This window comes from Sphingomonas phyllosphaerae, from assembly GCF_029623345.1.
Lineage (GTDB): Bacteria > Pseudomonadota > Alphaproteobacteria > Sphingomonadales > Sphingomonadaceae > Sphingomonas > Sphingomonas phyllosphaerae_C.
In genome coordinates, this window is record NZ_JAPYKH010000018.1 from 1 (window position 1) to 57,671 (window position 57,671).

The following is a 57,671-nucleotide window of genomic DNA, read 5'->3' on the forward strand; positions in this document are numbered from 1 at the left end:
ACGTCGTTGCCGAGGCCGCCGAACAGCAGGTCGTTGCCGTCGCCGCCGTCGAGCGTGTCATTGCCCAGCCCGCCGCTCAGCCAGTCGTGCCCGCCCAGACCCGCGAGCGTGTCGCCGCCGAGCCCGCCCGACAGCCGGTCCTCGCCCGCGGTGCCGGTGAGCCGGTCGGCGAAGATCGTACCGGCGCGCGTGATCCCGTCGGCGATGCCAGTGACGGTCACCTCCACCGTCGCGCTGCTGGTCTGCCCGGCGGCGTCGGTGACGGTGTAGCTGAAACGGTCGGTCGCGGTTGCGCCCGGCGCGAGCGCATCGAACGAATCGTCGTCGGCGACGTAGCGCAGCGTCTGCCCCGCCGCGTCGAAAGCGACATGGCCGAGCGTGCCCCGCGTGTCGACCGCCGCGATCGTCAGCGTGTCGCCGGCGTCGGGGTCACGGTCGTTGCCGAGCAGCGTCGCCCACAGGTTGGCGCTGGTGGCGTCCTCGTCGACGCGCAACGCGTCCGCGGCGGCGACCGGCGCCTCGTTGACGTCGCTCACCGCGATGGCGAAGCCGTGCTCGGTGGTGGCGCCCGCGCTGTCGGTCGCGCGCGCGACGATCGCGTGGCTCGCCTCCGCCTCGTGGTCGAGCGCGGTCGTGGTGGTGATCACGCCGGTCCGGTGGTCCACCGCGAACAGGCCGCCGGCGTCGTCGATCAGCGCGTAGTGCAACGTATCGTTGGGCGTGTCGGTCGCCGACAGCGTGCCGACGATCGTGCCCGCGGGCAGGTTCTCGGCGACGCTGGCGTGGCTGAGCGTCAGGTCGCTCGGCGCGGCGCCGACGAACAGCAGCGCCACCTGCGGGTCATGGTCGGTCGGGCGCTCGCCCGCCGCCTGCGAGTTGAGATGGACCGAATCGTAGCTCGCGCCGCCGACCAGCCCCTGGGTGACGAGCACATTGTCGATCTGCTGCGCGTTGCCCTCGAACAGATAGGAGTAGCGCTCCTGGTTGGGCAGCAGCGTGTTGAGGTTGGTCAGCACGCCGCCCTTGGCCGGATCGGTCAGCTGGGTCTGCGCGTCCTCGAAGTAGAAGCCGTTCCAGTCACCCAACACCGCGATGTTGAGCGCCGGGTCGTCGGCGAGATGCTCGGTGATGTACGCCTTCACCCCGGCCGCCTGCGCGGTGCGCGCGGCGTCGCCGGCGTTGACCGCCGGCTGGTCGGCGCCCTGCAGCGGCTCGCTGCCGAGCCGCGAGGTGAGGTGGACGTTGATCGCGGTCACCGTCTCGCCGGCGAAGGTGAACTGCGCCACGAGCGGGTTGCGCGTGCCCTGATAGGCCGCGCCGGTGATCAGCTCGGCGCTGCCGTCGACGTAGCCGACGCGGTCGGTGTTGTAGAGATAGCCGTTGCGGATGTTGCCGCCGGGCTCGCCCCCTGTCGAGCCGGCTACGGTGGGCGCCACCTCGACATAGGCGTAGTGCAGCCCCGACTGCGCGTGGATCGCGTTGATCAGGCCCTGCGCGGTGACGGTGCCGGACAGGTCGGCGCCGCTGCCCGCGCCGTCGGCGTCCTGGATCTCCTGCACCGCGATCACGTCGGGCGCCTTGAGATTGTAGACGATGTCGCCCGCCAGCACGTCGAACTTCTGGTCCGACGTGTCGAGATTCTCGAGATTGTAGGTGGCGATCGAGAGGTGGTTGCTGTCGCCCGCCAGCGACGTGACCTCGCGCGCCAGCGTGACGTCCCGGGTGACGCTCACCGCCTCGGTGGCGATCACCTCATATTGGTCGAACGAGTAATTGACCACACCGGTAACGTTGCTGAGCTGGTCGCCGATCGTGTAGCCCGGGTGGAAGCCGGCGAAGACGCCGCTGTCGTCGTCGATCTGGATCTTCTCGGGATTATAGTCGCCTGGCGCGATGGTGATGCCGCCTCGATCGTTGACGCCGGTGGCGCCTTGGCCGTGCGAGGCGACCACGTCGGTCTCGCCGAAATCGTTGGTGTTCGACACCACCTGGGGCGCGTCGATCGTCACGCGCATGCCCTCAAGCGATTCCCAGAAGTCCAGCCCGTCGTGGCGCGGATCGAATTGGGTGAGCCCGTCGTCGTCGAGCACCTCGCTCGGCGGCAGCACGCCGCCTTGGCCGATCACCATCGCGGCGGGCAGCGCGTTGCCGCTGCTCTCCACCGTCACGGTCGGACGGATCAGCTCGGTCAGCGTCAGCCCCTGCGCGTCGCCGGCATATTCGGTCACCGTCGCGGCGACGGACACGCCGTCGCCCACCGTCACCGCGGGTGCGGTGCTGGTGAAGACGAAGATGCCGTCCGATGTCGCGTCGTTGCCGTCGCCGTGCGCCGACTGGAGATAGAAGCCGTTGGTATCCACCGCGGTGACGATGCCGGTGGTGGTGACGCTCTGGTCGACATAGGCGGAGCGGTGCGCCTCGCCCTGGATCGCGCCGATGCTGAGCGCGATCGGGTCGTCGTTGACGATCGTGCCGGTGGCATGCGCGACGTCGACCACCACGTCGCCGGTGGTCGCGCCGAGCGTCAGCGACAGCGTCTCGTTGGGCTCGCCGAAGGTATCGCCGTGCACCGGCACGACGATCGTCCTGCTCTCCTCGCCCGCGGCGAAGCGGACCGTGCCAGCGAGCGCCGCGCCGGGAGCCAGGTCGTCAACGCCGGCGGTGCCGTCGAGGTGGATGGCATAGTCGACGCTCGCGGCCAGCGCGGTGCCGCCGGCGCGGCGCACGGTGAAGACCAGCTGGGTGACGCCGTCGTCCCCCTCGGCCACCTGCGCGTCGGCGACGCTGATCCGCCCGGTACCGATGGCGGAGAGGAAGCTCTGCCCGGCGTTGACGCTGCCGAAGCTGCTCGCCTGCCCCGCCGCCCAGGTGAAGTCGGCCGCGGTCGCCCCCGCGCCGGTGAGCTGGAGCGAGAGGCCGGTCGCGGGGGCGGGGTCCTCGGACACGCCGATGTCGGTGCTGGTGACGCCCGCCGCCGGCGTGCCCGCGGCGGCGGTGAAGGTCCCCTCGTAGGAGAGCAGCTGGACGACGCTCCCGTCGGGCGCGATCAGCGCGACGCCGTCGGCCCCGCCGTTCTGGATGCCCACGCGCGCGAACGACAGCGCACCATAGCCGGCGCCCTCGTCGTCGATCGTGCCGGTCAGCGCCAGCGTGTCGTACACCGGTGCCGCGGCGGGCGTGTTCGAGCCGTTGTAGAAGACCAGGCGGTAGCCGCCGAGATCGGTGCCCGCGGCGCCCGCGACCTCGATCGCCTCGCCGGCGTCGGTGCCGACATTGTCATAGTGGATCTCGTTGATGAAGACGTCGGGCATCGCCGCACTCGCGCTGAAAGGTTTCTGTAAAGTTTAGACAGAGTTAGCGGCGCAGTGTGACAGCTATGTGGCGCTCGGGCAGCGCCGCACTTGCGCCTTTACGTCCGACGAAAGCGGTATGCGCCGAATTGTGGCAGCGCAGCGCACGATCGGCAGCCGTTCTACCCACCGAACTCATGCCGCGCGGCTTGGGTATGCCAGGATTTGCGAGCTGACCCGCTTGCGACTCCTTAAGCGCGTGAACACCAATGGCGCACGATGGCCAGTCCGAAAAGCGCAACGTCGCACGAGCATAACCAACAACCAGCCGTCAATTGTCGCAATGACGCTGCCTCATCAGGAAAGCTGGTCGATCTCATAGGCGGGCGCACGGAGTTAGATAGATTGCATTGCCGATCAACAATGGCGCGCCGTCTCGCTCGACAAGTGCCGCCAGCCACTTGGTCGCCGCGCCCGTGCCTAGCGTCGTCATAAGCGTTGCGTCCGCATCGCTGATTTTCGTCGCGCTTATCTCGCCACGATCGCCGAGTAGTCTGACCGTGGCACCCATACCCCCGATCACGTGCGTACTGACGTGGACGGAGCCGCACAGCGGCAGGCTCCCTCCCATCGCTGCCTGCACCCCGCCCGCGGTCGCGGTGAGATCGAGAAGGCGCTCCGTTGTCCCGTCGACGTCGACGAACGCGCGGCCGGAGCGGATGCCGTCGAGGATAGCCCGCGTCGACAGTTCGTTCGCCTCGATCACCGTGGTCGGACGCCCGACACGCGACGGACCGGTCACACCGTCAGGATCGTGACTGTCGCTCCCCGCGATCGCTGTGACACGATCCCCGGCGTCGAGCCGCTCACGCCATCGCGTCAGCCCCGTCATGGGGCCGGTGGTGACCGCGCCGTTGATCACCTCGATCGCGTCGACCTGGCGCCAGTCGGTGTCGGGCCATGTCCAGCCGCACCCCATGCAGCGCTCGCCCGACGGCAGTCCGGGGTGGTTGAGCGAGAACAGCGCGCCGGCGGTGTGCGCGTCACGCTGCAACGCCGCCACGCCCTCGCGCCCCGCGAGCCGGAAGTCGACAAAGCGCGTTGGCGCGAAGATGTTGGCGTGGCCGTGGAAGGTGGTAAGCTCGACGCCGGGGATCAGCAGCAGCGGCGCGACCCAGGGCTGAAGCTCGCGCAGCGCGGAGAAATGCGCGACGGTGTTGTGGTCGGTCACCGCGACAAAATCGAGCCCCGCCGCCGCGGCCGCAAGGACGGTGCGGAACAGCGGACACGGCACGCGCGCGGGAACCGCCGCGGCGGCGGTAGCGCGGGTGGCGCAGGAGCCGTCACTGTTGGCGTCGTGGAGGTGGAGGTCGCCGCGGTACCAGGCGCGGCCGCTACGCAGCGGCGCGCCCTCGGCCTGGACCGTGGCGGCGCGCCCAGCGGCACGATCGAACCAGAGCTGGACGCGGTAGCGGCTGTGCGTGCCGGCGCGGATGTTCGGCACGCCGAGCATCACCTGCCATGTGCCAGCGGGAAGCGGGCCGGCGAGATAGCCCGGCGTCGCGTCGGTGGTGGCCACCGTCACGCGGTCGCGCGCGCCGCCGCTCCAGCCGCGGAAACGCGTCGGATCCCACAGCCCGAGGTCGACCACCGTGTGGTCCGCCTTGTCGTAGCTGAGCGCGAGCGTGATCCGCTCGACGCCCGCAGGCACGGTGACGGGAACGGCGCGATAGGTCTCGTGGTCGGCGCGGGTGAGCTCACCCGTGAGAGTGATATCCTGAGCGCGCGCAACCTGCGGGACGAGAAGGAAGACCGCGAGGAAGGTCAGGAGCAAGCGGCGCGCATCGCCCTTCTCCTTCCAGAGCGAGGGCGACGGCTCCCGAAGCGGCGGCCGACGTGAGGGACGAGAAAGCGCCACGCCCCCGCTCAGAACCGCACGTCCACCGCGAAGCGCACGTTGCGCCCGAGGATCGGGCGGCCGATGAACAGCGAGTCGGTCGCCTGGCCGCTGGTCAGCTCGCCCGCGCGCGGGTTGCCCTCGGTCAGCCCGAGCGCGTTGGTGAGATTGTCGCCATAGGCCCAGAGCGATACGCGGTCGGTGAGCGCGAAGCGCGCGCTTGCGTTCAGCACGGTATAGGCCGGCAGCTCCGAGGTGTTGGCTGCGTCGGCGTAGCGCTTGGTGTAATGTTCGACGTCGCCCTGTACGCGCAGCCGATCGCCGAGCAGCGTCACCGCCGGGGTGGCGCGCAGCGCCAGCTTGGGCACGCGCAGCAGCTGGTTGCCCGAGTAATCGCGCGGCGTCAACGTCGTGCCCGACAGCTCGTTGTAGCGCAGGTCGCGGAAGGTCGGATCCTGCGCGGTGGCGTTGAGCGTGAAGTCGAACCAGCGCACCGGCCGCACCGTCGCCTCGAACTCCAGGCCATAGGCACGAGTGTTGGTGTAGATCGTCTGCTGCGTGTAACCGCCGGTCGCGGCGTCGAACTGGAAGTTGCCGATCGAGTAAGCGTCAAAGTCGGTCAGGAAGGCGGTGGCATAGGCGCTCAGCAGCGGGTCCGCATATTTCAGGCCGGCCTCGTACATCCGGATGCCTTGGGTCCGCGGCTGCGCGGTGGCGCTCGTGATGAAGCTGCCGACGCTCGGCAGGCGGAAGGCCGAGGTGTAACGCGCGAAGACACCCGCCACGTCGGCGAACTGCCAGTCGACGCCGATGGTCGCGCCGACCCGATCGAAGGTGCGATCGAAGCCGACGAACTGGCCGTTGCCGGTGAGCACGTTGTTGTCCGCCAGCGTCGCGGGGTCGCCGAGGTTGACGCTGGTCGACCCTTCCTGCGCGCCGTCGGTCTGGACATGCTCGTAGCGCACCCCGCCGTCCACCCGCACGCTCGGCAGCAGCTGCCACTCGTCCGAGGCATAGACCGCCCAGGTCGTCTGCTGCCCGCTGCCGTCCGCGAACTCGGAGCCGTAGCGCGACACGCCGTTCTGCGTCGCCGCGCCGACCACCTGCCCGGCCGCGTTCACCGCGACGAAGTCGAGCAGGCGCGAGTTGTCCGACACGTCCTGCAGCGTAGTCGCCGAGTAGCGCCGGAAGGTCTCCTTCACGCGCGCGAGATAGCCGCCGATCGCGACGTCGTGGCTCTGGCCGAACAGCTCGAAGCGGCGGCTCAGCCGCAGGTCGTCGAGGAACTCGCTCTCGATCACCGTCACCGGGCGCGCGCTGTTCTCGAACACCAGCCCGTTGCCGTTCTGCGCAGCGAGATCGAAAGCCTCGCCCGTGTCGGTGTAGCGCAGCCGCGCGTCGCTCGCGCCCGGATAAGCCGCGAGCAGCGCGGCGCGGCGCGACGCGACATAGCTCGCCGCGGTCGCAATTGAGGCGGGGTAGACGCCGTTGCGGACCGTGTTCGACGAGCGGTAGCGCGCATTGTTGGTCAGCTTGAACCCGTCGCCCATGTCCCAGGCGGCGAGCACCGAGAATTGGTCGAGACGGATGCTGGTGCCGTCGGTGTTGTTGAAGTTCACCGGACCGTTCGCGCTGCGCAGCGTGAGATAGGCCGAGGCGCGACTGGCGGTGGTGCCGTAATGCGGGTCGAAACCCGGTATGCCGGTGACCTTGCCGTTGCGGTCCTTGGTCAGCGGGATGCCGGTGTAGAAGATCGCGTTGTCGTCAAGGTGCTTGTAGCTGAGCGTCAGCTGCGCGTCGCCGAAATCCTTGGCGAGGTCGGCGCGCACCTGGCCGCCCTTGTTGCCGGTAAAGCCGGGATCGCGCACGCCCTGTTCGTTGCGGTAGAAACCGCCGACGCCGAGCGTCCAACCGTCTGCCAGCGGCGTGCCGACCCAGCCGTCGAAGCGGAACAGCTCGGCGGTCGGACCGTAGAGCACGCGCGCGTTGGCGCTCAGCGCGTCGCCGGGCTTGCGCGTGATGTAATTGACCACGCCGCCGGGCGCGTTGGAGTAGAAGATCGAGGATGGACCGCCGCGTACCACCTCGATCCGCTGAACCGACTCGTCGATGCGATAGGCCTGGTCGGCGTTGAGGTAACCGAGCGCGGGATCGTGCTGCACCGGCAGGCCGTCCTCGAGCAGATTGATCGAGCCGAAGCCGTCTACGGGGATGCCGCGGGCACGCACGTTGCCGCTGCCCTCGCCGCCGGACGCCTCGACCCAGAAGCCGGGGACCGACTTGAGCGTCTCGGTTACGCTCGACGGCGCGCGCGAGCGGATCGCGGCGTCATCGAGCGTGGTGACCGAGTAGCTGGTCTCCAGCTTGGTACGCTCGCCGCTGCCGGCGCGCCCCGTGACCACGATCTCGTCGCCCTCGGAAGATGCCGGCTCGCTGCCCACGGGCGCCGGCGCGGTTTGTGCCCGCCCTGAGACCGCCGCGAGACAAGCAGCACCAGCACATAGGGACGCGAAAACTCTGGCTCTCATCATTCCCACCCGTTGCGAATTTCAATCACTTGCGGGTCGGTTAGGGCAAAGGCATGTCACTTCCGAGACAAGCCCGTCGAACAGGCGGGAACGGTTCGACGGCCTCGGGCGATAGTAGACCGCACCCGAAGCGCCCACCTCGCGATGCCTCATGCGTGGCGGTGACCCAGGACCGGACGTTCCCGGCGCTCTGTCCGGCTCCCAGCTCCCGACGCTCATTCATCTCCGCGGCCGCACGCGTGACGCACCGCAAAGCCGTTCACCTAGTCGAGCCTTGGCAGGTTAGCCGCGCCTCGTACGCTTTCGTCTTGAGCGCGCGGCCGTGAAGCTCTCTGTCGATCGATACTCCGGGCCAAGGGTGTTTTTCGTATGCCGATCGAACCTTCGATCACCGCGAGCACCCGCGGCACGGAGCAATCGTGAACATCTCCAAAGCAGGAAGGCTACCCACGACACGCTGGCAGTTGTCGAAACGGCTGCAATCCCCAGCTCCGCTGCATTGTATGGCCATTTCAGAAATATGAGTGGGGCAAGCGGAACAACGACGGCCCAGAGCGAGAGCGTTGCTCGCTTCGCATAGGAAGGATGCTGGGCAAGGTCACGATCAACGAAGCGACGCAGGCGGAGGTACATGCTCATGGAGCCACTCTAATGTTGGCGCCGATGCCTGCAATTAGCGTTGGACATCGTTTGCCATGCGAATATCCGCAGGGTGCGATGCCCACCTGCCTTCCATCCAGGCCGAGCAACATCGCGACTGAGGCGTCTGAGATCTGGCAGGAAAGCGGCTGGTCGGGTCTCGGCAAGGCAACCGGCGATAGCTGCCGCCGCTGTTGACGTTCCATCTTCGAGAACGATCCGTTTGGGACTTTTTAGGTCTGGATGCCTTGGTAAGAACCGCGAATAACGGTACGTCGTTTTGGTGAGGTGTGGCGTGGCTATAATCCGAGCTGCTTTTCTGGTTTGCACAGCCATCCTCGCCGATGCTTCAATCGCCCAATCAGTCACCCCAATTTTGCCACCGCAGGGCGAAGCGTCCGCTCCCCCGACATGGCCCTCGACCCATCCGCTTACTCAGGCCGACCTGCTTGTGCTTCGTCAGGCTCTGGGGCCAAAGGATGAGCGGACACCGAGGCAGCGCTGCTTGGACAAAGAGCGGCGCAGGCTTGGCGGGCACGTTTCCGATCTCGCTGCGGCCGCTATTGACCTGAAGTGCAGTCAGTTGTGACATGCCGCTCAAAGGGCGTCCGTGAACAAGCGACCGCTTTAAGGCGGCTGGATTGCGTAGCCGGTGGCAAGGTTTGGGCGCTAGCGGCCTCTTCCCCTTGTGCCGAGGGCCCATTCCCGGTCACTCTGGCGCCCCTCCCCGCTTACCAACTCCGGCAGCTCGTTAATCTCGCCGCTCGAACCACCCGGGCGCTCCGCGCAGCGGTCCGGCTGGTCTCATTGGCAGCTTTACGGACTATCAAATTTGATTCTGCCTTGGATTGCGCCCCTGAGCGTTTGTGCGTGGCCAAATGCGGCCTCTCCCCCGCAAAGCCTACATCAATGGCAAAGCGGTGACGTCTAATCTTACCGCCATCTCGGCGTACGACGTTAGTCTAAGTAGGACGGAATGATGTAAACAAACGGAGTCAGCGGTCGTTCGGAAAGCTTAGGCAAGATGCCCCATATAGCTGCACCGAGATCAGGAGGTAGGCTGATGACCGTAATCAACTCGAACACCTCGGCCCTGCGCGCTACCACCGCCTCGAACAGCGCGAACAAGGCTCTCTCAGTCTCCATGGAGCGCCTGTCGACCGGCAAGCGCATCAACTCGGCCAAGGACGACGCCGCCGGCCTCGCGATCAGCAAATCAATGGCCTTGCAGATCCGTGGCATGAGCCAAGGCATCCGCAACTCGAACGACGGCATCTCGCTGGCGCAGACCGCGGAAGGCGCCCTCGGCGAGGTCTCGAACATGCTGCAGCGCATGCGCGAGCTCACCGTCCAGGCCGCCAGCGGCACCTACTCGTCGACTGACACCGACTCGATCCGCTCGGAGCAGGCCGCGCTGAAGGACCAGATCAGCTCGATCGTCACCACCACCTCGTTCAACGGCAAGAAGCTGTTCGACTCGACCGCGGCGACGGGCTTCTCGATCCAGACCGGCGCCAACATCGGCGACACCGTCACGCTGAAGTCGGTCGACTTCTCGACGGGCGGCAGCTCGAAGCTTGCGGTCGTCACTGCGCTGGCGTTCGACGCCGCCGGCACCAACGCCACGCTGAGCCAGTATGACGACGCAATCGTCGAGGTTTCGGGCGCGCGCGCCTCGCTGGGTTCGTCGCAGAAACGCCTTGAGTCGGCGGCGAACAACGCCACCGCCAACGTGACGAACCTCACCGACGCGCGCAGCCGCATCGAAGACGCCGACTTCTTGACCGAGACTACCGCGCTCGCCAGATTTCAGATTGTAACGAGGACTGCGACAGCGATGCTGGCTCAGGCCAATCAGACGCAGGAGGGGGTTATGGCGCTGCTTAGATAGGATCGTTCGGCACCCGTTTCGCTCGTCCCGAAGATCGGCTCACCATGCTGTTCCCAATCTATATGCCTTACGCCCGAATGACCCGTGAGCTGTGATTGGCTGTTGGCACGACGCCTGGAGGCTTGAAGGCTTGATCCCCAGGGCGCCGTCATCGGAGCGATAATCGGCTTTGTTTTAGGTAGTGCCTTATGCGGCTGCGCGCTGATTCGGGCGCGTCGCCGTTGAATCCTCAAGGATCCTTCGCCGTCGCCATCATACCAACTGCAGCTCTGGGTTGAGAGGCAGACCCAAGATCGGCCATACAGCGAGGCTTGACTATCCATCGAAAGCTGACGTCCGTTCATGTCCATCGCTGGGAAGGTACGAGCGGTAGCCCTCTCCCGATGTGAAGGTGAGAACGGCACGGCGGCGACCAACGTCCAGCGTCAGCTCAACTTTGTGACCGCCTCCAATTGGCCTTAAAGGTTTGACCCTCCTCGACTTCGCCCCGGGTGCAGGAGCCATCACGCCGCGCAGCGTCGCGACCAAGGCTTCGCCGTTCACCGCGGATGCATCGACATCACCGGACGTCGCAAAGGTCGTCGAAAGTTCCGGCACCAGACGCTCGCATTTTGATGATCAGGGCGCCGCTCGGGGCGTCCGGCAGCGACATTAACAGGTTCTCGCTGGGCCGCTCATCAGCTGGCAGGTTCCCGACCGGACGCGCCTCGGCACCCGCATCGCCGCCGCGCATGCGGAGAGCGACGCCGCCTACGCCCGCTTCGACGGCGCGGTGCTCACCGCCTTTCGCGAGACCGGGTGCTGTCAGTCTAACGCGAAATCGTCTCTACACGATGCACCTCGGCCATGGTGTGCGGGGAATTAGATGGCAAGCGCCTGCCACTCGGCGAGCGCCGCGGAGCGGCGCTGCTTGTAAGTCTGGCGATCGACGAGGTGGCGTTCGTGGTTGAAGTGGTTGTGGACGTTGGCGTGGACCGAGGCGAACTTCTGTAACGTTCGCATCTGCCGGAACCGCAGCATCGCCCGCTCTCGCCGCCTAAACGGCAGGTGCGAGTTCTCCACCCGGTTGTTGGCCCAGCGACCCACCTCCTGCTTATCGCGGCTGCCAAGCTCCGTCAGCGCAGCACCGTAGGAGCGAAGACCATCGGTGGTAATCGCCTCAGGCGAGCCATGGCGTTTGAGCGCTTTCTTCATGAAGGTCAGCGCCGCCTTCTTGTCGCGTGTCTTGGTGACGTAGCTCTCGAGGATCTCGCCCTCGTGATCCACCGCTCGCCACAGGTAGACCATCTCGCCGTTTAGCTTCACGTACATCTCGTCCAGGTGCCAGCGCCAATGACGGAAGCCGCGCATGCGGCTTACCCGCCGGCGCCGCACCTCACCCGCAAACAGCGGACCGAACCTGTTCCACCACAGCCTCACCGTCTCGTGGCAGAGGTCGATCCCGCGCTCGAACAGCAGGTCTTCCACGTTCCGCAGTGAGAGTGGGAAACGAACGTACATCAGCACCACCAGCCGGATCACCTCAGGCGACGAGTTGAAGTAGCGGAACGGGCTGGCTGGCTTGCGTGGGCGGGACATACCCCTCTCCTACCCCGGCGAGCGCCGCAGGTGCATTAGCTTTGACAGAGCCATCCGGTCAGCGTGGCGTTCGGCTAACGTCTTCATGGCAATTGTCCTTGTTCAGCAAAGGCGCGGTAATCGCGCCAGGCGTCGGGTCGTTTGGGATCGAACGCGGGCGCTGACGGCGGCACGGGCTCGCCAGGAGCCGCCACAGGCGCGATGATGGACGCGGCCGCGGGATAGCCCGCGATAAGCACCTGACGCGCTCCTAGCCCCACCCTGGCGCGCCCGCACAGCGCTGGCAGGGCTTCGCCCCACAAGCGCGACGTGGCCGCACCGCTGATCGCGCCCAAGGCAACGATGCGTTCTTCAGGTTCGTCATAGCGGGCATAGACGACAGCTTGCCTTGGACGCCGCGAACGGCTTTGCCGCTCTAGCCGGCGAACCCGCGTGCGAAGGCCAAGGTGCCGGCTCATTTGCCTTCGACTTCATCAAGCCGTTCGGTCAGCTTCTCAACGGTTTCACGTTCAAGGGCGCGACTAAGTTCAGTCAGCGCGTAAATTAGCTTCGACCCTTTGGAAGTGTCGATTGCGCCAACTTTCATGCCGCGATACACCTTCACCATTTCCCGGCGAATTTGCGCGCCATTCTCTAGGCGAAGCCGCTTCCCCTCACCCGCCTTAGCTTTGGCAGGGGGGAGAGGGTCAGCCGCAACGGCCGCCTTTCCGGCGGGTTCACCCCAATCGGCGTTACCGTTCGTTGCGCCATGCGCGGGGTATTGCTGCCATCCCTGTGCCAATGCTTACAATCCAAACGCGCCCGCTCGATAGTCTGCTAGCGCTAGACACCCTTGCTATTCAATAGCTCTTGCGGATTCAACACTACTTTTCACCAGCACGTGTCATCACCCAGGGTTCTTCTGTGAAGCCTCAGCTTGCGCTCCCTCAAACTCCGCGATCTGCTGAGCCATTTCAAACGCCAGCCTATAGGCCGCGACTCGCGAAGCCGCATCGTTGCTCGCGTCCTCGGCTATCCTCATTATGTCGGCTTGAACTTCAAGCACCGACTTGGACACCAGCCGCTTTGGCTTATCGTTACTCGCCTTACCCTGAGCCTCCATCTCACGCCAAATACGTATGGCATCGCCAGGCACATAGCCGCCGCTGTCGCGTTCGATCATGCTCGGCTCCCAGAGCCATTGGCTCATTTCATCTACTCCTATGCCCAAGAAATGAAGTCAGGCGTCGCCCGCCACCTGACCCCGGTTCAGGTCATCGTTGACCCGCGTTGACGCTCATGTTGCGGGCCGCCGCTTGCTGTGCCCGAACCCTCCAGGCGCCAGGCTCAGTGCCAGCAATCAGCTTTGCGAACATGCCGGCGCTATCGTTCCCGGCAGCTTCGGTCTTCATCATGGCGCTCAACAAGCCGTTGCGAAGACGTAGGCCATTGGGGTCAACCTTCATCAGCACGCGAGTGGAGATGGTGTCGCGCACCTCCTTGGGCACGCCGGTAAGAAAGGTGGATTGCTCGATGATTGTCGCCAGGATGGCGTTATCGCCATCATCAATCATCTGCGAAATGGCCTCCATCCGTTGCGCCAACGACATTCCCTGAAGCGTGCCCACAATCGCGTTCGTCAGCGTGGGGTCAGCCTTCAGGCCGGCTTTCTCGGCAAGTTCGCGTTCGACACGCTGATACTCGCCACGCAGGCTTGTCATCGCCGCCCCAAGCCGTTGCTCAAAGGTACGCTGCGAATCTTCAACCCGCTGCCGAACTTTTTTATCGTGAGTGGCGGCGCGATCTTCGCCATCCTGGTTGCCGCGATACTCGTTGTCCGAGTTAAAGGTCTCGCGGCCGAACTTAAGCGCATCGCTGGCCGCCTTAAGAGCCAGATTGCCACCGAAGGCTCCGTAGTCGATTTGCGCTTCGTGCATCGTGTGGGGCGGACCTTCCCGCAGCGACGCCAGGGGCACGTCAGGGTTATGCTCGGGTACATTGAAGATAGACATTCTAGCTTTCCTTCGGTTCGGCGGATCAGTGGTCGCCGGAGGTTTATTTACATTGTTGATTAAACGTGGTTCTTGTGACGGCTCTGCCGCCAGCCTGACCTTTCGTCTTACCTTCGGCCGCCTGGTCGAAGCGGGCGAACAGTTCCCCAATAAGCCGGCGTAGGTTTTCAGCCTTTGTCATGTTCATGGTCCTTGGAAGATTTTGAGGCTTTTAAGCCGATGGTTGAAACGGTACACGGCGGATTCCCTACGTTTTCTCCTGAAATTTGAGGTTTTAATGTTTTAATGCTTGTGGTTGCCTTCAATTTCTTTCATGCATTTTTGATCATACAGAACTAAACCGCTAAACATCAAAAGTGGTGGTTTTCTGCCTTTTACGCGGTAAAGCCGCCTTAAAAGATCGCTCAAGCGCCGGCTCCTGCGGCGTTCAAGATTGCTTGCGGATCAGACGGCGAGAAGGCTAAAGCTTGCTTGCCGAACCGCTCGATCATCTGGGCGCGGGGAATTTCACGAATAATGTCGGCTTCACACAGCGACTTTAGGCCGCGCTCTACAGCCGCCTTCGGCCCCTGCTTGTCATCTTTGAACGAAGCCGTTGCATATAGCCGCTGCTGAATGTGGGCTTTGGTAATGACAAGTGCGTCGTGCATTGGCTTCGTGCCATGATACTTGGCGCAAGCCTCCCAAGGCTTTGTGCAATATTCAGCGATGACACGCATTATTTCACGCTCCTGCCTCGACTGACTGCCGGCCAGTTGGCCAACGTCACCAGCTTCAAAGCGCGTCAACAACGGCATGACCTGACTGACGATTATGTTGGTTGCCCACATTGTTTCGTTAATCGTGACGACGGGATCGTTGGGGTTAATGCCAACCGCGCACAGCGTTGCGAGCTTCAGCGCCTTTAGGTGCGCCCGATTCCACAATTCTCGATATATTTCGGACGTGTTGGCATTAATTTGATCCGTCACCCACTGGCCAAACTCGCGAAATTTCGCCTTGGCGTCAGCATCAGCCTGGACAACGTGAACATTATGCCCGCGATTGAGTGCCAGCGCCGTAGCGCATAGGTCAGCCAATGCCTGTGTCAGCATAGGGTTTGGCGCCATCGCGGGCGCCTCCTGAAGCGGCGCACGACTGCCCTTAGCTTCTATCAGCATGAAGCGTGGCAGTAGGCCGCTGAGCACCACGCTATCGTTCAGCGCCTCATAGACGACGCCAGGAACGCTTTCGCCTAGCAGGGTCAGTGAGGGAGCTTGGATAACGTCGGTTTGCTTGTCGCGGTCACTGTAGGCCATCGGGTCAACGACGCTGCCCGCCCCTGACTTCCCATAGAGGTCAAGTAGCGTGGCCTTCAGCATTTCATCATTTGGGTTGGCTTTTGGCGAGGATATGGCTTTTAACTTATATCCAAATTCACCGATGACGCTGACGATGGAAGGTTTCTTATCGAGCCACTTCAGCAAACCAGCAGATGATACAAGCGCCGGCCCTTTAAAGTCGCCAGCCGCTGGAACAGTCTTGGTGACGGCATTAAACATTTTAGCGATGCCGGACGCCGCGGCTTCTTTTCCCATGCCAGTAGATGCCAGAAGCAATATATATTGGTTCAATCCGGCATTGGTGTAGGTGTTGTATGATTTGCCACAAATGCCAGCGATAAAGGCAATTGCGCCAGCCATGGCAATTGCATGATTGGGGTGTGGCGCAGCTTCATAGATAAAACGCCAAACGTCTCCTACCAAGCCAGGCGGTATAGCTATCTCCTCTTTAATTGTAGGTAGAGGAATAATAGCGTTAAGATGCGGCGGCGTTATGGCTCCGCTGTCGCGTCCTTGGTGGATAGGCCGGCACGCCCGGTTCTCTGTGCCGGCCTGTTCACTAAAAATCATAGCCTACGCCACAACCTGGCGTGCTTCAGCAACCTTACGCTGAATGAAGCGGTCGAGGTCCGCTTCAAGCACCACCGTCTTTTTTGGCGTCAGTTTGATGCGCTGAAGTTCACCTGAAGCGAATAGCTCATATATGGCGGATTTCTGAAGGCAGAGCCGACGACTAAGTTCCGGCAGGTCGACGAAGCGTGGCGGCTTCGGCTCAGTGTCTATAAGCATGGCGATTTCCTGGCATTGCGCCAGCCGCGACATGAAATAAGGGCGGCTGGCATGTGAACGCCGCCGCCCCTAGGGCTACTCGACAAACCCCGACACTTACCCACCCTGTGTCTTCTAACGAAGAACCGGCCTAACCGGTGATAAGCTTCAGATTCCTCGGCTGCTCGCATGTCCTAATACGGGCCGATATGGTCTGTAAAGGATAAAAGGCGATGCCCCTGAATTTTTCTAAGCGTAGATACAGACAACGTTAAGCCAATGCCGTATACATTGAAACTTCGTTGTCACCTTCAGGAAGTATGCCACAGTAGTCACCCCAAACCTTCATAATATCTTTGCGAAGGTCGAACAGGTCATCATATTGGTAAGCACCTTCAACCTTGTTGGGATTTGTGTGGGCTAGCGCTAGTTCCAGCGCTTCACGCGACATGCCGCGTTGTTTTGCTCCCCATTGCCGGAACGACGCCCGCATACCGTGGGCAGTCACGCCAGGTCGCACCCGCTTCAAGACGTTCGACACCGCCACGTCGGACAGGAGGCCGCCCCGCTCACCTGGGAATATGCGAGGGTGATCGCGCACGCGCTTCTCCCGCATGGTCTCCAGTATCTCTAACGCCTCGGCACACAAGGGCACCCGGTGCCGCTCACCGGCCTTCATGCGCTCCCCCGGTATCTCCCACACCTCGCCGTCGATTTCTGCCCACAACGCGCCCCTAGCCTCGCCTGAACGGCACGCCGTCAGGATCGACCACCGCAGGAGTCTGGCGGAGGTGCTGTCGCTCTTGCGCAGTTCGGCCATGATCGCCGGGATTTCCTCCGGCGGCGCGGATGCGTGATGCTTTACGCTACTTGCCTTGCGAGCTTCCAGTTTGAAGGCATGGGCGGGATTGTAGCGGTGGGGCTCGCCTTCTTCCTTCGCGGCTTCCTCAAGAATGACGCCAATTCGTTGCTTCACCCGCTTCTGTGTTTCGGCCAGCGCGGCCAAACCGCGTTGAGTCAACACCGCCTTGACGTCGCCATAGGTGATTTCGCCGGGTCGCTTGTCACCGAAGCCCACGGCTGCGCCAACGGGTTTGAACTCATATACCCATTTGCTGAACGTTGACGGCCACTGATCGACCGCCTTTTCGTTGCGAGGCTTGCCGTGCCGTGGGGTGGCGCGAAGATGCGCGATGTAAGCTACGGCAAAATGCTTGAACGTCAGCGCCGCCGCATCGTGCTTAGGCTTCAGCACGGTCTTAGGATCGGTGCCATTGCGAACAGCCGCGCGCATCCGTTCAGCCAATTCGCGGGCCTCGGCTAAACCGCGCTCTTTCGTGCCAGCCTTTCCAAGCCCGATTTCGACTACCTTGCCGTTCGACTGATAGCGAAAAACCCAGCTTCGGGCACCTGTGGGCTTCACCTTCAGAAGCAAGTTCGGGGCAGCAGATTAAGAACCGGGTTCCGCCGTGTCGACCTGACGTGCCGCCATTACCTTTTTCCCCGCCATTTCCGCCACCTTCGCCGGCTCGGACGCCAGGAAATTGCCGGCGGTCCGTTCTTACTTCTGGTCCTATACCATAGGGCGAACCGATGCGGAATCATGCGGGAGAATGCGGACGAAGAGCACAGGTTGAGCCAACGAAAAAATGGCGGTTTTCTGCCGTTTTTTGGCTGAAAACCTCACATTTTGGGGTGGTATGTGGCGGTGCTGTCAGTCTAATGCAAACTCGTCTCTACAAGATGCACTTTGACCTTCGTGGACGACGAGTCAGCTGGCAAGCGCCTGCCACTCTGCCAGCGCCGCGTAGCGGCGCTGCTTGTAGGTCTGGCGGTCGACGAGGTGGCGTTCGTGATTGAAGTGGTTGTGAAGGTTGGCATGGACCGAGGCGAACTTCTGTAGCGTTCGCATCTGCCGGAACCTCAGCATCGCCCGCTCTCGTCGCCTGAACGGCAGGTGCGAGTTCTCGACCCGGTTGTTAGCCCAGCGACCCACCTCCTGCTTTTCGCGGCTGCCGAGTTCGCTCAGCGCCGCACCGTAGGAGCGCAGCCCGTCGGTGGTGATCGCGTCAGGCGAGCCGTGCCGCTTGAGCGCCTTCTTCATGAACGCGAGCGTTGCCTTCTTGTCGCGCGTCTTCGTGACGTAGCTCTCGAGCACCTCGCCCTCATGATCCACCGCGCGCCATAGGTAGACCATCTCGCCGTTCAGCTTCACGTACATCTCGTCCAGGTGCCAGCGCCAGTGACGGAAGCCGCGCATCCGGCTCACCCGCTGGCGCCGCACCTCGCCCGCGAACAGCGGACCAAACCTGTTCCACCATAGCCTTACCGTCTCGTGGCAGAGGTCGATCCCGCGCTCGAACAGCAGGTCCTCCACGTTCCGCAGCGACAACGGGAACCGCACGTACATCAGCACCACGAGCCGGATCACCTCCGGCGAGGAGTTAAAGTAGCGGAACGGACTGGCTGGCTTGCGCGGGCGGGGCATGCCCCTCGCCTACCCCAATCACCTGCGCAGGTGCATTAGCTTTGACAGAGCCGTTCAGTCGATCCTGGCTGGGTGCGCACCCGCATGGGCGGCAGGTCGGCACCCGTCGATCTCGACACCGGGCAGCGCACGCAGAGCCGGTTGGCGGTCAGCGACGATCCCGCAACGATGACGAGCGGCGGTTATTGGCATGACCGCCAGCGTCAGAAGCTCGCTCCCGAGGCGCTTGACCTGGCGTTTCAAGACGAATTGCTATCGCGACTGCTAGAACTGACTGGCGTTGAGTTGCCTGGCAGCGACTAACTCGACCCATAAACGGTCACGCAGGATCACTTGGCGGTCGCTCGACTTCGGCCGATCGTTCATCTCACGTCCGAGCTTCCCGGACGTCTCACGCAGCTCTCCGGCGGGCATGCTTGGGAGGTAAGCTGCCGTCAGGGCGTAGACAAAATGCGGCCTCGAATGAACAACCGGAGCGACGGTTTGATTGTACCAACGGTGCTGTGAGCCTCGTATGTGCGGATTTTCGGTAGGCCCGTGTTGTCCGCCAGAGGGTCAGGCTTACGCGGCTGAAAGTGCTGCCATCTCGCGAACGCCGGCGTCACTCACCTGCCAGGCTCGAGCTCGGTGGGTAAGCCACACGGCCCCCTTTAAGGAGAAAGCGAAGCGGCGACCGCGAGATGGGACGTAAGCTCGATTGTTTGTCGCCCGGCAACAACGAAGCGTTCAGACAAAGCCGTCATCACGTCGTCGACGCTGGCCAAGCATGGCGGTGATTGACTAAGGGGCCATTGATGCAGCGCATTCCGATCCTCGACGGCTGGCGCGCGCTGAGCATCCTGCTGGTACTCGCGGGGCACCTGCTGCCGCTCGGACCGCACGGCTGGGGGCTCAACGGCGCGGTCGCGGCGAGCGGCATGGCGCTGTTCTTCACCCTGTCGGGCTTCCTGATCACGCAGTTCCTGCTGCACCGGCCCGAGGTGGTGCCGTTCCTGCTTCGCCGGCTGTTTCGCATCGTGCCGCTCGGCTGGGGCGCGATGATCGTGCTGGCGTTGGCGAGCCGCGCCGGCGCCGAGTCGCTCGGCGCCAACCTACTGTTCGTGGCCAACCTGCCGCCGACCGCGCTGCTGCCCGGCGGCGAGCACCTGTGGAGCCTGTGCGTCGAGGTGCAATTCTACGTCGGAATCGCGCTGCTGGTGGCGCTGGGCGGCCGGCGCGCGCTGTGGCTGTTACCCGTTCTGTGCGTCGCCGTGACGCTGACGCGGGTGGTGCAGCAGGCGCCGATCAGCATCTTCACCTGGCAGCGAGTCGACGAGATCCTGGCCGGCGCGACGCTGGCGCTGCTGCACGCGCGCGCGCCGCGCTGGACAGCGTCGCTGCCGCGCGTGCTGCCGCTGCTGCTCTTGCCGCTGCTGCTCGCCTCAGGCCACGAGAGCACCGGCGCGCTGATGTATCTGCGTCCCTATCTCGCCGCGGCGACAGTCGGCAGCTCGATCTACGCCGCGCCGGCGTGGCTGCGCGCTGCGTTCGGCTCGGCGCCGGCGCGCTACGTCGCCGAGGTCTCCTACGCGGTCTACGTCTTCCACGCGATGTTCGCGGCGAGCTGGCTCGGCAGCGGCGACACGCTGGCGCGCTACGTCAAGCGCCCGCTGCTGTTCGCCGCCACCTTCGCCGCAGCGCACGTCTCCACAGGACGTTTTGAGCGGCCGATGATCGAGCTCGGCAAGCTAATCGAGCGCCGCTGGCTTGCTGCGCGTTGCCGTCTTCAGGCGCCACTTTCGCCACGTTCTTAATAAAGCCTCAACCTTGGTCGTTCACTTGCAACTGAGCGCCCTCACGGCGCAACTCCCTATGAGGGCGACTTGAAGCATGCTGCGACCTATGCTCCACCTGCCATTCACAGCACGCTCAGCCGGCCACGGAGACGCCGCGGCTCCCGCCGGGAATTTTGGAGTTTTCATGGCTCGACAGCTACTCACTGCTGGTCTCATCCTCAGCTTCTCAGCATGCGGCGGCTCCGCCGCGGGCCGTGGCGTGAGTAGTTCGACGCTTCCAATCGCTGTCGTCCAGGCTCCTAGCGCCGGGCTGGCCACTCCGAGCGCGGCATCCAGCCCGGTCGCGGCACCGGCCGCCTCTGCTACGCCCGGTAGCGTCGGCTTCGCCCCCGAACCGGAGCCATTAGCAGTGGCGCCCGGCCCTTCCTCCCTGACAGCTTTGAAGGGCGTAGTTGCCGAGGGCGACTCTATCTCTGTTTTTTGGGGCGGCAACTACACGGGCATTTTCGCCGCTGCTCACCCGAAGATCACATTCACCGGCCTAGCGGTCGGTGGTGCCGGCATCTCTGACGTTGGCGGCGGAAACGGCTTGGTCCAGCGCCTGCCCAAGTTGATCGCACTCAAGCCTGCGGTGGTCACGATCTTGATCGGCGCCAACGATCTACCTGGTAAACGTTACGTGAGCACCTGGGCGTGGCTCGACGCCCTCTGGGCTTATGTCGCCGAGGTGAAAGCGACCGGGGCCAAGGTCATTGTCGGCACCGTTCTGCCAATCTGCCTACCACAGTATCCGGATCTTACGTCCAGCCAAAAAGAGCGCCGCGCGGTTGCGAATGATGCCATTCGAGCCGAGGTCGGAAAGCGGATCGACGGTGTATTTGATCTCGCGCGCGACCCGACGGTCGGCAACGACGAGGCGGCGTGTGACACAACCATCTATAGCGATGGGCTTCACCCGACTGCCAAGGGGCAGGAAGCCATCGCGAAAGTTTACAGCACCGCGGTCGAGGCGGCGCTTCGGTAAACCAGCCGACGCCGGCTGCGTCGGTGAAGAGATTGCACAGCTTCATTCATTGTAGGCCGCACACCTACTAGACGTAAGTTCGAGCCATCTCACTAAGATAGCTCGAATTCTTACCGTTCTCAGCCCATTCCATGATCATCGTGCTCCAATCTGCCGCGGCCGTAACCCGCTCCCACGTCATTGGCGCGGCGCTGGAGAGCGCCGCGTAGAGCTCTGTGTCACTGGCGAGTTGCCGAATTCTCGCCAGCAATGCCTGATGATCTTGTGCCTTGAAAAGCAACGCATCCGCTCCATCAGTGAACGCCGCCGCAAAGATGGGGTGATCGCTGCAGATGATCGGAGTTCGCGAGGCCAATGCCTCGAACAGGACGAGTGGGAAGCCTTCCTGGAAGCTGTAGCGGCTCGGCACCACCACCGCGTCGCTCTCACGCATGACCTGAAAAGCTTCCTCATTGTCGAGGAGACCGGTAAAACGCACCTGCTCGCTCACTCCTAGCGATGCCGCCAGCTGTCGCATCGCTGGTATATCACCTCGACCGACAATCTTCGCGTCGACGATGAGACTGTCGCCGCGCGACGCAGCGACCGCCCTGATCAGGTCGGGAACACCTTTGCTTTCGATAACGCTGCCGACGAAACACAGCGAGAAACGATTGCCACCCTCACGCCGCTTCGAACCGTGCTGTCGCGGGGTCCTGGCGAAGGGCACGTTCCAAGGAAACAGCTTTTCCCGCCGCACCCCCGCGTCGGCGAGCAACTTCGTCGCGGGTACGCCGTGGTTCGCGACGAACTCGAAGGCGCTACTGTTAAGCAGGTGACGAAGCAGGAAGAGGTTCACACGCGCGCGGAAGCTACGGCGATCGAATGAGTCAGCCAGTACTGATAGGCCCCGCTTCCCCGTCCGCCAGACAGCATGGTGTAGCGCCAAACTTGGGAAGTGACAGACAATCGCGGCGTTCGGGTCGCGCTTCAACGCAGCCGTCAGACGCGGATCACGATGATGCCGGCCGCCCAAGCCCGTTGCCGTTACGTTAGGCGCGATGACGACAGCGTCGGATTCCGCCTCCATAAGGCTATAGAGATCCACCCGGTGGCCACGCGAACCTAGCTCCACAAAGGTTCGGATAAGTTCGTCGTGTGTCGCATATGACTGCGACTCGCCAGCGTCGTACCGCCGCGCCGCCTCGACGAAGTCTCCGGCGTAGAAGTAAATTGAGATACCATCTTTCGACATGATGTCTGGCGCCCACGATCGCTGTGTAGTTGGTCCGATCTCGCCCCTGCTACAGTCGATGCATTAAGAAGAGCTGGTGCGCCGGCGCACCCAGCCCAGCCTGGAACATCGCCGCTCGAAGGACAAACGCGGTACCGAGCAGGATAAGCGTGGCAAGCACGTCCTGTCGGGCGAAGCCGATCCCGTGCCTCGCCTGCCCTATTGAGAGGCACGCGTACCGAAGGCACTCGGCCGCCACAAGTGCCGCCCCTGCCGCGACGATACCGTACGACTGAAGCGCGAGCGGGAGGAGCACCAACAAGCCCGCTAACTTGGCGACGCTGCCGAACGCGCTGAACTTGGGCGCACCAAGCCCCAACATGACGTTCTCATTCAGCGTGTTCAGGATCATCATCCAGGCCGATAGGCAAACCCATGGAAGCAGCACCGCCGCTCCATGGTAGCGTGAATCGTAAAGGAACGAGACCAGTACGTCCGACACCGCGACGAACGAACCGATCGCTGCCGCCGAAGCGAACACGAATTGTCCACGCCGGTGCGCCAGGCGGCGCTGCAACTCAGCACCGCGCGCGTCACTCGCGGCTACCGACGGAAAGACAAGCTCACTTCCAAGCTTGACGCTGAAAGACGCAAATACGTCCGCAAGCGACCGCGCGATCCCATAAACGCCTAGTGCCGCGAAGCTGACGTACTTTGCGAGTACCAATCTGTCCAAATTGGACGAGAGGAAAAATACGACCGACGAAACAAAGACCCATTTGCCAAACCCAATAATCTCAAAAGCGTAAGTTCGATCAATCATCGGGCTGTACCGCAGGTCCCGAAGAATGAAGTATGAGAGAATGGTCGGCATACATGATGCGAGCACGTTGCCAATGACAAGCCCAAGTATGTCCGGAGACAACCAGGAGGAGAGGATCAGCGCGACCGTCCCGAGTAGCGTCGAGACAACCTCGAACGTTGCTGTGCGATGGGTCGCGAGACGCTTGACCGCTAGTGGCAGCCCGATGGATGTTCCGCCGGTCAGGATGAAGAATGCCGCCATGAAAGGCAGAACGAAGCTTAAACGTGGATCATCGTAGTAGGATCGGAACACCGGGACCAGAACAAACGTCAGCAACGCCAGCAGAATTCCACGTAGTATCTGCAGAGTCCAAGCCGTGTTGTAGAACCGTGGATCCTCTGCGTTCTTCGAGCTAACAACGTTTTGCGCTATACCGATATCAGTGAATAGCTCGATACCGACGCGCAGCGTCGTCAAGAGAATCATGACGCCGAACAAGTCTGGCGCCAAAATCCGCGTGAGGACTAGGTTCGAGCCGAAGCGGATTGCCTGAACGATCCCGTAGCCGGCTGTGGCCCAGCCGAGCCGCTTTAGCATGAGCTCAGGCACATGAAGCTGCTTAAAGAATCCGGAGAAAGAGCGAGTGTTATCTGTCATCTGAGAGAGCTCAAGTCATTCCATCCTCGTTACACCGACACACGATCGGTTTCGTGGCACGGAGCATCAGTTTTAGTTCCATGAACGATGAGCCACAGACGAGCCAGATGCTGATCGGCCAGACCCTCGTGTTGAATGGCTATGTCGACTAATGATGCTCCGCTGTTTGGGCGACTGTTCTGCCACGGCCTGGGATTGCCACTAAACGCCTGCTCGTCTTCCACTCGAACGGACCCTGTTGGACCAATTGCTGGCCATTGCCCAGGTCACCGCCCGAGCAATTTAGCATCTTATCGATGCAATTGTCCGTCCATAGCTTCATGACCTTGTCGTCCCATGCGCCGAACCAGTCGGCGTGAAAGGTCGATCCGGCCGTCATTCGACCCATACCCGGCATATCGTCCGACGACAGGTACCAACTCGCCGCGCCATCGTCATCGACCGTATACCATGCACCCATGGTGAAGGCGGGTATGACATACGGGTGAGTGGAGGGGCAGCGCGGAGAGCCTTGGCTCCCATAGCTCGCGGTCGCCATATGGTCGCGGTGATTAGGGCTGTCCAGTCTTTGCCCGTCCCAGCAATCGGGAGCGTTGATGATGGCGCCCAGCCGCGCTCCGGCGGGACAATTCTGCGCCGCTTCGGCGATGGTGCGATAGTGAGCGCTCTTTGCACCAGGCCCGTCGCAGTTGAAATAGCCCCCCGCCGCGCTCGGTCGATGAGTGATCATGTCGTAGCCGAATATCATTCGAAGACCGCGTGGGATTCCGGTGCATCCCCGTGGCGCCATGCGCAGGCAATCCGGAGAAGAAGCCGGATGACGCTTGTAGTAAATCGTGACATAGTCGGGACGAACGACGTGCCCACGACCGTCAAGCATCGCTGGCATCCAATAAGCCGAGCGATTGGCTGTGTTCATGCAAGTGCTGCTGCCGCGTGAGCGCAGCGTCTCGTAGGTTGAGTAGGCATCCCCTGTCGTGTTGCCAAACCACTGATGAAGGTGGCTCTTCCCCGGCTGACCTGGGAATACGATAGGGTCGTCATAGCTGACCTGACCGGGCTGGCAGATAAAGCGGAAAGCGCCGACCGTGTCAGGCCTGGAAGATGGCGGCACTATCCCCGTTCCACCGGTCGGCTGTACCATCGTCCGAAGCAGCTCCCGCGAAGGAATTTCGGATGGCTCTTCCGCCACGTCGCCGCCGACCTGCGGCACGCTCACGTCGCCGTGCGGGTTCGCTGCGCCGGGCACACGCGGCTCCACCGCGTGCATCGCAGGGGCTTTGCCCTGCCCGCCGGTCACGACCAGCTCTGCCGGGTGCTCATCAACCCTTAGACCCGAGCTTGTCTGCGCGTCAGCGGGTGCTGAGACCGCTGCCGCGAGCAGAAAGATGACGGCCCAACGATGCAAGACAATCCTCCAAGTAGGCGTGACGCCCTCGCGCCTGCGCTCCATCCCGAACGCCCTATGATCATCGGCGGCACGGGGCAATTAGGTGAGCGATATCGGGAGCACCGATTCGGGATTGATCGACGAGCAGACGCGGCGCAGCCACCTTCCCGTGAGTCAAATGCGCACGAGGCAGCTTATTTCAGGCCGGGGCCTACCCTCGAGCGGGATCAGAGTGGGTAAGATTTCTGGTCACCTCGAGGCTTCAGCCTAACAATCAAACCGAAATGGTTGGATATGTTTTACCGATGCACGGCGCGGCAGAGATCACGAAAAAAGGCTCGAAAAATTGTCTCTGTTTGAACCGATCTGCATCTAAGTGCCCTTGTCGGCGGCTCGCAGGATGTGACAGGTCGATTACTTACCCGGGGGGGGAGCTTAGGGCATGGCCGGATCGGTCGCTTACTTGATTAACCAGTATCCGAAAGTTAGTCATAGCTTTATCAGAACGGAGGTGCTGGCCCTCGAGGCGCAAGGCGTCGCGGTGGAGCGCTTCGCCGTCCGCGGCTGGGACTCGGAGATCGTGGACCCGCTTGATCAAGAGGAACTCGCACGGACGCGGTACCTTCTGCGCGGAGGCGCGCCACCACTCGTCTTGGCGGTCGTTCGCGCCGTGGTCCGACGACCGCGGCGATTCGTCACCGCCCTCAAGATGGCTTGGCAGCTCTCACGCGGTGGTGAGCGGGGCTTCCCCCTGCACATGATATACTTGGCAGAGGCCTGCCTGCTACTGCAGTGGATTGGCGCGCTGCGTCATGTCACTCACGTCCACGCGCACTTCGGCAGCAATGCCGCCGTTGTCGCTATGTTAACACGAACGCTGGGAGGTCCGTCCTACAGCTTTACCGTTCACGGACCGGAGGAGTTCGACAAACCACTGCAATGGAAGCTTCGCGAGAAAATCGCAAACGCTGCATTCGTCGTCGCGATCACTAGCTACTGCCGCAGCCAATTGTACCGCTGGTCAGCCGCTTCTGATTGGGCGAAGATCGAGGTGGTTCATTGCGCGGTGGATCCACGCTTCACCGATGTCGAGATTACCAGCCCGCCAGCGACCGACACGATCGTGTCGATTGGCCGATTGTGCGAACAAAAGGGTCAGCTTCTCCTCATTGAATCATTGGCTGTGCTGCGAGAACGCGGGGTGCGCCCGCGACTGGTGCTGGTGGGCGACGGCGAGATGCGCTCCACGATTGAGCGCGCGATCGCCGCAGCGCGGCTCGAAGAGCAAGTGGTGCTAGCGGGCTGGGTCGACGCGAGCGGAATCAGCTCCCTCCTTGATGGCGCGCGCGCGTTGGTCTTGCCGAGCTTCGGCGAGGGACTTCCGGTGGCGATCATGGAGGCGATGACGCGCGGCCGTCCTGTGCTCTCCACCTACATCGCGGGCATACCGGAGTTGGTGCGTGACGGCGTCGATGGTTGGCTGGCGCCGGCCGGAGACGTCGGTACGCTCGCAGACTGTATCGAGCGAATCATGCTGGCATCGCCCGAGACGCTGGCGGAGCTAGGCTCGTCTGCGAGGGCTCGTGTCATGGCCCGGCACGTTCCGCTTCCGGAGGCAGCGAAGCTGGCGCGCCTCTTCCGAACCGCCGCCGAGCAGACGCTGGCATCACCGACTCCGACGCCGCTCCACAACCTCGTGGAAGAAGTCGCGGTAGCGCGCGGCCACGCTTGACCAACTGTATCGCGCCGCGTGAGCGCGGCGCGATGCGGCGGCGTCATTGTCACCCGCGGCGGCGAGCGCTCTGGCGATCGAGCCCGAAAGAGCGGCTCGATCTCGACTATCGCAAAGGAACTGATCGTCACCGACAACCCACCGGGTTCGAGGGCTGTCGTGGGCAACGACAGGCAGCCCGCTCGCCATCGCCTCAATAAAGACGTTCCCGAACGGCTCGTCGAGCGACAGGTGCAAGAAGGCGTCGCAGGAGCGATACAGTGTCGGCATCTCAACGGCAGGTGCGATGAGTCGCGTGAAACGCCCTGGCATCAGCGTACCAGCGAGATTATCCACTTCGGCGCGCTCCGGCCCGTCGCCGGCGCAAACGAGATGCACGTCGGGCAAGTTGGCTACCGCGCGAACTCCCTCGTCGACTCGCTTGCTACCAATCAGCGCACTGACCATCAGCACCACCGGCCCCTTCGCCGGAAGACCGAAGCGCGCACGGTGTGGCTCACCAGGAGAGAAGCGGTCGAGCGCGACACCGTTCGGGATCAGAGCCGCGGGCCATAGCGCCCTGCCCGCGTCGTAGTAGTCGGGATTGATGCAAACCAGACCGTCGCATGCGAAGAAGCGATACTCGCTGTTGCGCGCCCGCACCGGCCAATCGCCGTTCTGAGTAACGAAAACATGCGCGGGGCGAGGGCCCAGCGACGGTCGGCGCAGCGCCCAATGAACGAACGGGAAGGAGCAGGCGACCGTCACATCATAGTCTTTCGGCCGGTACTGCCGCAGCAGACCGGGGACGAAGCTAGCTTCCTCGTAGGAGGTGTCGTCTCGAAGCGCGGGCAATCGCGGTAGAGCTTCGAAGCGCGCGCGCGACACCGCGCCCGCGTGCAAAAAACGATACGGCGTGCCCGGTCGTGACGCGCCCGATCCAATTAAAGTCACCTCGTCCCCGCCGCGGACGAGCTCGTTCGCAATAGAAATGACCGCGACTTCTGCCCCGCGCTCGATTCGATGCAATCCGGGGAGAGCGAACAAGATCCTGAGCGTCATGCCGCCACCCACCCGAGGGCATAGCGCCGACACAAGCGACAGCCACAATCCGGCACAACTATCAAGACAGGAGACATAAACAGGACCTTGGGTGTCGGGCGCCCCCAATGGACGAGAGACGTTGGGTCGCTTATGCGTGAACCGATGAACGAAGCAAGCATTGGCGTTGTCGTGATTGGCAGGAACGAGGGGGAGCGTTTGCGCGCGTGCCTAGCATCGGTCGCGTCCGTGGCGGGGCGTATCTACGTCGACTCGGGTTCAACCGACGGCAGCACGGCGTTAGCCAGAACGTTAGGCTTCAACGTCGTCGACCTCGATACAAAGCAGCCGTTCACTGCGGCCCGCGCGCGCAATGCTGGCATGGCAGCACTGCTGCACGATCACCCGCAGCTTGACTTCATCCAAACAGTTGACGGCGACTGTGTCATAGATTCGGAATGGCTGGCTGTCGCGAGTGCCGACATGGCCGTCGACGCGCGCCGAGCGGTCGTATTCGGCCGCCGGCGGGAGCGGCGACCGGAGGCGAATGCCTACCACGCCGCCTGTGATGACGAGTGGAATGTCCCACTAGGCGAGGTAAAATCGTGTGGAGGTGACGCCCTGCTCCGGGTTACGGCAATTCGTGAGGTGGGCGGCTATGACGATTCCCTGATCGCGGGCGAGGAGCCGGAAATGTGCCTGCGCTTGCGGGAGCGCGGCTGGCGCATTTGGTCGAACGGCGAGGAGATGACGCTGCATGATGTTGCGATCACGTTGATGAAGCAGTGGTGGCACCGCTCGCGGCGGACAGGCTACGCCTTTGCGGAGCTAGTCGACCTGCACAAAAGCAATGCAGATCCAAGCTGGCGTCGCTTACTGCGTAGTAGTCTTGGATGGACAGCGATCAACACCTTGGCATTGACGGGCATCCTCGTTGCCATCTTTGAGGATGGGACAGCAATCAAGGCGGCAGCACTCGTGCCGGCCATAATCTCAGCGATTCAGCTGCTGCGTATGGCCAATAGCAAACGGCACAGTATGGGGTGGATCCGCTCGGGTCAGTGGTCGGCACTGATGATGATTGCCAAACTTGCCCAAACAGCCGGCTGGCTTAGGTACAAGCAGCAGAGCAACACTGGCGCTCGCTCAGCGCTTATAGAATATAAAACCTAGCAGCTTGCCCTTTTGACAATTTGCCGTAATCACTGCCCAAATCTTCTGGTGCTTCGCTCTAGGGTCAGGACTCGTTGATCACAGCCAGAAGATGACAGTGGCAGCGAGCGCGACCGCGGAGAAGAATGCGGTTGGGCAGCGGTCGTAGCGGGTCGCGACGCGGCGCCAGTCTTTGAGGCGTCCGAACATGATCTCGATGCGGCTACGTCGCCGATAGCGCCGCTTGTCGTATCTGACCGGCTCGTTGCGGGATCGCCGGCCCGGGATGCAGGGCTGGATGCCTTTGGCCTGCAGAGCGTCCCTGAACCAATCGGCGTCGTAGCCGCGATCACCCAGTAGCCACTGCGCTTTTGGCATATCATCGAGCAGCGCTGCCGCGCCGGTATAATCGCTGACCTGGCCCGCCGTCATGAAGAAGCTCAAGGGTCGGCCGTTCGCGTCGGCAACGGCATGGAGCTTGGTGTTCATGCCGCCCTTGGTGCGGCCGATCAAACGGCCGAGATCCCCCTTTTTACCCGCAGGCTCGAGGCCGTGCGGTGCGCCTTCAAGTAGGTGGCGTCGATCATCACCGTCTTCGGCTCGGCTCCCGCCGCCGCAAGCCCTTCCATCATCCGCGTGAACACGCCCGCCGCGCCCCAGCGCTTCCACCGGTTGTAAAGCGTCTTGTGCGGCCCGTAGGCGCTGGGCGCATCGCGCCACCGCAGCCCATTGCGGTTCACGAACACAATGCCGCTCAACACTCGTCGATCATCAACGCGCGGCTTGCCGTGGCTCCTGGGAAAGAACGGCCGCAGCCGCTCCATCTGATCGTCCGTCAGCCAAAACAGGTCGCTCATCCGGGTCTCCTTGCAGAGCCTGAATCAGATCGCGACGCTCACATCAATGGGTCCTGACCCTAGCAAGCTCCTTCAAACGAGAATACCTCTGACGCAAACCGCCTAGCGTCACGATCGGAGCAGAAGGTAATTCTAATCCAGCCTTTTTTCTCGCAGCTGAAAAGACGCCAGCTACTGTCAAGGTGGACTCCACGAGCGCTTTTGCTATTAAATATATCCGCTGCCGTAAGCACACCAAGCTCCTCACGCTACATAACCGTTGCCTTAAGCCGACTAGTTAGTGATTCACGTAAATTAGCTTGGTTAGTGCGGAGTTGACCTTTTTAAGAGCAGCCATCCCGGCTCAACGGCCCGATTTCCGATTCCGGTCCCTCATTCATCTAAGTCCCCGCGCCCTCTTGGAACCGCGTTTAGCTTAGATAAGTCGATCTAGCCGTCTGACCGCGCAGGGAGTTCGCCGCGCCCGCGCTGCTATAGCAACAGCGGCCACCTCGCCCGGCAGCTTCCAGGGATCCTTCACTTGATACCGAGACGCTAGCGCGGTATCACGCTCCTTAAAGATCGCCCAGTGCCCCGCGGGGCCTTCACTCATTAGGGCCGCGGGTGCGTCTGTGCTTCAAGCGGAGCGTCGCACCCCAGCCGTAGCAGCCACGTTACGCAGGCCAGCGCGACGCAAATGGCCACGAACAGAAGGACGAGAAGGCCGAGGACGGCCTCCTTGAAAATAACCATGGATAGCCCCCACTAGCCCCCGCTAGTCGGCCACTCACTCCCATGATTTAGCCTTCGATCATAGAGCGCTGCGTCTGCTTTGTCTCCAGATGGGACTGGTCAGCAGGAGCGATCACAATGTGAGGGGGGCCGGGGCTGCGACGGCTGGATGGTTGGAAACGACGGTGCAGCCTGTCGGCCGGTTCAGATTGGACGACTGGCATCTACAAAGCAGGGATCAAAGGCCCGTTGAGAGGCGAAGCATCTATGTTGAGAAGCTGATCTCAATCGAGCCGGCACTTCCGCAGGAGAGGCACATGTCCCTGTTCTCAGATCTACGGTTCTCGCCGATAACGACGACCTCGGCCGGATCATTCGGCCGCTGCTCGAGGCTTGGCACGCCGTTCGCCATCGAGCCGAGGAGCTGGGACGCAAACTGCTGGCGGACGCCCGGCGCAGCGATGCCTACCAGCTGCTTATGTCCATTCCCGGCGTCGGCGTCCGGCCCGCCACTTCGATCATCAGCGCGATCGAGGACCCGACCAACTTCAAGCGGTCGCGATCTGTCGGCGCCTGGGTCGGACTGACCACACGGCGCTATTGATCGGGCGAGATCGACTATGACGAACATAACTCCCGACGTGGCGACAGCCACGTGCGCGGCCTGCTCTACGACGCCGCGACCGTACTGCTGGTGCGGAGCCGATCCGAGTGCGACCTGCCCAAACAGGAGCTGCAGCTCCGCGAGCGGCTCGGCTTCGAGCGCGCTGCGGTCGCCGTAGCGCGCAAGCTGCGTCACCATGCACACCATTCTGGTAGCCGGCGAACTGTTCCAAAAGACACGCGCCTCAGCCTTACACCCGAGCTCGTCCGCGTCGCAAAGCGCTGCGAGACGTCCTGCCAGGACGTAGGCCGACCCACTCCGCGACGCTCGTTGCACCCACCGCCCTAAGGGCACCGGAGTGGTGTTGTCAAAGCAACCGGACCCAGCGCGAGGAAGCCGGATTTTAACCCCGTTCGCTTGCTCGATGGCAGGCGAACGAAGACAGTCCCGAAACCAGCTCGAGAGAGTTCGCAGCACTGACAGCCTTAGGATAGTATTGAAGCACCCTACGATGCACAAGCCTCCGGCCACCCGCGGAGCCGGTGCGTTTGGTTTGACAGAGCCTGTGATAGGCCAGCTCACTGTCGCGCCCGGGCTGCCGCCCGAACTCGCACAGGGCCTGTTCGCGGAGCCGGGCACGTTCGATGTCGCCGTCCGCTTCGCGCAAGGACCCGGTGAAAAGCTTGGCGACCGTGTCTCGACCGATCGCGGCATGTCGATCAAGGTGTTCGGCGTCGAGGGCGCCAAGCTGCCTGGCCATGACGCACCGACGCAGGACTTCGTTCTCGCCAGCGGGACAACCTTTCCGGCGGGGACCGCCTGGGGCTTCCTCTCGCAAGCCAAGAAGATAGGCTTGACGGTTCCCATGCCTGAGGGAGTGAAGAGCGCGGCCGCCTCTGTCGCTCACAACATCAACAAGGTGCTGAACGCCGTTGGTGCGGGTCCAAGCCCGACGCTGGACTTCTATGGCCCCCCCTTCAGCCACCCGCTGGTCGAGGAATATTTCAGCCAGTGCCCGGTGCGCTACGGCGACCATGTCGCGAAGATCGGGGCCTTTCCCGTTTCAGCCGAGCAACATGCGCTCGCCGATTGGCAGCTCGACCCGCATCAGGATGAGGATGGCTTCCGCCATGCCGCGGTCGATTACTTCGAAGGCAACGACGCAGTGTTCGAGCTTCGGGCGCAGCTGTGGACCGATGCCGGGACGCAGCCGATCGAGGACACCTCCGTCGATTGGCCGACAAGCGAAAGCCCATATTGTACCGTCGCCACGATCCGACTGCCGCGGCAGTCGGCCTATGGTCCCGACCGCGTCCGCTACTTCGACGAGGTGATGACGTTCCGCCCGGCCCATAGCCTTGAGGTCCATCGCCCGCTGGGCGGCGTGATGCGCGCGCGCATGCAGGTCTACCAGGCGCTCAGCGACTTCCGTCACCGTGAGAACGGCGTCGCCGCCGCCAACACCGCTACCATCCAGGACATTCCAGCCTGAGCTGAACACCAGTCCTGACGACAGTGAGAGGACAATCATGAAGCTGCAAGGCAACCACGACGCTCAGGCGGGGAATGCATAATGGCGCGCTTTTCCAACAAGGTCATCGTCATCACGGGTGCCGCCTCGGGGATCGGTGAAGGGGTCGCGCGTCGCTTCGCTGAGGAAGGCGCAACGCTGGTATTGGGCGACATCGACAAGGCCGCGCTCGACAAGCTGGCGGGCGAACTGCACGGCACAGTCGAAACCCGCGAGACCGACGTGTCCGATCACGCTGCATGCGAGACGCTCGTCCAGGCGTCGATCGATCGCTTCGGTCGGATAGACGTGCTGGTTAACGACGCGGGCGTCGATCATCTCGGCAAAGTCGATGAAGGCGACTTCGCCGAATTCACCAAGGTGATTGAGACCGACCTCTACGGCGTCGTTCACATGAGCCGCGCGGCGATCCCCCATCTGCGCCAATCGAAAGGCTGCATCGTCAATGTGTCGTCGGTGTCCGGGCTGGGCGGCGACTGGAACCATAGCTTCTACTGCGCGGCAAAGGGCGCAGTGAGCAACTTTACCCGTGCGCTGGCGATGGACGAGGCGAAGCACGGCGTCCGCGTCAACGCGGTCAACCCGTCGCTCACCTACACCGCGCTGACCGCGGGCATGAAGGAGCAGCCCGAGTTGATCACCAAGTTCGAAGAACGCATCCCATTGGGCCGCGGTGCCGAGCCCGCCGACATTGCGGGGGTAATCGCGTTCCTCGCGAGTGAGGATGCGCATTTCGTGACGGGCGTGAACCTGCCAGTCGATGGCGGCCTTACTGCCTCAAACGGGCAACCGCCGCTGTCTTGATGGATGTGAGGCGGGCCCTCGCGCCCGCCCAATATTCGGGATGTGAGCATGCCCCTGATGCCAGATTCATTTAAGGGCAAATTGCTCAAGCCGATTGATTCACGTCGCAGCAATTTGACCCAGATACGGTCACTCAGACCCTCCTCCCCGCTTCTCCAAACCGGACGCTCGTTCAGGTCAATTTCCGATAAGCAGCCAATCGCCCTGGCCGTTGGGGCTTCGTCCGCAGACTCGGGAGCCTGTTGCAACGGCTACTTTGAACCACCGTTGCCGAGAAGCTAGAGGCTCATCCCGGCACGGATGAACACGGTTCGTCCGTTGAAGCCGAAGGGCGAGATCGCATTGTAGGGCTGCGTTCCGGCATTGTCTGCGCCGTTTGTGCCGGCCGCGACGCTGGCCACGGTGGAGGCGATGTTCTCGTCAGGGTAGATGCTAAACAGGTTCTGCGCGCCCGCGCTGAAACGAAGCGCAGGCGTCGCCTGCCACGACAGTTCGATGTCCGTCAGCACCTTAGCGCCGAACTTCTGGACGATGTCGACATTGGCCAGGTTCGCCGCCGCTGCGACACGCTGCGTATCGTAGCCCGGCGTCAGCACGTCGGCGCGCGCGACGGTCACGTTCGTTAGCGCCACCGTCGACACCTCGCCGTAGCGCGTACTCGTCACCGACAGCATCACCCGCCCACGCGTGTAGTTGAGGTCCAGCGTCGCCTTCGTCCGCGGCAAACTGTCGGAGAAACGCAACTGCTGCGTCAGGTCGAACAGCGGCGTGGTGATGCCCAGCGTGGCGAGCGGCGCAGGCGTTCCGGCGATGCGGTCGAACGCAGTCTTGGTGTAATTGCCGGCCAGCGTGCCGGTGAACAGGCTGCCGTCGTCGAACCGATGGCGAGCGTTGACGACGAGGTCGACGCCCTTTGTGTCGGTGTCGACTGCATTGGTGATGTAGGAGATCGCGCTGAAATTGCCTGCGCCGCGGCTGGCGAGAAAGGCGGTGAGCCGTGCATCCTGGAACGTGGACGAGATGGCGATGCGGTCGCGCAGCCTGATCCGATAGGCATCGAGCGTCGCCGTCACGCCGCCTCCTTCGAACACCAGCCCGGCCGAATGATTGTTCGACCGCTCGGGCCGGAGGTCGGTCGCCCCCACCAGCCGCGCCGCCGCACTGTCAACCGCCGCGACCCGGACGATCGCCTGCGTGCCGTTGAGGATGAGGGTATTGGAGGCGTTGTATCCCTGCTGTGCCAGCGCCGGCGCGCGAAACGCGGTGTTGTAGGAGCCGCGAAGCGCGAGGCCGCCGACGAGGCCGAGGCGACCGGCGACCTTGTAGTTGGTCGTCGCGCCGAAATCCGAATAATGCTCGTGTCGCACCGCGGCCTGAAGCAGCAGGCGATCGAGGAAGGTCCGTTCGACCTCGCCGTACACGGCCCAGCTGCGCCGCGAGACGCTGGCCCGGTCGTCCGGTCCGGCGCTGGGCCCCGGCTGGGCGCCGATCGGTCCGACACTGCCCGCTGCCGGCCCGTCGACGATGCGCACGCCGCCGTCGCGGAAGCCGTCGATGTCGCCGGAGAACAGGCGATAGGTTTCCTCCCGATATTCGGCGCCGATTGCGATGTTGACCGGCGCGCCATCGCCGATCGGAATGGCGCGGGTGAGGTCGAGATTGTTGGCCCACTGGTAGAAGTCGGAGCCCAGCCGGTAGAAGCGCCTTGGCGAGGCCGCGCCCAGGGTCACGTTGACGCTGTTGTCGTAATGGAGGTCCTGCGTGCTGACGCCGTAGACGCTCGATACGTCCCAGCCGAACCCTGCGAGGTCGGTGCCGCGAAGCCCCGTCGCAATCGAGAAGTTTTCCAGCTGCGAATCGAGCACCGGACGGTAGCCGTCGGGATAGAAGGCGCGCAGCGTCTCGTTCTGCCCGGCCCGGCGGAAGAAATATTCGATGTCGCCGTCCAGTCGGCTGTAGCCGCCGAACGCGTACACCTCGACGCTTTCGGAGGCGGGCGCGACGAAGTTGGCGAACAACTGCCTGTTGAGGCTGGGCTGGTCGCCGAAGCGAAAAACATTGCGGTCGATCGTCGCCTCGCGCGGATCGAGCGCGCCGTTCGCGGGCGTCAGTCCCGTGCCCGAGCCGTAATTGCCCGAGATCGCGACGGGACGCCCGGCGGCGTTGGTGCCGAAGTACTGCTGCCGCGTGTCGAGCCGCGAGCGGTTGGTGCCCTCCCCTTTCTGCAGCGATGCTGTCAGGCGGAAGGCGCCGTCTGCGCCGACGCGCACGCCCGACGAGATGCTGGCCTCTCCATAGGCGCCGTCCCCTGCCGTGGTGATGCCGCCGGTCATCTGCGCGCGTGTGCCGACCGAGCGGTCGAGCATGAGATTGATAACGCCCGAAATGGCATCCGACCCATATTGCGCCGAGGCGCCGTCGCGCAGCACCTCCGCCCGTTCGAGCGCGAAGGAGGGAATGGCGTTGAAGTCCACCGACACGTCGCCGCGTCCGACGCCGTTGGAGGCGTTGAGGTCGGACGACGTGTGGCGCCGCTTGCCGTTCACCAGCACCAGCACCTCGCCCGGTCCCAGCCCGCGCAGCGACGGTGGCTGGAGATAATCGCCGACGCCTGATCCGAGCGGGCGCGGCGTGTTGAAGCTGGGCACCTCGACCTTCAGCTGCTGGATCAGGTCGACCCGGCCGCTCTGCTGCAACTGGTCGCGCGTGATTGCGTCAACCGGCGTCGGAGAGTCGGTCGCGGTACGCCCGCCGAAGCGGTTTCCGGTGACGATGATCTCATCCTGCTCGGTCTCGATCGACTCGACCGTGTCCATCTCGATCGGCGCCGCCCGCGCGTCAATCGGCGACGCGGCGAGCGCCGCGAGCATCGCGGTCGCGGCGAGCCGCTGATCCGTCCCTGTCACTTAAATCCCCTGTCGATGCGGCAGATCGATCGCGAACCAACACGATCGCATGTGCGATGTGATGTTGCATCGTATCATTATCGTTGGCAAGAGGAGCCGCATGACTGGACAGCACGCAACCATCCACCTTCGTGATGTGACGCTCGCCTATGGCGACCACCTCGTCCTTAACGGTCTTACCCTCTTAATCGCGCCCGGCAGCGTCACCGCGCTGCTCGGCGGCAACGGCGCGGGCAAGTCGACGACGCTGTCGGTGCTGCTCGGCTTCGCCAAGGCGGAGGGCGGCGAGGTCGCGGTGTGCGGGATCGATCCTGCCATCGACCCCGATGGCGCACGTCGTAGGATCGCGTACCTGCCGGAGAATGTCGCGCTCTACGAGCATCTCACGGCGCGAGAGAATGCCGAGTACCTCCTCGCCCTGTCCGGAGAGCGTCAGGACCGCGCCGCTATCACCGGCGCCCTCGCGGCGGCGGGGCTTCAGGAGCGGGCGTGGGATCAGCGGCTCGGCAGCTTCTCCAAGGGGATGCGGCAGAAGGTGGCGATCGCCGTGGCGCTGCTGCGCGAAGTGCCGGTGCTGCTTCTCGACGAGCCGACCTCGGGCCTCGATCCGCGTGCCACCGCCGACTTCAACGTACTGCTGGCCCAGGTCCGCGATCGCGGTACCGCGGTGCTGATGGTCACCCACGATCTCCTGTCGGCGACCGATGTCGCCGATCGGATCGGCTTTCTCGAAGCCGGCCGCCTCGCCGACGAGGTCGCCGCGAGCGGTCCCGATCGTTTCGACCTGCGTGCCCTTCACGCCCGCTTTCAGGTCGCCACTGACAGGCTGGCCGCGTGAGCGCGGCGACGCTGATCGCGCGCGACGAGCTCCGCCTCCTGCGCCGCAACCGCGTCGCGGTCATCGCCACGATGCTGTTGGTGCTGCTCACCCTGGTGGCGGTGGCGACCAGCTGGGCGCACCAGCGCGGCATCGCCGACCTGCGCGACCGTCAACAGCACGGTGCGGAAACCGCGTTCAAGGCGCAACCCGATCGCCATCCGCACCGCGTCGTCCACTACGGCACCTTCATCTTCCGGCCGCTCGGCCCGCTCGCCGCTTTTGATCCCGGCGTGGACGCATTTACCGGCAATTCGATGTTCCTTGAGGGCCATCGCCAGAACAGCGCCAATTTCGGCGACGTGCGGCAGAGCTCGCTGCTCGTGCGCTTTGGCCAGCTCACGCCCGCCTTCGTGCTGCAGATCGTCGCGCCGTTGCTGCTGATCTTCCTGGGCTATGGCGCACTGGCCCGCGAGCGGGAGCGCGGCACGCTGCGGCTGCTGATGCTGCAAGGAGTCTCGCGCCGTTCGCTCGTCGGCGGCAAGCTCCTCGCGCTCGGCACCGTGGCGCTGGTCGCGGGGCTGCCGGCGATGATCGGCTTCGTGGCGATAGCGAGGCAACCCGGCGCGCTGGCACTGCCAATGCTCATCACCGCGGTCGGCTATCTTGCTTATCTCGCCTGGTGGACGGTCGTCATACTGCTTGTCTCCGCCACGGTCCGCCGCAGCCGCGACGCGCTGCTCGCGCTGGTGGCGCTGTGGGCGGTCACCTCGGTGCTGCTTCCCCGCGTCGTGCCGGACGTGGCGAGTGCGGCAGTGCCCTTGCGCAACCGGCTTCAGACCGACGTCGCCATCGCGCGGGACCTGCGGCAAATGGGCGACAGCCACAATCCCGCCGATCCGCACTTCGCCACCTTCAAGCAGTCCGTGCTCGACCGCTACGGCGTGGACCGCGTCGAGGACCTGCCCGTCAATTACAAGGGCGTGGTGGGGATGGAAGGCGAGCGGCTGACGTCCTCGCTGTTCGCGCGCTATACGGGCGAGAGCTACGCAGCGCAGGATCGGCAGATCGCGCTGGTCGATGCGGCGGGCATCCTCAGCCCCACGATCGCGGTCCGCGCGCTGTCAATGGCCGCCTCGGGGACCGATTTCGCCGGCCACCGCCGCTTCCTGGACCAGGCGGAGGCGTACCGCTACGCGCTGGTGCAGCGATTGAACCGGATGGAGGCGGAGGACGTCAGCTACGCCGACGACATCGCCGAAGATGCAGGGGCCGATCGCCGCAAGCGCGTGGCGGCGACGAACTGGTCCGCCATGCCCGACTTCTCGTTCGCGCGCGCGAGCGGCAGCGATCTCGCGCGTGGCGCGTTGCCGGGCCTCGCCATCGTCCTCGGCTGGCTAACCGCCGCAACCATGATGCTGGCGCTCGCCACCCGCCGCTTGGGAGCACGCCGATGAGCCTGCTCCGCTATGAGCTTCGCCTTCTCGTCCGCCAGCGGCTGACGATGTTCGTGCTAGCGGTGCTGACCTGCCTCACCGTCGCTGCGCTCGCCGCCGGCATGGCGGAAGTCGCACGCCAGCGTGCCGCCATCGCCGCCGTCCCCGCTGCACAGGCGGAGGACATCGGTGCCGTCGCCGCCTGGATCGACGCGAAGAAGGACGCAGGCAGCGCCGCCTATTACAGCTTCCATCCGACGTGGAACGCGCCGGCGCCGCTCGCCTTCGCGGCAATGGGGATGCGCGACGTTTCCCCCTACATCCTGCGGATCCGCGCGCTGGGGCTCGAGGCGCAGATCTGGGACGGCGATACCTTCAATCCCGAGCTCGCATTGCCGGGCCGCTTTGACTTCGCTTTCGTGCTGGTCTTTCTGGCGCCGCTGTTCGTCATCGCGCTGTTCCACGACCTGCGCTCGGGCGAGCGGGAGGCGGGGCGCGAGCGGATGCTCGATGCCCTGCCCGGCGGGCGCGGGCTGTGGCGCCGACGGGCCGGGCTCAGGCTCGCGCTGCTCTGCGCCGCTTTGGCGGTGCCGTTCACCGTGGCGGCGGCGATAGAAGGCGTGGCGCTCGGCACGATCCTCGCCGTGCTGGACGTCATTGTCGCCTATCTCCTTTTCTGGTCCGCAGTCGCCGCACTGGTCGGGCGGCTACGCTGGAGCTCGGTTGCCAATGCCGCGACGCTGGCGGCGACCTGGCTGGTGCTGGTGCTGATTGTGCCAACGCTCGCGAACGTCGCCGTCAACGCCGCGCTGCCGGTGCATCAGGGCGCGGAGATCGCGATGGCGCAGCGCGAGGCGGTGAACCAGGCCTGGGACATCCCACGCGAGCAGACGATGCGCCGCTTCTACGCGCGTCATCCCGAATGGGCGGACTCAGCGCCGCTCGGCCCCGCCTTCCACTACAAATGGTATCTTGCCTTCCACCAGAACGGCGACGAGAGCGTCGCGCCCCGCGTACGCGCCTATCGCGCGGGGCTGGAGGATCGCGATGCCGCCAGCCGCGCGCTCGGCTGGGTCCTGCCCTCAGTCGGCGTGCAGGCGCTGCTCACCCGCCTCGCTCGGACCGACCTTGCCGCACAGCTGGCGTATCAGGACCGCATCCGCGCGTTTCACCGGCGGCTTCGCACGTTCTACTACGGCTATCTCTTCCGCGACCGCTCCTTCGCCAAGGCCGATTTCGCGCGAGCCCCCCGATATGAGGAAGTCCCCAGTGGCTGACGCAAACCAGACCTTCCTCGACATGTTTGCCGATCCGGAGCGCGTCGCCGCTTATGCCAAGGGTCCGCCGCGCTACATGCCCGGCTACGAAGCAGTCCAGCGCATGGCCGGCGTGCTTCTGGCCGAGCAGGCGCCCGCGAACGCGCACGTGCTGGTACTCGGAGCGGGTGGCGGGCTCGAGCTGAAGGTCCTGGCGGAGATGCAGCCGGCTTGGCGCTTCACCGGCGTCGATCCCGCCGGAGCGATGCTCGATCTCGCGCGGGCGACCCTTGAAAACCATGCCGAGCGGGTCGAGCTAGTGGAAGGGACGATCGACGCCGCCCCCGCCGGACCATTCGATGCCGCCACCTGCCTGCTGACTCTCCACTTCCTGCCGAGGATGGAGCGCGTGCGCACGCTGGCCGAGATGCGGCGCCGGCTCCGCCCAGGCGCCCCCTTGGTCGTGGCGCACGCTAGCTTCCCGCAGGACGAGCCGGCGCGCAGCAGGTGGCTCGCCCGTTACGCCGCCTATGCGCTGGCATCCGGCGCCGATCCGACGGAAGTCGAACAGGCGCATACGGCGGTGGCGAACAGCCTGACGCTGCTGACGCCGGAAGACGACGAAGCGTGCCTGCACGAAGCGGGCTTTGGCACGATCGAACGCTTCTATGCCGCGTTCACATGGCGAGGTTGGGTCGCAAGAACCTGAGCAGCCCGGGTAATCGAGTGCGAGCATCGACTCCTAAGAACGGCCTTCGATCTAAGGCCGCTGATCGCGCCAGACCGCAACATCTTTGCCCGGCTACTTTACTCCCCGGCTACATCTACGATGTCTCGGTTGGACAAGCCGGTGTCCTCATCGTGAAGATAGCGGATTAGCTCGTCCACTTCGGCTGGGCCGTAGCTGAGATCGAGCGCATCCATTTTGATTGACGCAAACGAGCGCTCGTCCTGCGGCATGTCCTCTACGATCGCTACGCATTGCTCAGCGAGCCCTGCAAGAGAGGCTGCGAGGTGGGATTGCCGTTGTCATCGCTGACGTAAGCAGTAGCAGGCTCGCTCAAAGGGTAGGTCGCCATGCCAGATCTCCGATATGTCCGCGAGGAACCTGCGTGCCGAGATGTAGGGCTCAGACCGGCAGGTCCGCAAAAGCGAACTTGCCGGGAAGAACGATGGACCAAGCGCATCGGGCCCGACCGAGGACGCCAGCCGTTCAGCTCCTCCGATAGGAGATGTTACATGGTTGATCAGGCCGAACGCGACGACGCTAACGATGGCGGCGCCAACGATCCCGGTGAGAACGGCGAAGACAGGGACATCCTCGGCAAGGAGCAGGAAGATCTTAACGCCGAGGATCTTAAGGGCGATGGCCGCACCGAGGATGACACCTCTGACCTGCCCGAGGCGGAGACCAAGTACCTAGGTGATTTCGCGTAGGTCATCCCCTTGCTCGAATGAGACGGAAGTTGAAATGGCTGCGCCGCCCCATGAGGATGGTGGCCGGCGCAGCGTATCGGCTGGTCTAGACCCGACAACTGTCACCTACCGATAAGGAATAAGGGTCCGTTGAACGCGAAGCATCTATGTATGGGATCTGATCTCGATCGAGCCGGCGCTTCCGCATGAGAGCGTGCATGTTCCTGTTCTCAGATCTACCGTTCCGTGACTGAACATGCGCCGCAAGGCAGCGTTCGTGTTCACCCTTGTGCGCGACGTGGACAGACCGGTCGCGGCGGCGCTTACCAAGGTCGAGCAGTCATTCATCAGGTACCGCCGGCCTAGATGTGTGGTCATGTAGTCTGCCAAGCTTGGCCCTTCGCCGATCCGGTCGGGAAAGCGTTGGGCTATATCGCTGCGAAGCCGGTCGTTATGCAAGGAAAGCGCCGCATTGCCGAGCAGTCGATAAGGAGCGCCGCGTGAATTCCGCCAGCCGCCGGGATCAGTGTTCCTGACCCATGAGATACCCTCGGCGGACCATGGGCCAAGGTGAGCAAGCGCTGCGCTTTCCAGAGCAGCATACGAATGCTCAGGGGCGTCACACCGATGTGCGATGCTAGCTGCTGCGCAGACAAGGGCCTGTTGTCCGCCTTCACCGATGGGTCTGTGCCGAACGTCGGCACCGCAGTCGGCGCATCGCAGCAGATTAGCGAAGACGTTGCGTTTAGCCGCGCTCCCTCCGCGGCGCCGATTACTACAGATGGACCAAACCTGAAGGAAGACCTCGGGTTCGATGATCCTTGGAAAGTAGCCACCGACGACACCGATGGGCAGCCGGTTTTGCACGTTGCGTTTGTAAACAAACTCGTAGAGCGGAAGCGCGCCGGTAACCCGGCGATTGTTAATCAAAGCCGCGATCGTGGTGCGTTCCCAGGGGCCGTTGATGCTCCAGCGCGGCACCTGTTCCTCGTTGAGCGCCTCAGCAATCAGCTGTGGTGGCTGTCCCTTCTCCGCGTCGGTGAAGATGCGCTTCAGCAGCTCCGCCCGCTCGGGGATCGGAACAATGCGTCCATCCTCAAGGGTTAGCCATTCGGGCAGTCTGGTGCTTAGAACCTTGGACGCGACGGCTTCACGTTTCCGCGTCCACGCTTGGCGCGCGCGCATCGACTTGGTGGCGCTCTCCTCGTTAGCCCGTATGAACACAAGCAAAGCGTAGATGAGACCTAGCGGATCGTCGGATAGGCTCTCCTCGGAGTAGAGCCGATTGTCCGCTAGCGAGACCACGTTGACGCCGGACACAACGAGGTTCGTGAGAATGGCTTGCGCTCGAAGAATGTTGTCACGGCTGAGCCGGTCCAGGCTCTCGATCAGTAGGAAGCTACCCTCTGGGATCTGACCGGCTCGGACCGCCTCAAGGAAGCAGGCCAGCTCGCCATGAGCGGCGTTTTTGCCGCGAAAGCCCGAGACGCCCAGGTCGCGATAGGTAAGCTCCTCGTCTAGGCGCAGACCGTGCTGCTCGGCATAGGCTCTCGCCAACGCAGTCTGCCGTGCGAGGCTGTCGCCGTTCGCTTGCGAGGGACTGCTAAATCGTTGGTACGAATAAGCTCTGATCGGCGCTTGTGCGACCTGTCTCGCCAACCTCATCCTCCGCAGCTGATTGGCGCTTAGATGCAGGTTAACTGCTCTCGTTTGGCAATCCCCTTTGTGCCGCCTTTGCTTCTAGCAGGTAGGAGGGCGATGACTGAGTATGCGGGGGCTGACATATGCTGATCGATGATCCCCTTTGCCTTCGGCGTGAAGCTGACCTCTGTCGTCGGATCGCCGGTATGTTCGGGCAAAGTCCTGACGCAGACCGGCTGAGGCTTGAAGCTCTCGAGCATGAGATGCGAGCTGACAGGGTCGTACGGCATAGAAGAGACGCGCAGATCGCAGCGCAGCGAATGCGCCGTGGTCGCTGATCAAGCGGGCTGAACATTCAACCCACTAAGCCGGTTCCGGCCGCGATCGAGATGCTGGCGAGCGCGACTAGCGCCAGATATGCCGAATCAGCAAGCTATTCACCGGGCTAGTGCGTGCGGAGGGTCGTGCTCTCATCTTCTCTCCTGATCGACTAAGCGTCGTTGGGTGCGAGAACATCGCGGAAGAGCGATCGATCCACCGACGCGCCCCACCGTCAAATAAGCGTTCTGCCCAGTCCGCACGCATATCGTCAGCTCATAACCCTGATATGTGCGGGCGGTGAGCGCATCATCCTCGCGCTCGACCGAGACAAAGCAGTCGGGGCTGGTGGACGCCGACAACTCCGCTTTCCAGACCACCGCATCGCCCGGCTCTGTCAAACCAAACGCACCGGCTCCGCGAGCGGGCGAAGGCTTGTGCAGCGCAGGGTGGTGCTGTCAATCTAATGCGAACTCGTCTCTACACGATGCAACTCGCCCCCGGCTCGCGTCGGATCAGCTGACGAGCGCCTGCCACTCAGCCAGCGCCGCGGAGCGGCGCTGCTTGTAGGTCTGGCGATCGACGAGGTGGCGTTCGTGGTTGAAGTGGTTGTGGACGTTGGCGTGGACCGAGGCGAATTTCTGTAAGGTCCGCATCTGCCGAAACCTCAACATCGCCCGCTCTCGTCGCCTAAACGGCAGGTGCGAGTTCTCCACCCGGTTGTTGGCCCAGCGGCCAACCTCCTGCTTCTCGCGCGTGCCGAGCTCGGTCAGCGCGGCACCGTAGGAGCGCAGACCATCGGTGGTGATCGCCTCAGGCGAGCCGTGGCGCTTGAGCGCCCTCTTCATAAAGGCGAGCGCCGCTTTCTTGTCACGGGTCTTGGTGACGTAGCTCTCTAGAACCTCACCCTCGTGATCCACCGCTCGCCACAGATAGACCATTTCGCCGTTCAGCTTCACGTACATCTCGTCCAGGTGCCAGCGCCAGTGACGAAAGCCGCGCATCCGGTTGACCCGCTGGCGCCGCACCTCACCCGCAAACAGCGGACCGAACCTGTTCCACCATAGCCTCACCGTCTCGTGGCAGATGTCGATCCCGCGCTCGAACAGCAGGTCCTCCACGTTCCGCAGCGAAAGCGGAAAGCGCACGTACATTAGCACCACCAACCGGATCACCTCGGGCGACGAGTTGAAGTAGCGAAACGGACTGGCTGGCTTGCGCGGGCGGGGCATGCCCCTCTCCTACCCCGCCCGTTGCCGCAGGTGCATTAGCTTTGACAGAGCCATTCCGTGACTTCCGAACCGGCCGCCTCCACCACTTCGGTGCCATAGGCCATGGGGATACAGCCAATGACGGTCGGCTGCCGTCCTGTCGCCGACGCCTAGGTCGTGGGAGTTCAGGGATGACAGCGCCCACTCAACTTGGTTTGCGGAAGCGGTAAATGATGCGGTCAGTCTTGCCGCGGATCGCGGGATCGAGCGACAGCTTCGAATGGTCATCGGCGGGGTTGCGCAGCAGATCGGACTCGGCTTCAAGCTTGAACCCCGCATGTTCGAAATCCGCGCGGAGCTTCACCGGGTCGATGCGGTGGAGCTTTCTAACGACATCACGTGTGTCGCCGCCGGGCGCGGCGACGTGATCGACGACGCCGACAATCCCGCCTGGCTTGGTCGCCGCGAAGATTTTGGCGAGGAACGCGTCCGGGTCCATCCGCGGAAACTGGAACTGTTCGTTCTCCCAATAGGTGTCGTGGTAGACGAGGTGCATCAGCACGAAGTCGAAGCTCGCAGGGTCGAGTGTCAGATCGGCGGCGGTGCTCGAGATCAGGCGGACATTGGGAACGCGCGCGACAAGGCCGGCGAAGTTCTTCTTGCCTGCATCGTCGAGCAGATTGGCGGGCTCCCACGCGACCACCGCACCCTTGGGACCGACCGCGCGGCCGATGATCTCGGCATAATAGCCGACGCGCGTGAACGGGGCGGTGGTTCCGGTGAACAGGTCAAGCGCGCGGTCACCCTGTTCTAGCCCGAGAAACTTCAGCACCTGGACGGGCTTGCGGCTTTCGTCGAGCGCGACCGAATCGGCCGGCCTCCCCCGCGCGGCGACGGCCGCCCGCACGTCGGCGGGAGCAGTTTGGGCCGCCGCCTTCGGCAATGGCGCGGCGAGGATCAGCGACAGCAGGAGCGGTCTTAAAATGCGCATTTGGTTTTCTCCGATGGTGCCGGTCACTGGATGACGAGAATGCCAACCGTCTCAGTCCGGAATCATGACCTTCCTGAAGGTCTTCCCGGGCTTGATCACGCGATCGGCTCGCCTGGTTTGGCGCGCTCGGTAAAGAGCTCTGTTCATAATTATGTGTGTCAACGTGCGCTAAGCTCATCGCTGTTGTGAGGAGGTGGAGCATCAGCAGGGTTGTCACCAGTGGGAACCGGAAGACTGAACATCAACCAAGGACGTTTCACCCGGTCTTCACCGCCTGCAAATAGCGGCAAACGATTGAGTTGGGTGGCGGTAACGTAGAGCCTACCCCTCCCATCAACAGACGGTGCGATTGGCCAGATCAGTTCCGGATCGCGCGCCAGCATCCGGGTCCCGCCGTTCGGGGTGCGGAGACGAACCGCGCTATTTTCCGCATCGGTCATGAATAGATTGCCGGTCGGATCACGGCACATGCCAGCGATCCACGGGCGATCAAAGGTAAAGGCGACCGTTACGCGGGCCGCGATCGCGGCGTCATCAAGGGATGGGTCCTTCAATACGGAAACGGGAACCGCGAACATCCGCCGCCCGAATAGACAGCAGAAATACAGGGTCTCGCCATCAGGAGCGATCTCCAGCAGATCGTTGTGGATGTAAACTGGCTTTCCGTCTCGCTCTAGCCTGCGTCCTTCGATGATAGGTACGTCTTCCGGTCGGCACCGCATGAGAGGATGGCCAGAAAGTATCTTGCGGGAGGAGCCGTCACGTAGATCGACGATAACGAAGGCTCCGGTCTTCGATTCAGTCAGGATCGCGTGATCGCCGTGAATGCGCAAATGACCAAAGCGTTGGTTTTCACCCATGACGCTCCCGTCGAAGCCAATGGTACGCACCACCTGATCCGACGCTAAGTCTATCTGCACAATCTTCGCAGCCCCCCAAATTCCTTCACCGAAACCCGGTGCTGCGGCATCCACAACCCAGAGGTTGCCGCGAACGTCGGCGAAAATACTGTTGATGTCGACAAATCGCTTCAGCGGCTCGTTTTGACCATCCCAGCTATTCCAGCGATCACCAGGAAACGGTCTATGGCTGCCGTCGACCGCGATTTCGACAACGCCCGGCGTTGGACCGATCCAGGCAGGGATGCTTGCAAACAGCCTTCCTCCTGAAAAGACGGCTCCATTCCAAGCTAAATCCGGTGCTTGGGCAATGAGCTTGAAGCGTGAGGCGGCTTCCTTTGCCAGACCAACGCTGGGTAATGCCGATGTAACTGCTCCCATCATTGTCGTCGTCACCACATCCCGCCTGGTCATCGCGCGAGCCGCAGAATCATTTTCAAAGCGATGGATCATTTCACGTGCGCGACAAGGCCGATCTGGCCCGGCGCAACGTGGTCGGCCATGGTGTGGCGATCGGGGAAGTCGCCGCCATTTTGCGACCGGAAGGGGATGGGCGTGTCGGTGAACAGCCCAGCGAGACGCTCACGCCATGCTGCCTTGATCGCCTCCAGTTCTTCCGCGGTGGAGACATGACCCGCGCCATAGACCGCGTGCGTCGGGAGCACGTCCATGCCGGGGTAGAACAGCGCGCCATGGGTCAGCGGGAACAGCAGTTGCTCGATCGGCCCGTTGATGCCCCGTGGGCCATAGTCGGCTGCTGGGCCGCCGGCCTGCACGTTGACCAGCGCTCGCTTGCCTTTGAGGATGCCCTCGCCAAAGCGGAACTCGTTGGAGCCGTTCTGATAGCCGTAGGCGAAGCCGAAGGCATAGACCCGATCGATCCAGCCCTTCAGGATCGCGGGCACGCCGTACCACCACAGTGGAAACTGCAGGATGACAGCATCGGCTTCGAGCAGCTTCTGCTGCTCGGCGGTCACGTCAGGCGTCTGGTGCCCGTTTCCGTAGGCATGGCCTGACTCCATAATGAACGACAGCCGTTCGGAGTTGTCGCGCACCGGAAAGTCATCGGCGTCATAGACCGCCTTCCACTTCATGCCGTAGAGGTCCGAATGGACCACGCTGTGCCCCGCTGCCGACATCGTCTCATCGGTCACGTCGACAAGCTGCCGCGTCAGCGAAGTGGGTTCCGGATGGGCGTAAACGATAAGTACCTTCATGGTCCAATGCCTCGGATGGATGCGATTGCAGAACTTGAGGACGATCTTGCCGAAGTGGCCGCCAGCTCCTGTAGCTGAAAGGCATCGGCGAGCAGGCATGAGCGGCCTATCACCGGGTATGCGCAGACGGCGGCGAGACGTGGACTAGGTCAAGCTGACGGTCGGCATTGCCGACAGTCAGCCGCCTTTTTGACTACAATACACTTCAGCCGGCGCGAGCGCGAAACCTACCCGTTGATGGATCAGCCTCTGCGATCAGCTGCCCGCTGGCACGGCACCGATCTGCTGCATCAACCCGAGGAGATCGGGCTGACCGCGCTCGCCGACGATCTTCCCGTTGGCCATGGCATAGAAGTTCATGGTTTGAATGGCGATCTGATTTCCGGTCGCCGGTACTCCGAAGAAGGTGCCGCCGTGTGTGCCACGCATCGTCCATCTTGCGGCGACCTTCTCACCCTCGACGACCAACTCCTCGAGCGTCCACTGGACGTCCGGGAAGCCGCCGCGCATCACCTCGACGACTTTGAGCCAGCCCGTCGGCCCCACGAGCGGTTCGCTTTGGAAAGGAACGTAAAATTTCGCATCCGCCGCGATGAGTTCCTGACCAAGCTTTCCGTCGGCAGTGTTGATGAACTGCGCGAAGCGGGGCATGAAAGTATCGGCTACGTCAGACATGATGTTCTCCTGAATGGTATGGGTGATGTCTATCCCCGGGCGATTAACCGTGGGCTGCCCGAGCCTGGACTGGCGATCTTTGAACAGACCGCCGTCGTTGCTTTTGGCTTCTAGCGGCCGTCGCCGCTTGTGCCGCGAACTGCGGCAACCAGCCCGTCAAGCCATTCCTGATGACCGTTGAGCATGGAATTCGGCACGGTCGTCGCCAAGTCCTTGGCCGGCGCACCGTTCTGCGTCTCCTGGGTCAGGATGCGGACACGCCCCCCCTCCAAGTCCTCGATCAACCAGGCGTGGTGTACGTCCAGGCGGCCATCGCCCTCGCCGCCCCAACCGTGCCAGCCAACCCGGCCGGGCTGGTCGCCGGCCGGGGCGACGTACTCCACTACCTCGGCGTTGATCAGGAAGCCGAACGTATCGAACGAGAAGCGGCGGCCGAGTGCGAGGGCTGGACCATCGCCGTTCGGGAAGCGCACGTTGGCGCTGTTGGCATAGTAGCTCGGCCAGCGCGTCGGCTCGGTGAGGAACGGCCAAATCTCGGCAGCGGTCAGCCCGGCGACGATGGCCTCGTTCGTGACGAAATTATCGGTGTAGCCGGGGACATAGCCTTGCGGCCATTCGATCGCGTTCATCATCGTATCTGGCTCCTTGGTGTTGCGTATTTCGTCGTTGAACATCGCCGCCGGGGTGGGCGGCCGACGCTGGCAGAATCAAAGCTCCGCCCAATCAGGCTCTCTGCGTCCTGGCGACCTCGAGAGCGCTGATCCCCTCCAACGCCAGCCCGTATCCGACGCCCTCATCGATGATGCGGCGGAGCTTATGTGTGAGGGCGATGCGGGCATAGCTGGTCGTAAGGTTGGGCAACGCGGCGAGCGTTTCCGCGATCTCGTGGGCTCGGGGCAGGAGCGCTTCTCGCGGCACGACCTCGTTGACGGCGCCCCACTCCTTGGCGGTGGCAGCGTCGAGCTCCTGCCGCATCAGGATGAAGTACCTGCCCCTTACGCTGCCGATGACCTCGGGCCACATGAGGTTCACGCCGTCACCGGCCGTCACCCCCATCCCGAGGTGCGGCTTGTCTTGAAAGACCGTCTCTGGCGTCACCAGGACGATGTCGGTGAGAAGCACGTATTCGGAGTGAATCCGCGTCGACCCGTTGACCGCCGAGATCATCGGCACCTCGATGTCGAGGATGTTCATGAGGACCTTGCGGCCGTCCCGGAAGATCTTGTTGTATCCCTGCGGGGAAAATTCGATGCCGTCCGCGGAGAACTCCTCCATGAAGGTGTCGCCGGTGCCGGTAAGAATGACGACCCGGTTGTCCGGATCCTGCCCAACGTCGTGGAACAGGTCCACGAACTGCTCGTGCGTGTGGCCGTTGAAGACCAGGCTATTCCCGTCGGTATGGAGCGCGATCTCGAGGACGCCAGTGTCCGATCGCGTTAGCCGGGCATTCGGAAATCCGTCGCGGTAATCGCTGAAGTTGGTCATGCCCTGCTTCTTTCATCCCTCTTCAGATCGTTGCGCGCACATCTTTGGTGTTGCCCATCAGGTCCGGTCGATGCCGGCGACTGCGGACGATCAGCCCTGAATGCGCTGCGGCCGTGACCTAGGCCCGGCCTCTGGCACGTCGCCCGCCCCTCCGGTCGGCGCGTCGACAATAGGAATCTCGCCGTCGCCGGGCGGCCCTGACCGCCCGGCATCGGTGTTGATCTTTATGCGTCGTTCGGATCGGCAAAGTGCGCGACGAGGCCGGTCTGGCCCGGCGCGACGTGGTCGGCCAAGGTGTGGCGATCGGGGTAGTCACCGCCATTTTGCGACCGGAACGAGATTGGCGTGTCGGTGAACAGTCCGGCAAGACGCTCACGCCATGCTGCCTTGATCGCCTCCACTTGCTCCTGCGTGGAAACGGCCATCGTGCTATGGACCGCGTGCGTCGGGAGCACGTCCATGCCGGCGTAGAACAGCGCGCCGTGAGTCAGCGGGAACAGCAGTTGCTCGACCGGCCCATTGATGCCTCGCGGGCCATAGTCGGCCGCCCCGCCGCCTGTCTGCACTTCGACCAGCGCTCGCTTCCCCTTGAGCGCGCCGTCGCCGAAACGGTAGTTATTGGTGCCGTCCTTATAGCCGAAGCCGAAGCCCCAGACGAAGACCCGCTCGATCCAGCTCTTCATGATCGCGGGCACCGAGTACCACCACATCGGAAACTGAAAGATGACAGCATCGGCCGCGAGTAGCTTCTGCTGCTCGACCGCAACGTCGGACAACTGATGCCCGCTTTCGTAAGCGTGGCCGCCCTCATGGATGAGTGACAGACGTTCGGGGTTCACACGCTTTGGGAAGTCATGGGCGTCGTACACCGCCTTCCACTGCATACCGTAGAGGTCCGAATGCATGACGGTATGTCCCGCTGCCGACAACGTCTCAGCGGTCACGTTGACCAACTGCCGCGTTAGCGAAGTGGGTTCGGGGTGCGCGTAGACGATGAGAACCTTCATGATGATCCCTTCCTGTTAGTTATTGGGGTGGTCAGTATTCGACGACGATCTTGCCGAAATGGCCGCCAGAGTCCTGGAGCCGGAAGGCGTCCGCGATTTCGGCCAGCGGAAAGGAGCGATCGATCACCGGGTGGCCGCGAACGGCCTCGATACCGCGGATCAGGTCCAATTGGTGACGGCGACTGCCCACGATCAGGCCCTGAAGCCGCTGCTGCCGCGCCATGAGCATGGCTGTCGGCACCTCGCCCCCCATCCCGGTCAGCACTCCGATCAAAGAGACGTGGCCGCCGACACGCGCGGCCTTGATCGACTGCGCCAGCGTGCCCGGGCCGCCCACCTCCACCACGTGATCGACGCCGGCCCCGCCGGTGATCTCCCGCACCCGGTCGCCCCAATTCTCGTCCTGGCGATAGTTGATGACGTGCGCAGTACCCATCGCGCGGAGCCGCTCCAGCTTCTCGTCGGAGGCAGAAGTCGCGATGACCGTGGCGCCCATGGCCCGGGCAATCTCCAGCGCGAAGATCGACACGCCGCCCGTGCCGAGGACCAACACGCTGTCGCCGGCCTTGAGGCCGCCGTTGACTACCAGGGCGCGCCAGGCCGTCACCCCGGCCGTGGTCAGGGTCGCGGCGGCGGCGTGGCTCCAGCCGGCCGGCGCGCGCGTGAAGGACGTGGCGGGCGCCACCACCACCTCTCGGGCGAAGCCGTCGATCCCGTCGCCCGGCGTGGTGGCGAAGTCGGCGACGGTAGCCTCGCCGTCCAGCCAGGTCGGAAAGAAGGTGGATACGACATGGTCGCCGGGCTTGAACTCCGTGACGTCGGAGCCGACCGCTTCCACGACCCCGGCGCCATCGGCCATGGGGATGCGCCCCTCGGCGCAAGGCAGCCGCCCTATCACCACGCCCAGATCGTGGAAGTTCAGGGAGGTGGCGTGCACGCGCACTCGGATGGCGGTCGGTCCGGGTTCGCCGGGGTCGGGGAGGTCCATAAGCATCAGACCGTCGAGCCCCTGCTGCGGATAAGCCTGGATAGCTTTCATAGGGGAACTGGTATCCGTGCCGTCGATTAAGGTGCTGCGGGATTTACCCCGCTGCTTATACATGGCGCGGTAATCGTGGGTCTTGAAATCGAAACTTTTAAGTGGAGTCATCCAAAAGATGGATACCAGAAATCTCGATCTCGGACTTCTCGCGACGCTCGAGACCCTGCTCGCCGAGCGCAACGTCACACGCGCCGCGCGCCGACTAAATCTCAGTCAGCCTGCCTTATCGGCACGGCTGGCGCGGCTCCGTGAGGCGCTCGGCGATCCGCTCCTTATCCCGGGCCAGCGCGGGATGGTCCTGACCCAGCGGGCACTCGATATGATGCAGCCACTGCAGGAGGCACTCGAGGGTGTTCGCCGGGTCGTCGAGCAAGGCGCGCCGTTTAATCCGGAGACCCTGCAGGCGACGGTGGTGATCGCGGCGAGCGACTACGTCCAGTATGCGCTGCTCGCACGCTATTCGGTCGTTTTGCGGACCGAGGCGCCGATGATCCGCATCGCTTGGCGCTCGTTGCCCGACCTGATGGCACTCGCGACACAATTAGAGCGTGGCGAGGTGGACCTGGCACTGGCAAGGCCCGAAACCGCGCCCGAGGGAATGCGCCAGCACCAGCTCTACGAAGAGGAGTATGTGGTCATCGCACGCCAAGGACATCCGGTCGTTCGCGGCACCCTCGATCTGGACGTGTTCTGCGCGCTGGACCACGTCGTCGTTTCAACTAGGGGCGGCGGCTTTTCCGGGCCCACCGACGCGGCTCTTGAGGCGATCGGCCGCCGTCGTACCGTTGCCCTGTCCACGTCGGGCTTCCTAATCGTGCCGGAGATCGTGTCACAATCCGATATGATCGCGGTGCTTCCACGTCGGATCGCGAACGGTTGGTCAGACCGACTGCAGGTGCTGGAACCGCCACTCGGCGTACCCGGATTTGCCATCGCCTGCATCTGGCACGAACGCACGACCAACCATCCAGCACAAAGCTGGCTGCGTGACAGGCTCGCTGCGTTGGCGTGACGTTCGATTCACGCCATGCGGGCAAGAAGGTCATCGACTCGCGCGGTGGCGAAGGCGGTGAAGCTATCGGCGACACCATAGGGGATCAGTAGCTCACGGCCGTGCACCATCGCGCCGCAGCTATAGACGACGTTGGGCACGTAGCCGTCGCGCTCGTCGGGGCTCGGCTGCAGGATCGGTTCGGGCGTCCGTGCGAGCACGCGGGACGGATCGTGACGGTCGAGCAGCGCCGCGCCCATGCAGTAATTTCGCACGGCGCCGACGCCGTGGGTCAAGACGAGCCAACCCTCGTCGATTTCGAGAGGCGAGCCGCAGTTGCCCATCTGTACGGCATCCCAGGGGTAGAGCGGCTCAATCAGCTTGGCCCCGCCATCCCAGGTGTAGAGATCGTCGGAGAAGAGCAGCCAGATGCTCTCGCCGTCCTGACGGCCCAGCATCGCATATCTGCCGCCAATGCGCCGCGGAAACAATGCCATGCCCTTGGCGCCCGCCGCGTCGCCGGCGAGCTTGCGCATCTCCCAGAACCGGAAGTCGGTGCCGATCAGCATCTCGGATCGGGCGTGCATCCCGTCGAAGGCGGTGTAGGTGCCATAGTAAGTGGTGCTGCCGTCGTCTTCGACAAAGCGGACCAGGCGGACGTCCTCGATGCCCTGCCGCTGGCTCGGCAGGAGGGGAAACAGGACGGTCTCGGAGACAACACGGCTTCCGCCGCAATGAAGTTCAAGCCGGGCCGTATCGTCGGCGATCGCCATGTCGTCGACGATCGGTGCCTGGGTAGTCGGCCCGACCGAATCGATCAGCACACCGCCACCCGGCGTCCATAGGCCCGTTCGAAAGCTGACGGACGAGACGTGGCCTTCGCCGATGCCACGCAACGACATGACGATGCGCAGGCTCCCGTGGGGCACGTTCTGTTGATCAGGATGGAGCACGACGCTCGGATTGAAGAGCGCTGCCGCCTCGAAAGCATATTCCTCCGTGAAGAACGCGCCGATCAGCCGCTGGCGCGGGGCGTCGATATCGGCCGATGCGGGCAGCGCCGGCCGAATTGCGTGGAACCTTCGCTGAAGCGTGGCCTCGACATCGCGATGACGGCCATCCATGGCCTTCAACACGGCGCGCAGGGCGGTGTCCACCTGCGTGTCGTCGAAGCTAAGCACCCGGTCGGCCACGACCTCAAAGCGCGATCGGCCATTGTCGTGGCCCTGCGGGTAACCCGGCGCGAAAGGCCGGATCACCGTTCGCGCTGGATCGGGCTTCAGCATGGCATCATGGTGATGGAGCAGCATCGTGTTGCTTGAGGGTTGCCGGCCCGCCAGCCAGGCGCCGAGCTCAGACCAGCGCATCATTTCATCCTATCGCTCGCGCCCGCGGCGCTCTGTGCAGGAGCGCGCCGAGACGCGCCTGGACCGGCACGGGTTGATCGAGCTGCCTGTCGAAGCGCATTAATGTCAGGCCTTGCCGGCGGGTGCGAAGCGCATAGCGACGCCGTTCATGCAATATCGAAGGCCGGTCGGTCGCGGACCATCGTCGAACACATGACCGAGATGGCCATCGCAGCGCGCGCAGCGTACCTCGGTGCGGACCATCCCGAGCGTCCCATCGCGGTGCTCGGTGACGGCATCGGGCAGATGGGTCCAGAAGCTCGGCCAGCCAGTGCCGCTGTCGAACTTGGTGCGCGACGCGAACAGGGGAAGCGCGCACCCCGAACACGCGAAGGTGCCGACGCGGTGCTCGCTAGTGAGCGGGCTCGAGTAAGGCCGCTCGGTTTCGGCGTGGCGAAGCACCGCATAGGCCGATGGGGACAGCCGCCGACGCCACTCGGGGTCGGAGAGCCGCAACGGTTGCGGCCGAGCCGCCAAAACCGGTCCGGCGTAAGCGGCAGCCAGACTACCAGCGAGCGCAAGCGCGCTGGTGGCGAGGAACGTTCGGCGGTCGTGAGTCCGGGTCATGTGCGATCATACGCCCGGAAAGACCGGGCGGTTACGCTGTAACGCCGAACGAGGATGCTGCGTAGGAGCTGGCGTCTGAGGAGTATTCCGCTCATGCGTACATTGTCTCAAGTCGCGCTCGGGAGCGCGCTGGCCTTAGCGATCGCCGCAGGAGCGGCGACTGGCGGTCGGGCGTCGGCCGAGACATTCGTCGATGCACCGCAGCCTCGCGTAACGGCGCCTGCGACCGGCAAGATCGAAACCGCGATCTTCGCCGGCGGCTGCTTCTGGGGCGTCGAAGGCGTCTTCGATCATGTGAAGGGCGTCCTGTCGGCGACGTCCGGCTATGCCGGCGGCAAAACGGGTTCGGTCAGCTATGAGGCGGTCTCGACCGGCACGACGGGCCACGCGGAAGCGGTGCGGATCGTATTCGATCCAGCCAAGGTCAGTTATGCCGAGCTGTTGCGCGTCTATTTCTCGGTCGTCGTTGATCCCACCACGCTCAACTATCAGGGGCCGGACCACGGCACGCAATATCGCACGGCGTTGTTCCCGCAGTCGGCGAGGCAGGAGCGGATCGCCCGTGCCTATCTTCAACAACTCACACAGTCACGGACTTTCCCGCGCCCAATCGTGACCAGTATCGAACACAGCAATACCTACTATCCGGCCGAACAATACCACCAGAACTTCATGGCGAAGAATCCGACCTACCCGTATATCGTCATCAACGATCGCCCAAAGGTAGACGCGCTCAAGAGCATGTTTCCGCGGCTCTATCGTTCGTGAGGGAGAGGCGGTTTTCGTCGGGTTTGTAACCGATGCGAGCCGTCCGGCGTAAATCTGACCGGAGCGTGGATGGCAACGACCGAAGCCGAACTCAAGTCGCTGATGATCGGCAGCCTCGACGGCGACGCAACGGCGCATAGCGCGTTGCTGCGCTCGCTGGTGCCTTTGCTACATGCCTTTTATCGCCGGCGCGTCCCCAACGGGGAGGATGTCGAGGATATGGTACAGGAGACACTGATCGCCGTGCATGCGCGTCGTGCGACCTACGATAGGGAGCGGCCGTTCACGGCGTGGCTCTATGCCGTCGCGCGGCACCGCATGATCGATCACTTCCGGCGACTACGGCAAACGCTTCCGATCGAGGACGTGGAATCGATTCTCGTGATCGAAGGCTTCGAGGAGGCGGCCAATGCGCGTGTCGACATCGATCGGATGCTCGACACGCTATCACCCAAACAGGCGCGTGCCATTCGGGATACGCATTTGAGCGGCCACAGCGTCGCGGAAGCGGCCGCCGGCGCCGGCATCGGAGAGTCGGACGTAAAGATCTCTGTGCACCGCGGCCTGAAAGCGCTCGCCGCGCGTATTAAAATCACATGAAGATGACCACCGAACATTTGATCGAGACGCTCAGTCGCGACGTGCCGCGTGTGTCACGCTACGCGCTCGTCAAACGAGTCGCACTGGGCGTGGCGGCCGGTGGTCTCGTAGCGATGATCCTCGTCAGCCTCGCCCTGGGTGTACGGCCCGATCTCAAGATCGCGATGCATGGCTTTCCTTTCTGGATGAAGTGGACCTACACGACGTCGTTGGGCATCGGGGCGATCTACGCAATCACGCGCCTGGGTCGGCCGACGCCGTTCTCGCTGCGCAATCTCTGGCTCCTGGCGATCCCCGCCTTGATTCTTACCGGGATCGGCGTCGGCGAACTCGCGCGGACGCCGTCGGGAGACTGGTTGGCGCTGTGGCTCGGGCGAAGCTGGACGCTCTGCCCCTGGCTGGTGCTGGCGCTCGCGGCGCCGATCTTCGCGGGCCTGCTATGGTCGTTCCGCAGGCTTGCGCCGACGAACTTCAGGGCCGCCGGTGCGGTCTCGGGGCTCGGGGCGGGCGCATGGGCAGCGACGATCTATTGCCTGCATTGCCCGGAAGAGTCGGCGATCTTCGTGCTGACGTGGTACAGCCTGGGCATTCTGCTCGCAGCCGGAGCCGGAGCATTGCTGGGACCGCGGCTGTTGCGCTGGTGACCTGACTGCTGCTCAAGGAATGCCGCCCGCCTGTAACCGATCGCCAAGCTGCTGCGCATGAGCCCCAAAAGAAGGGGCCGATATGAACATTCGCTACGTTCCGACCGATGCCGTGATCGTCGCCGGACTCCGATGGTCGATCGTTCTGATATTCGCGCTGTTCGGCACCGCGAAGTTCGCGGCCTATGAAGCCGAGGGCGTGGCAAAAATCGCCAGTCACTACCCGCTGTTCAGCTGGATGTATCCGCTCTGGGGCGAGCGTGGCGCGAGCAATGTGATCGGGACGATCGAATTGCTGACCGGCGCGATAATCGCAATCGGCGCGATGTCGCCCCGAGCGAGCTTCGTCGGCGGCGCTATGGGTGTCTTTACCTTCTGTGTGACGCTGAGCTTCTCGCTCGGCGCGCCCGCTTTCTGGCAATCCGGCTACGGCGCGCCCTTCCTGGGCTCGACCGGCCAGTTTCTGATGAAGGACGCCGTACTGCTGGCGTCCTGCTTCGCGCTTGCCGCTAACGGTCTGCGCCGAATGCGGATAACCGCAGGAGCCGCTCGGTGATCAAATTCTGCTACCACCCCGAACCCAACCCGGCGAAGATCGCGCTGTTTCTGGAGGAAGCGGGCCTCGACTATGAGGTCATGCCGGTTGACTGCAGCAAGGGCGATCAGCACTCGCCGGAGTTTCGGGCAATCAATCCGAACGGTAAGGTTCCC

Annotated in this window: 48 protein-coding genes and 1 pseudogene (1 of these 49 running past the window's edge); 20 read left to right on the forward strand and 29 right to left on the reverse strand. The window is 63.4% G+C overall.

The window, feature by feature from the left end:
• The 3 genes from QBJ89_RS15350 to QBJ89_RS15360 all read right to left on the reverse strand — a co-directional run.
• Window positions 1-3,311: Ig-like domain-containing protein (locus tag QBJ89_RS15350; protein ID WP_277981351.1), on the reverse strand; the 3,311-nt coding region annotated here is incomplete at its 3' end.
• Between the two features lie 355 nt (window positions 3,312-3,666).
• Window positions 3,667-5,124, reverse strand: a complete 1,458-nt coding sequence (locus QBJ89_RS15355) for a CehA/McbA family metallohydrolase (RefSeq protein WP_277981352.1) — start codon at window positions 5,122-5,124, stop codon at window positions 3,667-3,669.
• A 92-nt stretch (window positions 5,125-5,216) separates the two neighbouring features.
• The gene (locus QBJ89_RS15360; RefSeq protein WP_277981353.1) at window positions 5,217-7,628 is read right to left on the reverse strand and encodes a TonB-dependent receptor; all 2,412 of its coding nucleotides are present in this window, start codon (window positions 7,626-7,628) and stop codon (window positions 5,217-5,219) included.
• Between the two features lie 1,789 nt (window positions 7,629-9,417).
• Between QBJ89_RS15360 and QBJ89_RS15365 the strand changes: the two genes are divergently transcribed.
• Entirely contained in the window at window positions 9,418-10,245 is an 828-nt protein-coding gene (locus QBJ89_RS15365) for a flagellin (RefSeq protein WP_277981354.1), read from the forward strand.
• An 861-nt stretch (window positions 10,246-11,106) separates the two neighbouring features.
• Here QBJ89_RS15365 and QBJ89_RS15370 read toward each other — a convergent pair.
• From QBJ89_RS15370 to QBJ89_RS15405, 8 genes are all read right to left on the reverse strand, one after another.
• Complete coding sequence (locus QBJ89_RS15370) at window positions 11,107-11,823, reverse strand: IS6 family transposase (RefSeq protein ID WP_277981355.1); 717 nt, start codon at window positions 11,821-11,823, stop codon at window positions 11,107-11,109.
• Between the two features lie 454 nt (window positions 11,824-12,277).
• Window positions 12,278-12,604: a hypothetical protein gene (locus QBJ89_RS15375; RefSeq protein ID WP_277981356.1), complete on the reverse strand. Its 327-nt coding sequence runs from the start codon at window positions 12,602-12,604 to the stop codon at window positions 12,278-12,280.
• A gap of 105 nt (window positions 12,605-12,709) precedes the next feature.
• Complete coding sequence (locus QBJ89_RS15380) at window positions 12,710-12,985, reverse strand: hypothetical protein (RefSeq protein WP_277981357.1); 276 nt, start codon at window positions 12,983-12,985, stop codon at window positions 12,710-12,712.
• A gap of 91 nt (window positions 12,986-13,076) precedes the next feature.
• Window positions 13,077-13,814 carry a hypothetical protein gene (locus tag QBJ89_RS15385; protein WP_277981358.1) on the reverse strand — a complete coding sequence of 246 codons (738 nt, stop codon included), beginning with the start codon at window positions 13,812-13,814 and terminating at the stop codon, window positions 13,077-13,079.
• A 404-nt stretch (window positions 13,815-14,218) separates the two neighbouring features.
• The gene (locus QBJ89_RS15390; RefSeq protein ID WP_277981359.1) at window positions 14,219-15,706 is read right to left on the reverse strand and encodes a hypothetical protein; all 1,488 of its coding nucleotides are present in this window, start codon (window positions 15,704-15,706) and stop codon (window positions 14,219-14,221) included.
• Window positions 15,707-15,709: 3 nt separating this feature from the next.
• A complete protein-coding gene (locus QBJ89_RS15395) occupies window positions 15,710-15,958 on the reverse strand; it encodes a helix-turn-helix transcriptional regulator (protein WP_277981360.1) in 249 nt (82 codons plus the stop codon).
• A gap of 217 nt (window positions 15,959-16,175) precedes the next feature.
• Window positions 16,176-17,339, reverse strand: coding sequence for a tyrosine-type recombinase/integrase (locus QBJ89_RS15400; protein ID WP_277981361.1), 1,164 nt, complete (start codon window positions 17,337-17,339; stop codon window positions 16,176-16,178).
• Window positions 17,340-17,675: 336 nt separating this feature from the next.
• Complete coding sequence (locus QBJ89_RS15405; RefSeq protein ID WP_277981362.1) at window positions 17,676-18,392, reverse strand: IS6 family transposase; 717 nt, start codon at window positions 18,390-18,392, stop codon at window positions 17,676-17,678.
• A gap of 72 nt (window positions 18,393-18,464) precedes the next feature.
• Between QBJ89_RS15405 and QBJ89_RS15410 the strand changes: the two genes are divergently transcribed.
• The 3 genes from QBJ89_RS15410 (at window position 18,465) to QBJ89_RS15420 (ending at window position 21,191) form a co-directional block, all read left to right on the forward strand.
• Window positions 18,465-18,695, forward strand: a complete 231-nt coding sequence (locus tag QBJ89_RS15410) for a hypothetical protein (RefSeq protein ID WP_277981363.1) — start codon at window positions 18,465-18,467, stop codon at window positions 18,693-18,695.
• Window positions 18,696-19,186: 491 nt separating this feature from the next.
• Window positions 19,187-20,185 carry an acyltransferase family protein gene (locus QBJ89_RS15415; RefSeq protein WP_277981364.1) on the forward strand — a complete coding sequence of 333 codons (999 nt, stop codon included), beginning with the start codon at window positions 19,187-19,189 and terminating at the stop codon, window positions 20,183-20,185.
• A 391-nt stretch (window positions 20,186-20,576) separates the two neighbouring features.
• A complete protein-coding gene (locus QBJ89_RS15420; RefSeq protein WP_277981365.1) occupies window positions 20,577-21,191 on the forward strand; it encodes an SGNH/GDSL hydrolase family protein in 615 nt (204 codons plus the stop codon).
• Window positions 21,192-21,258: 67 nt separating this feature from the next.
• Here QBJ89_RS15420 and QBJ89_RS15425 read toward each other — a convergent pair whose 3' ends face one another.
• From QBJ89_RS15425 to QBJ89_RS15435, 3 genes are all read right to left on the reverse strand, one after another.
• Window positions 21,259-22,425, reverse strand: a complete 1,167-nt coding sequence (locus QBJ89_RS15425; protein ID WP_277981366.1) for a glycosyltransferase family 4 protein — start codon at window positions 22,423-22,425, stop codon at window positions 21,259-21,261.
• Window positions 22,426-22,474: 49 nt separating this feature from the next.
• On the reverse strand, window positions 22,475-23,818 hold the full coding sequence (locus QBJ89_RS15430; RefSeq protein WP_277981367.1) for an oligosaccharide flippase family protein: 1,344 nt from the start codon (window positions 23,816-23,818) through the stop codon (window positions 22,475-22,477).
• 196 nt (window positions 23,819-24,014) lie between these two features.
• Window positions 24,015-25,274, reverse strand: a complete 1,260-nt coding sequence (locus tag QBJ89_RS15435) for a DUF1996 domain-containing protein (protein WP_277981368.1) — start codon at window positions 25,272-25,274, stop codon at window positions 24,015-24,017.
• 424 nt (window positions 25,275-25,698) lie between these two features.
• On the opposite strand from QBJ89_RS15435, the gene QBJ89_RS15440 reads away from it, so the two are divergent.
• Window positions 25,699-26,988, forward strand: coding sequence for a glycosyltransferase (locus QBJ89_RS15440; protein ID WP_277981369.1), 1,290 nt, complete (start codon window positions 25,699-25,701; stop codon window positions 26,986-26,988).
• Here QBJ89_RS15440 and QBJ89_RS15445 read toward each other — a convergent pair.
• A complete protein-coding gene (locus QBJ89_RS15445; protein WP_277981370.1) occupies window positions 26,923-28,029 on the reverse strand; it encodes a glycosyltransferase family 4 protein in 1,107 nt (368 codons plus the stop codon). The genes QBJ89_RS15440 and QBJ89_RS15445 overlap by 66 nt on opposite strands.
• Window positions 28,030-28,161: 132 nt before the next feature.
• Here QBJ89_RS15445 and QBJ89_RS15450 point away from each other — a divergent pair, with 132 nt between their 5' ends.
• Window positions 28,162-29,181 (forward strand): glycosyltransferase family 2 protein, encoded by a 1,020-nt coding sequence (locus tag QBJ89_RS15450; RefSeq protein WP_277981371.1) that lies wholly within the window; start codon window positions 28,162-28,164, stop codon window positions 29,179-29,181.
• 78 nt (window positions 29,182-29,259) lie between these two features.
• On the opposite strand, the gene QBJ89_RS15455 is transcribed toward QBJ89_RS15450, so the two are convergent.
• A protein-coding gene (locus tag QBJ89_RS15455) for an IS5 family transposase (protein WP_277981372.1) occupies window positions 29,260-30,017 on the reverse strand; the annotation gives its coding sequence in 2 pieces (ribosomal slippage) (window positions 29,260-29,684 and window positions 29,684-30,017; 759 coding nt in all).
• Window positions 30,018-31,023: 1,006 nt separating this feature from the next.
• Between QBJ89_RS15455 and QBJ89_RS15460 the strand changes: the two are divergent.
• The 3 genes and pseudogenes from QBJ89_RS15460 to QBJ89_RS15470 form a co-directional block, all read left to right on the forward strand.
• Window positions 31,024-31,639, forward strand: a pseudogene (locus QBJ89_RS15460) (transposase); the annotation flags it as partial.
• 204 nt (window positions 31,640-31,843) lie between these two features.
• Complete coding sequence (locus QBJ89_RS15465) at window positions 31,844-32,824, forward strand: catalase family protein (protein ID WP_277981373.1); 981 nt, start codon at window positions 31,844-31,846, stop codon at window positions 32,822-32,824.
• An 81-nt stretch (window positions 32,825-32,905) separates the two neighbouring features.
• Window positions 32,906-33,667: an SDR family NAD(P)-dependent oxidoreductase gene (locus tag QBJ89_RS15470; RefSeq protein WP_277981374.1), complete on the forward strand. Its 762-nt coding sequence runs from the start codon at window positions 32,906-32,908 to the stop codon at window positions 33,665-33,667.
• A 278-nt stretch (window positions 33,668-33,945) separates the two neighbouring features.
• Here the strand turns inward: QBJ89_RS15470 and QBJ89_RS15475 are convergent, their stop codons facing one another.
• Window positions 33,946-36,573: a TonB-dependent receptor plug domain-containing protein gene (locus QBJ89_RS15475; RefSeq protein WP_277981375.1), complete on the reverse strand. Its 2,628-nt coding sequence runs from the start codon at window positions 36,571-36,573 to the stop codon at window positions 33,946-33,948.
• A 100-nt stretch (window positions 36,574-36,673) separates the two neighbouring features.
• On the opposite strand from QBJ89_RS15475, the gene QBJ89_RS15480 reads away from it, so the two are divergent.
• The 5 genes from QBJ89_RS15480 (at window position 36,674) to QBJ89_RS15500 (ending at window position 41,519) form a co-directional block, all read left to right on the forward strand.
• Window positions 36,674-37,411 carry an ABC transporter ATP-binding protein gene (locus tag QBJ89_RS15480; RefSeq protein ID WP_277981422.1) on the forward strand — a complete coding sequence of 246 codons (738 nt, stop codon included), beginning with the start codon at window positions 36,674-36,676 and terminating at the stop codon, window positions 37,409-37,411.
• Window positions 37,408-38,847 carry an ABC transporter permease gene (locus tag QBJ89_RS15485; protein ID WP_277981376.1) on the forward strand — a complete coding sequence of 480 codons (1,440 nt, stop codon included), beginning with the start codon at window positions 37,408-37,410 and terminating at the stop codon, window positions 38,845-38,847. The genes QBJ89_RS15480 and QBJ89_RS15485 overlap by 4 nt, the downstream gene beginning before the upstream one ends.
• Entirely contained in the window at window positions 38,844-40,103 is a 1,260-nt protein-coding gene (locus QBJ89_RS15490; protein WP_277981377.1) for a DUF3526 domain-containing protein, read from the forward strand. The genes QBJ89_RS15485 and QBJ89_RS15490 overlap by 4 nt, the downstream gene beginning before the upstream one ends.
• Complete coding sequence (locus QBJ89_RS15495; protein ID WP_277981378.1) at window positions 40,096-40,791, forward strand: class I SAM-dependent methyltransferase; 696 nt, start codon at window positions 40,096-40,098, stop codon at window positions 40,789-40,791. The genes QBJ89_RS15490 and QBJ89_RS15495 overlap by 8 nt, the downstream gene beginning before the upstream one ends.
• 530 nt (window positions 40,792-41,321) lie before the next feature.
• Window positions 41,322-41,519, forward strand: coding sequence for a hypothetical protein (locus QBJ89_RS15500; protein WP_277981379.1), 198 nt, complete (start codon window positions 41,322-41,324; stop codon window positions 41,517-41,519).
• Window positions 41,520-41,663: 144 nt separating this feature from the next.
• Here the strand turns inward: QBJ89_RS15500 and QBJ89_RS15505 are convergent, their stop codons facing one another.
• The 10 genes from QBJ89_RS15505 to QBJ89_RS15550 form a co-directional block, all read right to left on the reverse strand.
• Window positions 41,664-43,163, reverse strand: coding sequence for a recombinase family protein (locus tag QBJ89_RS15505; protein WP_277981380.1), 1,500 nt, complete (start codon window positions 43,161-43,163; stop codon window positions 41,664-41,666).
• 809 nt (window positions 43,164-43,972) lie between these two features.
• Entirely contained in the window at window positions 43,973-44,689 is a 717-nt protein-coding gene (locus tag QBJ89_RS15510) for an IS6 family transposase (protein ID WP_277981381.1), read from the reverse strand.
• Between the two features lie 184 nt (window positions 44,690-44,873).
• Window positions 44,874-45,686: a class I SAM-dependent methyltransferase gene (locus tag QBJ89_RS15515; RefSeq protein ID WP_277981382.1), complete on the reverse strand. Its 813-nt coding sequence runs from the start codon at window positions 45,684-45,686 to the stop codon at window positions 44,874-44,876.
• 131 nt (window positions 45,687-45,817) lie between these two features.
• Window positions 45,818-47,011, reverse strand: coding sequence for an L-dopachrome tautomerase-related protein (locus QBJ89_RS15520; RefSeq protein ID WP_277981383.1), 1,194 nt, complete (start codon window positions 47,009-47,011; stop codon window positions 45,818-45,820).
• Window positions 47,008-47,775, reverse strand: a complete 768-nt coding sequence (locus QBJ89_RS15525; RefSeq protein ID WP_277981384.1) for an NAD(P)H-dependent oxidoreductase — start codon at window positions 47,773-47,775, stop codon at window positions 47,008-47,010. Before QBJ89_RS15525 ends, QBJ89_RS15520 begins: the two co-directional genes overlap by 4 nt.
• 255 nt (window positions 47,776-48,030) lie before the next feature.
• Window positions 48,031-48,450 carry an ester cyclase gene (locus tag QBJ89_RS15530; RefSeq protein ID WP_277981385.1) on the reverse strand — a complete coding sequence of 140 codons (420 nt, stop codon included), beginning with the start codon at window positions 48,448-48,450 and terminating at the stop codon, window positions 48,031-48,033.
• A 110-nt stretch (window positions 48,451-48,560) separates the two neighbouring features.
• The gene (locus QBJ89_RS15535; protein WP_277981386.1) at window positions 48,561-49,124 is read right to left on the reverse strand and encodes an SRPBCC domain-containing protein; all 564 of its coding nucleotides are present in this window, start codon (window positions 49,122-49,124) and stop codon (window positions 48,561-48,563) included.
• 49 nt (window positions 49,125-49,173) lie between these two features.
• On the reverse strand, window positions 49,174-49,935 hold the full coding sequence (locus tag QBJ89_RS15540) for an enoyl-CoA hydratase/isomerase family protein (protein ID WP_277981387.1): 762 nt from the start codon (window positions 49,933-49,935) through the stop codon (window positions 49,174-49,176).
• Window positions 49,936-50,159: 224 nt separating this feature from the next.
• Window positions 50,160-50,942, reverse strand: coding sequence for an NAD(P)H-dependent oxidoreductase (locus tag QBJ89_RS15545; protein WP_277981388.1), 783 nt, complete (start codon window positions 50,940-50,942; stop codon window positions 50,160-50,162).
• Between the two features lie 31 nt (window positions 50,943-50,973).
• Window positions 50,974-51,981, reverse strand: a complete 1,008-nt coding sequence (locus tag QBJ89_RS15550; RefSeq protein ID WP_277981423.1) for a zinc-dependent alcohol dehydrogenase family protein — start codon at window positions 51,979-51,981, stop codon at window positions 50,974-50,976.
• Window positions 51,982-52,099: 118 nt separating this feature from the next.
• Between QBJ89_RS15550 and QBJ89_RS15555 the strand changes: the two genes are divergently transcribed.
• Window positions 52,100-52,996: a LysR family transcriptional regulator gene (locus QBJ89_RS15555; protein WP_277981389.1), complete on the forward strand. Its 897-nt coding sequence runs from the start codon at window positions 52,100-52,102 to the stop codon at window positions 52,994-52,996.
• Between the two features lie 8 nt (window positions 52,997-53,004).
• On the opposite strand, the gene QBJ89_RS15560 is transcribed toward QBJ89_RS15555, so the two are convergent.
• Window positions 53,005-54,342 (reverse strand): glycoside hydrolase family 130 protein, encoded by a 1,338-nt coding sequence (locus tag QBJ89_RS15560; RefSeq protein WP_277981390.1) that lies wholly within the window; start codon window positions 54,340-54,342, stop codon window positions 53,005-53,007.
• A 105-nt stretch (window positions 54,343-54,447) separates the two neighbouring features.
• Entirely contained in the window at window positions 54,448-54,948 is a 501-nt protein-coding gene (gene msrB, locus QBJ89_RS15565; RefSeq protein ID WP_277981391.1) for a peptide-methionine (R)-S-oxide reductase MsrB, read from the reverse strand.
• Window positions 54,949-55,041: 93 nt separating this feature from the next.
• Between msrB and msrA the strand changes: the two genes are divergently transcribed.
• The 5 genes from msrA to QBJ89_RS15590 all read left to right on the forward strand — a co-directional run.
• Window positions 55,042-55,716, forward strand: a complete 675-nt coding sequence (msrA, locus tag QBJ89_RS15570) for a peptide-methionine (S)-S-oxide reductase MsrA (protein ID WP_277981392.1) — start codon at window positions 55,042-55,044, stop codon at window positions 55,714-55,716.
• 69 nt (window positions 55,717-55,785) lie between these two features.
• On the forward strand, window positions 55,786-56,316 hold the full coding sequence (locus tag QBJ89_RS15575; protein WP_277981393.1) for a sigma-70 family RNA polymerase sigma factor: 531 nt from the start codon (window positions 55,786-55,788) through the stop codon (window positions 56,314-56,316).
• 2 nt (window positions 56,317-56,318) lie between these two features.
• Window positions 56,319-56,960, forward strand: coding sequence for a DUF1109 domain-containing protein (locus QBJ89_RS15580; RefSeq protein ID WP_277981424.1), 642 nt, complete (start codon window positions 56,319-56,321; stop codon window positions 56,958-56,960).
• Window positions 56,961-57,042: 82 nt separating this feature from the next.
• On the forward strand, window positions 57,043-57,516 hold the full coding sequence (locus QBJ89_RS15585) for a YkgB family protein (RefSeq protein ID WP_277981394.1): 474 nt from the start codon (window positions 57,043-57,045) through the stop codon (window positions 57,514-57,516).
• Window positions 57,513-57,671, forward strand: partial view of a glutathione S-transferase family protein gene (locus tag QBJ89_RS15590; protein WP_277981395.1) — the start only. 540 nt of this gene lie beyond the right edge of the window; the window shows 159 of its 699 coding nt (coding positions 1-159); the start codon lies at window positions 57,513-57,515; its stop codon lies beyond the right edge, outside the window. Before QBJ89_RS15585 ends, QBJ89_RS15590 begins: the two co-directional genes overlap by 4 nt.

What these genes read in the sequence shown, in the direction of transcription:
- QBJ89_RS15465 (WP_277981373.1), top strand. Translation starts at nt 31,844, where the DNA reads ATGCACAAGCCTCCGGCCACCCGCGGAGCCGGTGCGTTTGGTTTGACA.
- QBJ89_RS15585 (WP_277981394.1), top strand. Translation starts at nt 57,043, where the DNA reads ATGAACATTCGCTACGTTCCGACCGATGCCGTGATCGTCGCCGGACTC.
- QBJ89_RS15440 (WP_277981369.1), top strand. Translation starts at nt 25,699, where the DNA reads ATGGCCGGATCGGTCGCTTACTTGATTAACCAGTATCCGAAAGTTAGT.
- QBJ89_RS15555 (WP_277981389.1), top strand. Translation starts at nt 52,100, where the DNA reads ATGGATACCAGAAATCTCGATCTCGGACTTCTCGCGACGCTCGAGACC.
- QBJ89_RS15365 (WP_277981354.1), top strand. Translation starts at nt 9,418, where the DNA reads ATGACCGTAATCAACTCGAACACCTCGGCCCTGCGCGCTACCACCGCC.
- QBJ89_RS15395 (WP_277981360.1), bottom strand. Translation starts at nt 15,958, where the DNA reads ATGTCGCGGCTGGCGCAATGCCAGGAAATCGCCATGCTTATAGACACT.
- QBJ89_RS15510 (WP_277981381.1), bottom strand. Translation starts at nt 44,689, where the DNA reads ATGCCCCGCCCGCGCAAGCCAGCCAGTCCGTTTCGCTACTTCAACTCG.
- QBJ89_RS15425 (WP_277981366.1), bottom strand. Translation starts at nt 22,425, where the DNA reads ATGTCGAAAGATGGTATCTCAATTTACTTCTACGCCGGAGACTTCGTC.
- QBJ89_RS15530 (WP_277981385.1), bottom strand. Translation starts at nt 48,450, where the DNA reads ATGTCTGACGTAGCCGATACTTTCATGCCCCGCTTCGCGCAGTTCATC.
- QBJ89_RS15500 (WP_277981379.1), top strand. Translation starts at nt 41,322, where the DNA reads ATGGTTGATCAGGCCGAACGCGACGACGCTAACGATGGCGGCGCCAAC.
- QBJ89_RS15545 (WP_277981388.1), bottom strand. Translation starts at nt 50,942, where the DNA reads ATGAAGGTTCTCATCGTCTACGCGCACCCCGAACCCACTTCGCTAACG.
- msrB (WP_277981391.1), bottom strand. Translation starts at nt 54,948, where the DNA reads ATGACCCGGACTCACGACCGCCGAACGTTCCTCGCCACCAGCGCGCTT.
- QBJ89_RS15380 (WP_277981357.1), bottom strand. Translation starts at nt 12,985, where the DNA reads ATGATCGAACGCGACAGCGGCGGCTATGTGCCTGGCGATGCCATACGT.
- QBJ89_RS15405 (WP_277981362.1), bottom strand. Translation starts at nt 18,392, where the DNA reads ATGCCCCGCCCGCGCAAGCCAGCCAGTCCGTTCCGCTACTTTAACTCC.
- QBJ89_RS15415 (WP_277981364.1), top strand. Translation starts at nt 19,187, where the DNA reads ATGCAGCGCATTCCGATCCTCGACGGCTGGCGCGCGCTGAGCATCCTG.
- QBJ89_RS15370 (WP_277981355.1), bottom strand. Translation starts at nt 11,823, where the DNA reads ATGTCCCGCCCACGCAAGCCAGCCAGCCCGTTCCGCTACTTCAACTCG.
- QBJ89_RS15450 (WP_277981371.1), top strand. Translation starts at nt 28,162, where the DNA reads ATGCGTGAACCGATGAACGAAGCAAGCATTGGCGTTGTCGTGATTGGC.
- QBJ89_RS15540 (WP_277981387.1), bottom strand. Translation starts at nt 49,935, where the DNA reads ATGACCAACTTCAGCGATTACCGCGACGGATTTCCGAATGCCCGGCTA.
- QBJ89_RS15490 (WP_277981377.1), top strand. Translation starts at nt 38,844, where the DNA reads ATGAGCCTGCTCCGCTATGAGCTTCGCCTTCTCGTCCGCCAGCGGCTG.
- QBJ89_RS15525 (WP_277981384.1), bottom strand. Translation starts at nt 47,775, where the DNA reads ATGAAGGTACTTATCGTTTACGCCCATCCGGAACCCACTTCGCTGACG.
- QBJ89_RS15480 (WP_277981422.1), top strand. Translation starts at nt 36,674, where the DNA reads ATGACTGGACAGCACGCAACCATCCACCTTCGTGATGTGACGCTCGCC.
- QBJ89_RS15470 (WP_277981374.1), top strand. Translation starts at nt 32,906, where the DNA reads ATGGCGCGCTTTTCCAACAAGGTCATCGTCATCACGGGTGCCGCCTCG.
- QBJ89_RS15535 (WP_277981386.1), bottom strand. Translation starts at nt 49,124, where the DNA reads ATGTTCAACGACGAAATACGCAACACCAAGGAGCCAGATACGATGATG.
- msrA (WP_277981392.1), top strand. Translation starts at nt 55,042, where the DNA reads ATGCGTACATTGTCTCAAGTCGCGCTCGGGAGCGCGCTGGCCTTAGCG.
- QBJ89_RS15575 (WP_277981393.1), top strand. Translation starts at nt 55,786, where the DNA reads ATGGCAACGACCGAAGCCGAACTCAAGTCGCTGATGATCGGCAGCCTC.
- QBJ89_RS15505 (WP_277981380.1), bottom strand. Translation starts at nt 43,163, where the DNA reads ATGAGGTTGGCGAGACAGGTCGCACAAGCGCCGATCAGAGCTTATTCG.
- QBJ89_RS15445 (WP_277981370.1), bottom strand. Translation starts at nt 28,029, where the DNA reads ATGACGCTCAGGATCTTGTTCGCTCTCCCCGGATTGCATCGAATCGAG.
- QBJ89_RS15520 (WP_277981383.1), bottom strand. Translation starts at nt 47,011, where the DNA reads ATGATCCATCGCTTTGAAAATGATTCTGCGGCTCGCGCGATGACCAGG.
- QBJ89_RS15550 (WP_277981423.1), bottom strand. Translation starts at nt 51,981, where the DNA reads ATGAAAGCTATCCAGGCTTATCCGCAGCAGGGGCTCGACGGTCTGATG.
- QBJ89_RS15390 (WP_277981359.1), bottom strand. Translation starts at nt 15,706, where the DNA reads ATGATTTTTAGTGAACAGGCCGGCACAGAGAACCGGGCGTGCCGGCCT.
- QBJ89_RS15580 (WP_277981424.1), top strand. Translation starts at nt 56,319, where the DNA reads ATGACCACCGAACATTTGATCGAGACGCTCAGTCGCGACGTGCCGCGT.
- QBJ89_RS15560 (WP_277981390.1), bottom strand. Translation starts at nt 54,342, where the DNA reads ATGCGCTGGTCTGAGCTCGGCGCCTGGCTGGCGGGCCGGCAACCCTCA.
- QBJ89_RS15385 (WP_277981358.1), bottom strand. Translation starts at nt 13,814, where the DNA reads ATGTCTATCTTCAATGTACCCGAGCATAACCCTGACGTGCCCCTGGCG.